Source organism: Nocardioides sp. (genome assembly GCF_047606145.1).
Taxonomy (GTDB): Bacteria; Actinomycetota; Actinomycetes; order Propionibacteriales; family Nocardioidaceae; genus Nocardioides.
Genome location: NZ_JASGET010000031.1, coordinates 1 through 57,671, shown reverse-complemented (window position 1 = coordinate 57,671; position 57,671 = coordinate 1). Strand labels below are relative to the sequence as shown.

Below are 57,671 nucleotides of genomic sequence, written 5' to 3'. Positions count from 1 at the left end.
CGACCTCTCAGGTCGTGACCGTGACCGATCCGGCGAATCCGTCCCCCACGGATGCGTACGGTAAGGCCGCCTATGGGCTGTCGCCGAACTACTACTACCGCCTCGGCGAGTCCTCGGGGACCGTTGCCGCAGACGCGGGTCCGGCGGGTCGCGACGGTACCTACGTCGGCACCGTCACCCAGGGCGTCACGGGTGCACTCGCCAATTCCACCGACTCGGCGATCAGCCTGTCCGGAACGACCGGGTTCGTCACTTCGCCGAAGCTGAGCGCGGCACCGACGACGTTCTCACTGGCGATCTGGTTCAAGACGACCTCGACCCAGGGCGGGCGGCTGTTGGGATACAGCAGTTCGGCTACTGGATCGTCCAGCTCCTATGACCGGCACCTCTATCTCCGCAACGACGGGACGCTCGTGTTCGGCGCCTACACCGGCGTGGAGAACACCGTGACCAGCACTGCGGCGTACAACGACGGCGCCTGGCACCAGGCGGTGGCCACCCTCTCTCCGAGCGACGGCATGAAGCTCTACGTTGACGGGAGCCTCGTGGGGACCAACTCCAACGGCAGCGCGCAGAGCTTCATCGGCTACTGGCGAGTTGGCGGAGACAACGTCTGGTCAGGAGCCTCCACCGGCAACCTGACCGGCTCGCTCGACGAAGCGGCTGTCTTCGGCACGGCGCTCACTGCCGACCAGGTCTCGGCCCTCTACGCGGCAGCCTCGGTCTCGAACGACGACAATGCTGCACCGGTGGCCAGTTTCACCAGCACGACCAATGACCTTGTCGCACAGTTCGACGCGTCGGAATCCAGTGACGATGACGGCACCGTCGCCAGCTACGCCTGGGACTTCGGCGACGGCGCCACCGGTCGAGGTCAGTTGACCAGTCACACCTACGACGCGGCGGGCACCTATACGGTCACCCTGACCGTCACCGATGACGACGGCGCCACCGCGTCGACCACCGATGATGTCACCGTGGCGGCACCGCCGGTCACCACGACAGCTGTCGCGGCGGGTAGCGATTGGGCCTGGCGGTATGTCTCGGGTGCCCCGCCGACCGGGTGGACGACGAACGGTTTCGATGACTCCTCGTGGAGCACCGGTGCTGCGCCGCTCGGCTTCGGGACGACCAGCCTTGGCACCGATATCGACACCTTCAGCTCCACCAGTGACCGGCCGCTGGCGGCGTACTTCCGCAAGAGCTTCACCATCGACGACGCCAGCAAGGTGACCGAGCTGGAGCTCACGACTCGAGGTGACGACGGCGTCGTGGTCTACGTCAACGGCACCGAGGTCGGCCGGTCGAACATGCCGAGTGGCACCGTCACCGAGAAGACCTACGCCTCGAGCGCACGCCGGGCGGCGGTCGCGATCGCCTCCCCGCTCGTCGTCGACGTGCCGACCAGCCTGCTGGTCGACGGCACGAACGTCATCACGGCGGAGACTCACCTGAACTACCGGGCGACGGCTGACGCCAGTTTCGATCTCAGCGCTGAGGTCACCGAGACCCAGTAAGAGGTGCTCTGATGCGATGGCCCGTCCCTGGGACGGGCCATCGCGCGTCATCGGAACTGGTTTCCCAGCTCAGTCGGCTCAGTCGGCTCAGTCGGCTCAGTCGGTGTCCTCGCGCCCGATGCGCAAGAACGGCGATGCGACGTCACCGTTGAACTGGTCGGTGGACGACCTGTAGATCGTGTCGTTGGACGTGATCTTGCCGCCGATGGTGAGTGGCACGTCGGCATGGGCGGGAGTGACGTCGCCGGTCGGTCCGTAGTCGGACCGACTCGACTTCAGGGCTGGCTGGTCGAGCGGCCAGGAGGTGACGGTCAGTTCGTAGCCATCGCGGTGGCACTCCATGTGGTACCAGGTGCCGGGCTCCACGGCATCACCGCGAATGGTGACCAGTCCCTCGTCGCCGTGCACCACGCAGGCAGGGCGATCGAGGTCCAGCTCGGCCTTGTATTCCGAGGACTGGCTGTAAAGACCTCGCTGGATGAGGTTGTCGCCATTGTCCTCGGTGCGGCCAGCGGACTTCGCCGCGACCTTGAAGTCAGCACCCCACGTGAACGCGCGCTCTCCCGGATTCAGCGCGTCGTCGTCGCCGGCGTTGCGGACCATGATCACCGCGCGCGGATAGGCGCCGGTGCCCATGTACTGGGGGAACGTGAAGCCTGCCGTGCCGTCGGGTGTCTTGGCGCGTTCCAGACCGCCACCATCGAGGGTAAGGACGGAGACCTTCACGTCGCCATCGCCGAGTTGCACCGGCGCACCGTCGCGCACACCGATGAGCACAGCCTGGCCTTTGCTCGGCTCTGCCGTGGGCGAGGGGGTGACCGGCTCGGTCGCGGTAGGCGGCTCCTCGGTCTTCCCCAGACCACAGCCCGCCAGCATCAATCCTGCGAGCGCTGCCGTCGAGAGCTTCAGGCCACGGCGGGTGCGGCTGGCCAAGACCCGTCCCCCTCGCATGGGGCTGAGCCTACGTGTTGCGACCCTTATGAGGGGGTGAAGCCTTTGCTTGAAACCCCCAAACAGGGGAACTCAACCCGGGGTGCGATGCGCGGTGGCGTCACCGGTGGGAACTTCGTTCTATACGCCGCACCAACGCAGGCCGATCCGGACGGACCCTGTCGCGGCAGGAGGAGTCGCGACAATGACTGCAGCAGTTCGACGTCGTACCGCACTTGGCGCGGTCGCCGCCATGCTCATCGCTCTCTTGGCCGCGGTGACTTGGAGCCCTGCTCCCGCGAACGCGGCCACCAATGATCAGAGCATCAGTGGTGTCGCGTCATCGATGTGGCAGACCAACAACCCGGTCGACGCGCTCGCGGTCGCCAACGGGGTGCTCTACGCCGGTGGCCAGTTCACCGCCGTGCGGCCGCCGGGGACCTCGTCCTCCTCGTCCAGCGCTGTGTCGCGGACCTATCTGGCTGCGTTCGATGCCTCCACTGGAGCGCTGATCACTTCGTTCGCCCCGACCCTCAACGGGCGCGTCTACGACATCAAGGTCTCGCCCGATGGCGGCACCGTCTACGTGGCCGGCTCCTTCTCCACCGTCAACGGCAGTTCGCGGGGACATGTCGCGGCGTTCTCGACCTCCACAGGGGCGCTGCTCAGCTTCGACCCCAAGGCCAACAAGATGGTCTCGGCGTTGGCGGTCACCTCCTCCCGGGTCTATCTCTCCGGTGAGTTCACGAAGGTCGGCAGCACCACCAGCAACTACATCGCCTCGGTCGGCGCGGTGGGTTCGTCGACGGCCGGCAGCGTCGACACCGCCTTCAGCGCCACGTTGGTGGCGCCGGCGGCCTCGCAGTTCACCGCCAACCCGAGTGCGCGAGCGCTGTCGATGGTGGTCACGCCGGACAACCAGCGGCTGCTGGTTGGCGGCGGCTTCGAGGAGGTCAACGGCGTGACGACCGGTGGGATGGCCTCGCTGGACCCGGCGACCGGTGCCGTCCAGAGCTGGCCGGCGAACGACGACCAGTCCATCAACCTGAATTGCTCTGGACGAGTGCGTGCGATCGTGCTCGACGGCGACAGCGCCTATGTGACCGCCGAGGGCGACCCGCCGGGCTGCTACGAGGGCACCTATCGGGCGAACTTCACCACCGGTGAGATGGTGTGGAACTCGTCCTGCCTGGGCGCCGGACAGGGCCTTGCCGTGGTCAACGGGATTCTCTACAAGGGCTCCCACATGCATGACTGCGCGTTCAACCTCGGTGACGCCCGGGGTGGCTTCGTCGGCGGCACCGCCAGGGAGAACTTCATGCACCACTACCTCGCGGGACAGAACGTCGCCGACGGCTCGTTCGTGCACTGGACGCCGCAGACCAATGCGGCCGGTACCGGTGGGGTCGGGCCTCACGTGCTGGCCACCGATGGCTCGCAGATCTTCGTGGGCGGCGACTTCACGAAGGTCAACGGCGACGCACAGCAGGGGTTGGCCCGATTCTCGTCGGACGGCAATCAAGCGACTCCGAAGACACCGGGAGTCTCCTACAACTCCGACCCCTTCTCCGGAGCCACCTCGATCATCGGTGCGAATCTGGCGATCACCGTTCAGCCGACTGCTGCCAACACGTTGACGGTGGAGGTTCCGACGGTGGAGGACGCCGACAGCGGCACGTTGACGTACCGCATCTACCGGGATGGCGGCAGCACCGCGATCGCGACGCTGACCGCGGAGTCCTACCCATGGAGCAGACCCGTCCTTCGCTATGACGACACCGGCCTGGCTGCGGGCTCCAGCCACTCCTATCGGGTGACGGCGAGCGACGGTGTGCACACGAGTTCACGCTCGACGGCGGTGTCCGGCACGGTGGCAAGCTCCGCGCCCCCGACGTACAGCTCGACGATGTCGGGCACCTCGCCATCGCTGTGGTGGCGGCTCGACGACTCCGGCGCCACGCTGGCGGACAGCTCGGGCAACGGACAGACGGGCACCGAGCAGGGTGGAGTCACCGCTGACAGCTCCGGGCCGATGAACGGCGACCAGGCGGCCAAGTTGAACGGCTCCACCGGTTACCTGGCCTCGTCGAGTGCGCTGTCGGCGCCGGGAGCGTTCTCCGAGGGCGTCTGGTTCAAGACCACCTCGATCTACGGCGGCGTCCTCCTCGCTCAGACCGATTCGGCTACCGGCGACGGCAACACCGACCGAACCATCGCCATGGACAACAACGGCGGCCTGGTCTTCCTGGTCAAGGGGACCTCCAGAGGAGGGCCGTTCGGCCCGTCGGTGATCAAGTTCCGGAACCAGGGACCGATATGGAACGACGGCACGTGGCATTACGCCGTCGGCACCTACGACGGCGCCGGCAGCCTGAGCCTCTATGTCGATGGCCAGCTCCAGGGGACCACCTCCACCACGACCAGCGTGGCCGGGATGAGCAGCAGTTATCTGCGTAGCGGGTACGCCGACGTGTCCGCCATCCAGATGGTCTTCGGGGTCAACTACTACAACCACCAGTGGCCGGCCAGCGAGTACTTCAACGGCAGCGTGGATGAGCCCGCGATGTGGAACTATCAGCTCAGTGCGGCGCAAGTGGCGGCGCTCTTCGCTGCGGGCGTCGGGGAGAAGAGCGTCCCGGTCAATCAGGCGCCGACCGCGTCGTTCACCACCTCAGTCTCGGGAGGGAACGTCCAGGTCGATGCCTCGGCATCGAGCGACGCTGACGGCACGATCGCGTCCTACTCGTGGGACTGGGGCGACGGTTCGACGGCGAGCTCGGGGAGCACGTCGTCGCACACCTACAGCACGGCCGGCTCCAAGACGATCACGCTCACCGTGACGGACGACGACGGCGCGACCGACACCACCACCAGGACCGTCTCGGTGACACCAGCGACGGAGACGACCACCACCCTCGTCCCGTACGGCTCACAGTGGCGGTGGAAGTACGACGCGGACGGCGCTCCGTCGGACTGGAACACCCTCGGCGCCGATGTCTCCAGCTGGAACCAGGGCGCAGCGATCCTCGGGTTCAACGCGAGCGACGTGACGACCGACATCGACACCTTCTCCAGTACCTCGGACAGGCCGTTGGCGGCGTACTTCGTCAAGAACGTCACGATCCCCCAGGCGTCCTCGGTGGTGAAGCTGACTCTCACCGGCCTGGCCAACGACGGCGTCGTGGTCTACGTCAACGGCACCGAGGTGACCCGATCGAACATGCGTGACGGCACCATCACGGCAAAGAGCTACGCGGCCTCGGCGCGCAACGAGACGACCGCCCAGGCGAATCCGTTCACGGTCGACGTCCCGGTGGGGCTGCTGGTGAACGGGACGAACGTCATCGCGGCTGAGACGCATCTGAACTACCGAGCCACTCGGGACGCGGCGTTCGACCTGCAGGCAGAGGTCACCACCACCGGCTGACCTCGCCAGCGCTCCCCCGGCGATCCGGGCGGCGGTCGATCAGTCGGCAGCCGCCCGGAACGCCGCCAACGTCGAGGGCTGACGTCCGTCGGTGATCATGAAGTCGTTGGTCAGGTCGTTGCCGTCCACCCGGTTGAAGTACACCGCGAAGGCGGCGCCGCGAGCTCGGAAGAACTGCATCGCCTGCGTCACGAAGATCGTGTTCGACGTGTCTCCGAAAGACGCGTCGGTGCCCCACTCGGTGACGCCCCACGGCTTGAGGTCTCCATGCGAGTCGCGCATCCAAGGCTGCGCCTCCAAGCGGTCGACAGTTCCGGACCAGAGGTCCTCAGGCGTGTCGGAGGAGGCGTCATGGCGCCACCGATAGGGGTCGATGGTGGCCATCTGGATCAGGGACGGATCGAGCAGTGAGCTGAATGAGTCCTCATTGGCCCCGGTCCCTCCGAACCAGTAGACCCGGACAACCTGGGGTGCGGCCTTCGCGACGTACCCCATCACTCGATTCCAGGCGGCCGCCGACTCCTCGGTCGTTGGCACCGCGGCCGCGCCGTATCCCGCGAAGACGTACTTGTGTTGGTTGATCTTGATCTGCGCCTCGTGCTCGTCGGCGAAGTAGACCCGGGTGCCGTTGTGGCGCGCGGCGGCGTACTTGCTGAGCGTTCGCAGGCCAGAGACAAAGGTCTTGAAGTACCGCCGCACTGGAGTGTCCCACTCGGCGATCTCGGCGCGGGTGAACGGGCCATTCTTGTAGGCGAGGGTGATGACGGGGCTGATCCCGTGATCGATCTCGGCCTCATGTTGGGCGACGTCCGGAGTGGTGACCTCGTCAGCGTTCAGATAGGTGGTCTCTACGCCGGGGTAGGCACCGGTGGCGTTTCGATACACCTCATAGCCGAAAGGGCCGCTGTACATCCCCACTTGCATCGTCGACACGGTCCCCGACGGGTGGGCCGAACCGGTGGACGGTGACGTCGCAGTCGCCGGAGCGGAGGAGTCCGAGGGATTCCCGGCGCTCGCAGAGGCGTCCGCGCTGGCGGTACCGCGTTCGGGATGACCGCCGCCACCAACGGCGATCACCGCGCCGACGAGCAGAGCCACCACCGGTATGGCAATCAGGGCTGCCACCAGTGGAGTCGATGTCACCCCATTGCTTTTCGCCAAACTGGGATCTCCGGCCGTCTCCGCAATTCGAAGTCACCGTTGCGGGTGGATTGGTAGTAGGTCACGAAGACTGCGTGGTGTCGACGTGAGTACTTGGCAACCTTACGCAACCAGGCGGCACGTCCGGTTCCGGAGGTATCGCTGGGCACGCGGACGCTGCCGGTCTCCGCGATCGCCCAGGGCCGATTCATCTTCTTGCTGGCCTTGACGACCGGCCGGAAGATCTTCGCCGGCCGTTCATAGTGGGTCGCGTCGCCGAGCGCACCGTTGTAGGGATCCCAGGCATAGACCGACACGAAGCGTCGACCCGGGTTGAGAGCGGTCCACGTCGGCGTCGCCCGCGAGTCGGCGGTCCACCCCATCAGCACGAGCGTGGGGTAGAGATTGCTGCGGCAGAACGACGCGGCAATCCGGGCGACGTGCCGCCAGGCCTTGCGGTACTGCTTGGCGGTGAACTTCCCGGCGCGGATCTCGTCCTCGGGTTCGTGGAAGTAGTTCCAGAAGACCGGCGTCTTACGGGGCGCGGTCCGGAAGTAGGTGCGCAGTCTCTTGTCGTACTTGCCGCTGAGCACGGTGCGCGGGGCGATCCTGATCGTGTTGACCACCCAGCGCTTGCCGTACCACTTCTTCTTCACCGACCATGAGGTGCGCATGGGCAGCGTGTTGTCCCAGGTCCGCACGACCGGGATTCGAGTGCCGAACCGCTTCTGCTCGGCCTTCAGATCTTGGCCCATGGAACTGCCGCCATTGCTGCCGAGGCTGATACCGAAGCGGGTCTTGCGCTGCTTCCACGCCGGCGCGGCAGCGCAGCCGGTCTTTGCTTTGACCGCTGTCTGCAGGACAGTCGTTGCGGGCACTCGGCCGGAAAGCGTGAGTTGCGCAGCGTCTGCCTGAAGGGTCGGTCCGGCGGGAAGTGAGAGACTGGCGCAACCGGTGAGGGCTGCCGTGATGAGGAGTCGACGCATGGGTGAACTTGGTCCTCCGGGGGATCGCTGAGACTTCCAGCGCAGATGAACGGGACGTATTCGGGGGTGGGCCGGATGGTAGCGATCGATATGTGTCGAAGGCGAGCCGTTGGATCACGGATCGGGCTGATTTGAAGGATAGAGAGAGAAAGATACCCACTTTTGGGGACAGATTTTACCTAATTTGGGGATGCTGTCGAGTGTCGGACGCGCTCCGACGGCATCCGTGCCCGCGGCTCTTGGAGTCGCGGGCGCTCGTTCACAGGATCTGTCGGGTGCAGGACGTTCTATCCCGCCAGCGCGGTTGTCCGGAAGACGCCGGTCAGGACAGCGAGCCAAGCGTGTCGTCGTTCGACGCTGGGCCGTCGGACCGGATTCATTAGGCAAGGCAAACATTCCCAAGTTAGGCTTGCCTTCGTGCCTAGACCTCAACGCCCCACCACCACCCTCGTCGTCGAGTCCACCGAGCAGCTCACCCCCGGCATGGTCCGGGTGCGCTTCACCTCGCCGGACCTCAGCGCCTTCGCCGAGAGCACCGACACCGATCGCTACGTCAAGCTGGTCTTCGATCGGGCCGACGGCCAGGTGGTTCGGACCTATACCGCGCTCGAGCCGGACGTGGCCGCCGGCACCGTGATCATCGACTTCGTGGTGCACGGCACCGAGGGCGTCGCCGGTCCGTGGGCCGCGCAGGCGAAGCCGGGCGACACCCTGTCCGCGCGGGGTCCCGGCGGCGGCTACGCCCCGGACCCGACGGCCGACTGGCACCTGTTGGCCGGCGACCAGGCCGGCCTGCCGGCCATCCGGGCGGCCCTCGCCGCGCTGCCGGCCGAGGCGGTCGGCTACGCCGTCATCGACGTGCCCTCCGCCGAGTTCCATCAGGATCTGGTCAAGCCCGACGGCATCGAGCTCAGCTGGCTCGACGGTGCGGACCTGGTCGAGACCGTCAGGGCGCTGCCCTGGCGGGAGGGCCGGGTCCACGCGTTCGTGCACGGCGAGGCGGAGTCGGTCATGCACGGCATCCGTCCGTACCTGCTCAAGGAGCGCGAGCTGCCGCGCGCCGACGTGTCGATCTCGGGATACTGGCGTGTCGGCCGCACCGAGGAGACCTTCCGGGAGTGGAAGCGGGAGCTGGCCGAGTCCGAGGGCGCCGGGCGCCGCTGACCGAGGGTCACGAGGTACGTCGGTCGGCGACTCCGGCTTGGCGGTCTCGCGACCAGCCCTGGTGGCGTTGGCCGACCATCCGCCTCACGGACTCGCAGGTCCGCCGGCGCACGGCCTGGTCCACGCTCAGCGGCCGTTGGCGCTGAAGTGCTGGTAGTCCTTCAGCGAGTCCCAGTCCCCGCCCCAGCCCCAGCCGATGCTGGCGAACGCCCGGGTGACCACGTCGCCGGGGTGGATCATGCCCGGTGCGTGGCGGCTGCGGTCGAGATACCACGAGGCCAGCTCGGGCAGCACCCGGTCGCCCTTCAGGTAGGGGTTCTGGAAGGTGTCGACGTCCACCGCCAGGCCGTAGGCGTGCTCGGAGAAGCCGCTGCTCTGACCGGTGGCCGGCCGGCAGACGAAGGAGCCGGTCTCGTTGCCGTCGCCGGTCGGCTCGGCGTTCAGGTCGGCGCGGGTGGCGATTCTCATCTGCTCGATCGGGAAGCGGGCCCGGTACAGCTTCCGGAAGACGCTGACGACGTCGGCCGCCACGCGGCGATTGATCAGCAACTCACCGGTGTGCCGGGCGTCGTCGAAGCCCCAGAAGGTCAGCCGGACCCAGGCCAGGTCGTCGCGCCCGACGGGGCAGCTCGACCGCCAGGTGGAGCGCCGGATCACCGACGTCGGGGCCACCTCGACCCGGCTGGCGAAGCCGCTGCCGGGCAGCATCGGCAGGGTGTCCGGCAGGGTGAACCGGCGCGGCCGGAAGACCGCCGGGGTCGGGCGTACGACGCCGTACCCGTCGGCGGCCCGCGGTAGTGGGCGCGTGCCGAGCCAGGACGGCGGCACGGTGCCCCGCGGCGGGGAGGAGGAGGTCGTGGTGGCGCTCGGCTCGGCCGTTCGCGACGAGGTGGGCGACGAGGTGGGCGACGAGGTGGGATCGGCCGCGCCGGACGTGCCGGCCGACGGCGTACGACCGGGTGAGGCCGTCGGCGAGCCGGCACAGCCGGCCAGGAGCGCCAGCGCGAGCACCAGCGTCGCGGCCCGAGTGGTGGGTCTCATTCCGAGCGCGTCCCCGCATCGACGTCGAGTACGCCGACCAGGTCGGTCAGCGCGCCGGCCAGATCGGTCACCGAGCCTCGCCCCTGAACCTGCAGCCACAGCTCGATCACGTCGGTGGACCCCTCGGCGTGCGTGGTGGTCAGATGGCTGACCACGAAGCCGCGGGCGGTGCACTCGGCGAGCAGGTCGCGCAGCACGCCGCGGCCATCGTGGTAGGCGACCCGGATGTCGGAGGGTGAGAGCCGGGAGCCCGGCAGGCGTCGTACCAGCCAGGTGTAGCCGGGGACCGCGACGAAGTAGAGCACCGTGGTGCCCACCGCCAGCACCGGCAGGCCGGCCCCGGCGGCGGAGCCCACCGCCGCGGTCAGCCAGATCGCCGCGGCGGTCGTCAGCCCCGAGACCACGTCGCGCCGCACGAAGATCAGGCCGGCGCCGATGAAGCCGATGCCACTGACGATCTGGGCGGCGACTCGCGAAGGATCGAGCACGACGTCGCTGCCCAGCACGTCGGTGAACCCGTACTTGGAGATCAGCATGAACAGCGCACCGCCCAGCCCGACCAGAGTGTGGGTGCGTAGTCCGGCCGCCTTCTGCTGCAGCTCGCGCTCGGCCCCGATCAGGCTCGAGAGCACGAAGGCGAGCGCGAGCTCGCCCACCTGCGTCCAGCCCTGACCCGCCGGTTCGCCGATCGCTAACAGATCCACCCGATCCAGCCTACGGCCGGGTGGAGCCCCGGGTTGAGCCACATCGGCCCGGGGAACCCGGCGACGCCGCTGTCGACCGAGCCGGGATGCCTGTCGGCGCCACGCCGTAGGCTGTGGTTCGCACCCCCGGTTCACCGATCCGGGGGCTCATCGTGTTGTGCCCAAGGAGTCACCCCGTGCAGCTCACCCCCATCGCCGACCTGGTGCTGTCCGACCCGACGCTGGCCGAGGTGGTCGCCGACGCTGACGGCGGCCGGGTGCTCGCCCTGGACGTCACCGGCCCCGAGGCGCTGCGACCCTTCCTGGTCGCCGGTCTGGTACGCCGGCAGCGGACCGTGCTCGCGGTGACCGCCACCAGTCGCGAGGCCGAGGATCTGGTGGCCGACCTGACCGACCTGCTCGACCCGGACGCGGTGGCCTACTACCCGTCCTGGGAGACCCTGCCGCACGAGCGGCTCAGCCCGCGCAGCGACACCGTCGGCCGTCGGCTCGCGGTGCTGCGGCGCCTGTGCCACCCCGGCCGGCCGGGCACCCCGCACGGCCCGTTGCGGGTGGTGGTGGCCCCGGTGCGCAGCGTGCTCCAGCCGCAGGTCAAGGGCCTCGGCGACCTCGAGCCGGTCGAGCTGGTGCCCGGCCAGGAGATCGAGCTCGACGACGTGGTGGGCCGCCTGGCCGATGCCGCCTACGCCCGGGTCGACCTGGTGGAGAAGCGCGGCGAGTTCGCCGTCCGTGGTGGCATCGTCGACATCTTCCCCCCGACCGAGGAGCACCCCCTGCGGGTGGAGTTCTTCGGCGACGAGGTCGACGAGATCCGGCGCTTCTCGGTCGCCGACCAGCGCGCGCTCGCCGAGCCCGCGGCAGCCGCCGGCGCCGAGGACGCCACGGTGGACCGGTTGTGGGCGCCGCCGTGCCGCGAGCTGCTGCTCACCGCCGAGGTCCGCGCCCGGGCCAAGCAGTTGGGCGAGGAGCACCCGACGCTGATCGAGCTCACCGACAAGATCGCCGCCGGCATCGCGGTCGAGGGGATGGAGTCGCTCGCCCCGGTGCTGGTCGACGAGATGGAGCTGCTGGTCGACCTGATGCCGGCCGACACCCATGTGCTGCTGGCCGACCCCGAGCGGATCCGGCGCCGGGCGCACGATCTGGTGGCCACCAGCGAGGAGTTCCTCGGCGCCAGCTGGGCGGCCGCGGCCAGCGGGGGAGAGGCCCCGATCGACCTCGGTGCGGCGTCGTACCGCGAGCTCGGCGACGTGCGTTCGCACGCCATCGCGTCGGGCCGGCCGTGGTGGTCGATCAGCCCCTTCGGGATGGCCGAGGATGGTCTCGATACGCCCTCGCCTCACGGCTCGGGCTACTCGACCAACGGCCGTGGCCGGGGTCGGGATCACTCGACCGACGACCGTCGCCGGGGTCAGGATCACTCGACCGAGGACAGGGTCGTTGGTCGAGTAGCGAGCCTCAGCGAGCGTATCGAGACCACCGGCGTGCTGACCCGCGCGGTGGCCATGCAGCAGGCGGCCGCCTACCGCGGCGATGTGCCGGCCGCGGTGGCCGACCTGGCCCGCTGGCGAGCCGAGGGCTACCGCGCCTTCGTCATCCAGCCCGGACACGGTCCGGCGCAGCGCAGCGTCGAGGTGCTCGGCGAGCACGACGTCCCCGCCCGGCTCGGCACCGGTCCGGTCGACGGCGTGGTCACGGTGGTCCAGGCGAGCCTGCGGCACGGCTTCGTCGACGAGAGCGCCAAGCTCGCCGTACTCACCGGCGAGGACATCTCGGGCCAGAAGTCCTCCACCCGCGACATGCAGCGGATGCCGGTGCGTCGCAAGCGTCAGATCGATCCGCTCGAGCTCAAGCCGGGCGACTTCGTGGTGCACGAGCAGCACGGTGTCGGGCGGTTCGTGGAGATGAAGCGACGCGAGGTCGGTGGCGCGGTGCGCGAATACCTGGTGCTGGAGTACGGCGCCGCACGGCGCTCATCTGGAGGGGCGAGCGGTCCGCCCGACCGGCTCTATGTGCCCGCCGATGCGCTCGACCAGGTCACCAGGTACGTCGGCGGCGAGGCGCCGAGCCTGGACCGGCTCGGTGGCGGCGACTGGCAGAAGCGGAAGTCCCGTGCCCGGCGTGCGGTCCGCGAGATCGCCGCCGAGCTGATCAAGCTGTACGCCGCCCGGCAGGCGACCAAGGGCTACGCCTTCGGCCCGGACACGCCATGGCAGCGCGAGCTCGAGGACGCCTTCGACTTCACCGAGACCGCCGACCAGCTCGCGGTGGTGGACGAGGTCAAGGCCGACATGCGGCGTTCGATGCCGATGGACCGGCTGGTCTGTGGCGATGTCGGCTACGGCAAGACCGAGATCGCGGTCCGTGCCGCGTTCAAGGCGGTGCAGGACGGCAAGCAGGTGGCGGTGCTGGTGCCGACCACGCTGCTGGTCACCCAGCACCTGTCCACCTTCACCGAGCGGATGTCCGGCTTCCCGGTCACGCTGCGGGCGCTCTCCCGGTTCCAGACCGACGCCGAGGCGCGCGAGATCATGGCCGGCCTCGCCGACGGCTCGGTCGACATCGTGGTCGGCACCCACCGGCTGCTCAACCGCGACATCCGGTTCAAGGACCTCGGACTGATCGTCGTCGACGAGGAGCAGCGCTTCGGGGTGGAGCACAAGGAGGCGATGAAGCGGCTGCGCACCTCGGTCGACGTGCTCGCCATGTCGGCCACGCCGATCCCGCGGACGCTGGAGATGGCCATCACCGGGATCCGGGAGATGTCGACCATCACCACGCCGCCCGAGGAGCGGCACCCGGTCCTCACCTACGTCGGCTCCTACGAGGACCGGCAGGTGATCGCCGCGATCCGCCGCGAGCTGCTGCGCGAGGGCCAGGTCTTCTACATCCACAACCGGGTGCAGTCGATCGAGAAGGCCGCGGCCCGGATCCGTGAGCTGGTGCCGGAGGCCCGGGTCGCGGTGGCGCACGGCCAGATGAACGAGAAGCAGCTCGAGCAGGTGATGCTCGACTTCTGGGAGAAGCGCTTCGACGTACTCGTCTGCACGACGCTCGTCGAGTCCGGCCTGGACGTCTCCAACGCCAACACCATGATCATCGAGCGCTCCGACACCCTCGGCCTCTCCCAGCTGCACCAGCTGCGCGGCCGGGTCGGCCGATCCCGGGAGCGCGCGTACGCCTACTTCCTCTACCCGCCCGAGAAGCCGCTCACCGAGACCGCCCACGAGCGGCTCGCCACCCTGGCCCAGCACTCCGACCTCGGCGGCGGGATGGCGATCGCGATGAAGGACCTGGAGATCCGCGGCGCCGGCAACCTGCTCGGCGGCGAGCAGTCCGGGCACATCGCGGACGTCGGCTTCGACCTCTACGTCCGGCTGGTCGGGGAGGCGGTCAACGAGTTCAAGGCCGGTCCCGAGGGCGCCGCCGACGAGCTCGGCGAGGTCAGGATCGAGCTGCCGGTCGACGCGCACCTGCCGCACCACTACATCGGCTCCGAACGGCTGCGGCTGGAGGTGTACAAGCGGCTCGCCGAGGTGCGCAGCGACGACGACGTGGACGCGATCAACGCCGAGCTCGTGGACCGGTACGGCGAGCCGCCGGTCGAGGTGGTCTCGCTGCTGCTGGTCGCCCGCTTCCGGGCGCGCGCCCGGCAGGCCAGGGTCAGCGAGGTGACGATCGCCGGCAAGAACGTGCGGTTCCATCCGGTCTCGCTGCCCGACTCCCGTGTCGTACGGCTGCAGCGGCTCTATCCCAAGTCGCTGGTCAAGCCGCAGCTCGACACCATCCTGGTGCCGCGACCGGTCTCGGACGGCTTCCCGGTCAAGCCGCTGGACGGGATCGCGCTGTTGGAGTGGGGCCGGCAGGTGATCGACGCGGTGATCGACCCGCGCGAGGGCGGCTGAGCGATGCCGTGCATTCCGGTTCCGACGGCGGCTGCTGGCAGGATCGCCCCATGACGATGGAGGCGTTCGGCGAGCAGTCCTTCGGTGACGAGTCCGGATCCGGGGCCTCGGAGAATCTCGAGCCGGGCTGGCTCAGCGAGGAGGAGCTCGCCGAGACCCGCGGCCGGGTGCCGCTGCTCTACGTCGAGGCCGTGCCCGTGCGGATGGATCCGGACGGCCAGATCACCTCGGTCGGCCTGTTGCTGCGCGCCTCCCGGTCCGGTGCGATCACCCGGACCCTGGTCTCGGGGCGGGTGATGTTCGGGGAGCGGGTCCGGGACGCGCTGATGCGGCATCTGGAGAAGGACCTCGGTCCGGTCGCGTTCCCGGTGCTGCCGCTCTCCGTCGTGCCACATGCGGTGGCCGAGTACTTCCCGTGGCCGGGCGGCCGGCTGCACGATCCGCGGCAGCACGCGGTCTCGCTGGTCTACGCGGTGCCGGTCTCCGGGGAGTGCCAGCCGCGCCAGGACGCCCTCGAGCTCACCTGGATGACGCCCGCCGAGGCGGCCGCCGACGACGTCGTCGCGGAGATGGAGGGCGGCCGCGGCGCACTGCTCCGCCAGGTCCTCCAGCAGCTCGGCGCGCTCTGATCCACGGCGGGGTTCACGGCTGGGCCGACCCTTCGGGGTGGTGGCGGATCCCCGACGATGGGGGTATCGCCGCAGGTCAGAGACGGGTTCAGAAAAGTTCTGGTGGCGTTTCTCGGAGCCTATTCGCTTAAGTCGAGTGATTAAGTACGGTTAGCGCCGTGACCGAGACACTCAGCCCGGCGGATCCCCGCGACGTCGCCGCTCCGGTACGACGACGCGCCGACCGCGCCCGCCAGGTCGCCGACGTGCTGCGGCTGCAGATCATCCACGACCTGGTGCCGGATGGGGCGCTGCCCTGCGAGAGCGAGCTGGCCGCTGACTTCGGGGTCTCCCGCAACACCGTGCGGGTCGCGCTGGACCTGCTGCGCGGCGAAGGGCTCGTCGACCGCACCCCGGGCGTCGGCACCCTGGTGGCCGCCAGCAAGTATCCGCACGGCCTCGATCGGCTGCAGGGTCTGGCCGAGACCCTCCAGGGCCGCGGCGCGGTGCACAACGAGGTACGCACCGCCGCCCTGGTGCCGGCCGCGGCGGCGGTCGCCGTACGGCTCGACGTACCGGTCGGATCACCGGTGGCCTATCTCGAACGACGCCGGTTCGCCGACGGCCTGCCGCTCTCCCTCGACCTCACCTACCTGGTGCCCGACCTCGGCGGGCCGCTGCTCGAGCTCGATCTCGCCGGCCGCGACGTGTTCGCGCTCCTCGAGGAGACGGCCGGCCAGCCGTTGGGCGAGGCCGACGTCACCCTCGAGGCGATCGCCGCCGACCGGCACTCGGCGGCCCTGCTCGAGCTGCCCTCGCGCGCGCCGCTGCTGTTGCTGGAGCGCCTCACCAGACTCGCCGACGGCCGTCCCGTCGATCTGGAGTACGTCCGCTTCCGCGGCGACCGGATCTCGATGCGCGGCTCGCTGCCCCGGCACCAGTGACATCCCGACCACCACAGACATCAGGCCGGGGACACCTCGCCCTCGCCCCGAACCGATCAGGAGCTTCGATGACCCAGAACGCCACCCGCAAGGCCGTCTGCCACGACGGCTCACCGCCGCCGGTGCCGCCGATGGTGACCACCCGCGTCGAGGTACCGGTCGCGATCGACCAGTCGCTGTGCATCGACGGCTGCAACCTCTGCGTCGAGGTCTGCCCGCTGGACGCCCTGGCCATCGACCCGGAGACGAACAAGGCCTACATGCAGGTCGACGAGTGCTGGTACTGCGGCCCCTGCGCCGACCGTTGCCCGACCGGCGCCGTCACCGTCAACATCCCCTACCTGCTGAGATGAGCGGGGCTGAGGTGACAACCAGTACTCAGACGAGGATCGGTCCGCTGACCCGCCGTACGGCCGTGATGCTCGCCGCCTCGGTGGCCGCCGGTCCGCTGCTCAGCGCCTGCTCCATCGTCGGCGCCGGCGACGGTGGCGGCAGCGACGACGTGGTCGTGGTCGGCTACCAGTCCAAGACGATCAACACCGTCACCGCCGGCACCCTGCTGCGCGAACGCGGCTACCTGGAGAAGGAGCTGGCCGCGCTCGGCAAGAGGACCGGCAAGACCTACCGGGTCTCCTGGGAGGACTACGCCACCGGTGCGCCGATCACCGCGCAGATGATCGCCGGGAAGATCGACATCGGCTCGATGGGCGACTACCCGCTGCTGATCAACGGCTCCCGGGCAGGCACCGGCTCGGACGGCACCGAGATGATCGCGGTCACCGGCTACAACAGCGACGGCGCGCTCAACGGCGTGGTGGTCGCCCGGGACTCCTCCGCCAAGACGCTGACCGACCTGGCCGGCGGCTCGATCTCGGCGAGCGTCGGCTCGGCCGGACACGGCACCCTGGTCCAAGCCCTGGAGAAGGCCGGGATCGACCCGACCAACGGCGTACGGGTGGAGAACCAGGACCCGAGCGTCGGCGCCTCGGCGCTCAAGGCCGGCTCGGTGGATGCCGTCGCCCAGTTCGTCGCCTGGCCCGGGCTGCTCGCCTACCAGGACGATGCCCGACTGGTCTACGACGGCGGCGAGCTGGACACCCCCACGCTGCACGGCACCGTGGTCCGCAAGGAGTACGCCGCCGACAACCCCGGCGTCGTCAAGGCCTTCCTGCGTGCCCAGATCGAGGCCACCGACTTCCTGCACCGGCACCCGCTGCAGGCGGCCACGATCGTCGCGAAGCAGACCGGGCTCCCGGCGGAGGTCGTCTACCTGTACAACGGCGCCGGCGGGATCTCCACCTTCGACCCCACCATCAAGCCCTCGCAGGTCACGGCGCTGCGCCACGACGTGCCGTTCCTCTCCTCGATCGGCGTGCTCTCGGACAAGCTCGACGTGGGTGCCTTCGTGGACGACTCGCTGCTGCGCTCGGTCTACGGCTCCGGGTACGACGCCCAGCGCAGGTCGCTGGCCAACCCGGCCGCGATCACCGGCCGCGACCGGGCGTGTGGCCGCCGGGTCACCGACGCCGCGACTGCGGGGGAGGTGTGGGTCAAGGGCGAGGACGCCACCCGGCCGACCGCGGACGCCGGCTGCCTGCTGCGCAACGTGCTCGCCGCCGAGGACGACGGCAAGACCGTCCGGGCGGCCTACCTGCCCGATGCGGTCACCGGCACCCGCTGGTTCGCCGACAAGATGATCTGGTTCCGCACCGGGACCGGCTACGCCGCCGTCGCGACCGAGCAGGCAGCCGCCAGCTACGCGGACGCGCACCCGGCCGCCACCCGGCTCAGCTGGCGGCAGGCCCTGGACAGCGTCGGCGGTGCGGCGTGAGCGCGACGCTGGGCACCGCCACGACCAGAGACGCCGGTCGCGCCGCCGTCTCCGGTCGCCGCCCGCGCCGCCGGTCCGGGCGAGGTGGGCGGGGCCTGAGCTGGGCCCTGCGACTCGGTTCGCTGCTGGTGGCCGTCTTCGTCTGGCAGCTGCTGACCGTCAACGGGGTGCGGCTCTGGCTCCGGTTCGACCAGCTGCCCAGCCCGCTCGACGTCTACCAGGCGTTCCGGCAGCAGCTCGGCACGGCGCAGTACTACCGCGACCTGACCCAGAGCCTGCTGCGCATCCTGACCGGGTTCGCGATCGCCGGGGTGCTCGGCACCGGCGCCGGCGTGCTGCTGGCCCGCTCCCGTCTGGCCGCGAACCTGCTCGGTCCGCTGCTCGAGGTCGCCCGGCCGATCCCGGCGATCGCGCTGGTGCCGATCGCGATCCTGGTCTTCCCGACCAACGAGCAGGGCATCGTCTTCATCACCACGACGGCCGCGTTCTTCCCGGTGGTGGTGAGCACGCGGCACGCCGTACGCAGCCTGCCCACCACGTGGGAGGAGGCGCTGCTGACCATGGGTGCCAGCCGGGGCTACGTGCTGCGCACGGTGACCCTGCCTGGCATCCTGCCGGGTGTCTTCAGCGGCCTGTCGGTCGGCATGGGCGTCGCCTGGATCTGCGTGATCTCCGCCGAGATGATCTCCGGGAGCCTCGGCCTGGGATATCGCACCTGGCAGGCCTACACCATCGTCGACTACCCGGCCGTGGTGGTCGGGATGCTCTCCATCGGCGCGCTGGGCTGGTTCACCTCCGCCGCCGTCGAGCTCGCCGGCCGCCGGCTCACCCGGTGGCTCCCCTCCGAACAGAGGAAGGCACGATGACCCAGTCCACCAAGGATCCGGCGTCCCCGCGTCCGGCGGCCCTCCGGCTGCACGATCTCCGCGTGCGCTACGACGGCCGACCGGTGCTCGACGGGGTCGACCTCGAGATCCCCGCCGGGGAGATCCTGGTCGTCCTCGGCGCCTCGGGCGGCGGCAAGTCCACCCTCTTGCGGGTGGTGGCCGGTCTCCTCGCCGCGGACGAGGGTGAGGTCATGCTCGACGGGGTGGCGGTGCGCCGGCCCGGGGCCGACCGGGCGCTGGTCTTCCAGGACGACGCGCTGTTGCCGTGGCGTTCGGCGCAGCGCAACGTGGAGGTTCCGCTGGCGGTGCGTGGCCTACCTCGGGGCGAACGCGTCCGGGTGGCCCGGGAGTGGCTCGAGCGCGTCGGACTCGGCGGGCACGCGCGCCGCCTGCCCGGACAGCTCTCCGGCGGTCAGCGTCAGCGGGTGCAGCTCGCCCGCGCGCTGGCCGGCGAGCCGGCACTGCTGTGCATGGACGAACCCTTCGCCGCGCTCGACGCCCAGACCCGGCGCGCGATGCAGGAGCTGCTGATCGAGGTCTGGCAGGCGTCGGGTTGCACGGTGCTGTTCGTGACCCACGACGTCGACGAGGCTCTCGCCCTCGCCGACCACCTCGTCGTCCTCGACGGTGGCCGGGTCGCCGAGGAGATCCACCTCGACCACCCCCGCTCCGCCCAGCGGAGCGCGGCGCTGCGGCCGCGGCTGCTCGCCGCGCTCGGCGTCCATCCCGATCCTCAGGAGGCCCTCGCATGACCACCACCGACCAGCACCTCCGCACGCCCGCGATCGAGGACGCGGAGCGGCTCTGCTGCGACGTACTCGTCATCGGCGGCGGCACGGCCGGCACGATGGCGGCCATCACCGCGGCCGAGGCCGGTGCCGACGTACTCCTGCTGGAGAAGGCGCATGTGCGCCACTCCGGGGCGCTCGCGATGGGGATGGACGGCGTCAACAACGCGGTCATCCCCGGCAAGGCGGAGCCGGACGACTACGTCGCCGAGATCACCCGTGCCAACGACGGGATCGTCAACCAGGCGACCGTCCGGCAGACCGCGACCCGCGGCTTCGCGATGGTCCAGCGGCTGGAGCGGTACGGGGTCAAGTTCGAGAAGGACGAGTACGGCGACTACCACGTCCGCCGCGTGCACCGCTCCGGCAGCTACGTGCTGCCGATGCCGGAGGGCAAGGACGTCAAGAAGGTCCTCTACCGGGTGATGCGTCGTCGCGAGATCCGGGAGCGGCTACGCATCCTGAACCGGGTGATGCCGGTGCGGGTGCTCACCGAGGGCGGCCGGGCGGTGGGCGCCGCCGGCTTCGACACCCGCACCGGAGGATTCGTCACGGTGCGCGCCGGTGCGGTGATCCTGGCCACCGGCGCCTGCGGCCGGCTCGGCCTGCCCGCCAGCGGCTACCTCTACGGCACCTATGAGAACCCCACCAACGCCGGCGACGGCCACGCGATGGCCTACCACGCCGGAGCCGAGCTCAGCGGGATCGAGTGCTTCCAGATCAATCCGCTGATCAAGGACTACAACGGTCCGGCCTGCGCCTACGTGGCCAACCCGTTCGGCGGCTACCAGGTCAACGCCGAGGGCGACCGGTTCGTGGACTGCGACTACTGGTCGGGTCAGATGATGGCGGAGGTGAAGAACGAGATCGAGTCGGCCCGGGGCCCGATCTATCTCAAGCTCACCCATCTGCCGGACGAGACGATCTCCGAGATCGAAGGGATCCTGCACCACACCGAACGACCCACCCGCGGCACCTTCCACTCCGGTCGCGGTCACGACTACCGCACCCACGACATCGAGATGCACATCTCCGAGATCGGGTTGTGCGGCGGGCACTCCTCCTCCGGGGTCTGGGTCGACGAGAACGCCCAGACGACGGTGCCGGGCCTCTACGCCGCCGGCGACCTGGCCTGTGTGCCGCACAACTACATGATCGGCGCGTTCGTCTTCGGCGACCTCGCCGGCAGTCACGCCAGCGCCCATCTCACCGAGCCGCCGGCCGATCTTCCCGACGACCAGCTCCGGGCGGCGCACGAGCTGATCTATCGACCGCTGGGCAACCCGGACGGCCCGACCCAGCCGCAGGTGGAATACAAGCTGCGTCGGTTCGTCAACGACTACGTCGCTCCACCCAAGACCGCGCGCAAGCTCGGCCTGGCGGTGGAGACCTTCACCCGGATGACCGCCGAGCTCGACCGGTTGAGCGCGCGTACGCCGCACGAGCTGATGCGGTGCGTCGAGGTGAGCTTCATCCGGGACTGCGCCGAGCTCGCCGCGCGCAGCTCGTTGGTGCGCGAGGAGAGCCGCTGGGGCCTCTACCACGCGCGCGCCGACCTGCCTGCGCGCAACGACGACCAGTGGTTCTTCCACCTCAACGTGCGCCGTCGTGAGGACGGCCGGACCGAGTTCCTGCGCCGCCCGGTCGCGCCGTACCTCGTGCCCGTCGACGACATGCGGATCCCGGAGGGCGCTCCGAGTGACGTTGCGGTGTTGACGGTGGTCGACACCGCGACAGAGCGGTCCTGGCCCGGCGCCGTCGGCGCCTCGACGGGGGAGCGGAGCGCCGATGCGTCGCCGCGGGTGCTCGAACTGCTCGCGCTCGCCGAGGCGATCCCGAGCCTGGCCGAGCTGCGGCCCTATCTGGACGACACCGACCCGCAGGTCCGTCGCGCCGCCGTGGCCACCCTCACCGAGGTCGTCCCGAGCGGCGTCGGGCCTGCCCTGGTCGCGCTGCTCGCCGACGAGGACCGCGAGGTTCGCGGTGCCGCGGCCGAGGCGCTGCGCGAGGTGGTGGAGGTGCTCGTTGCCGACGACGACCTGCGCACGGCGTTGCGAGCCGCGATCGGGGCCACCGACGTGCGTGCGCGAACGGCGGTGCTCGAGGTGCTGCGTCATCTCCGGCTCGGGTCGGGGACCGACTATCGGCGGGCGGGCACCGACGCCGAGGCCGCCGTACGACGCCAGGCCGTGGCCGGGCTGGTGTCGCTGGACGACGTCGACGGGGTGGCAGCGTTCGCGGACGACGCCGCGCGTGAGGTCCGGGTTGCGGCGGCCCACGGGCTGGGCACCATCGGCGAGGCCGCCGCCGTGCCCACCCTGGTGCGGCTGGCCGGCGATTCCGAGCCGCTGGTCGTCGCCGCCGCGCTCGAGGCGACGGCGGGGCTCGCCTGCCCGTCCGAGCTCGCCCGACTCTGCCTCGCCGGTCTCACCTCGCCGGCCTGGCAGGTGCGGCTCGGCGCGGCGCGCGGGCTCGCCGCCGAACCCGGCGGTGCCTCGACCCAGGGCCTGGTCGAGGCGATCGACGACGCTCATGCCGATGTGCGCAAGGCGGTCGTGATCGCGCTCGCCGGACGCGGTGGTGCGGACGTTCGGGATGCGCTGGAACGGGCGACCAAGGACAGCGACGCCGACGTCCGCGGCTATGCGCGTCGGGCGCTGCGGGCGGCCGGTCTGCTCGGCGCCACCCCGTAGGCATGCCCGTTCGCCGCACGATCCCGGGGCGCGGCCGGTCTCGACACGAGACGTCTAGGCTGGCGCGGTGAGTGCGAGTGGTGACGGACTCGTCGAGTTCGTGGCGATGATGCGACTGATGCGCGAGCGATGCGCGTGGAAGGCGGGCCAGACCCATCGCAGCCTGGTGCGCTACCTGCTCGAGGAGACCTACGAGACCCTCGAGGCGATCGAGGACGGCGATCCCGAGCACCTGTGCGAGGAGCTCGGCGATCTGCTGCTCCAGGTCTACTTCCACGCCGCCATCGCCGAGGAGAACGGCGAGTTCAGCATCGACGACGTGATCGACGGACTCACCGACAAGATGGTGCGCCGCAACCCGCACGTCTTCGGCGAGACCGCCGGTCGGCGACTCACCATCGAGGAGATCGAGGACGGCTGGCAGGCGGCGAAGGCCGGCGAGAAGTCCGAGCGCACCTCGGTGTGGGACGGGATCCCGACCGCGCTTCCCGCGCTCTCGTACGCCGACAAGGTGCTCTCCCGGGTCGGCCACGACATCGCCGACGAGCCTGACCCGGCGGATCGTCCGCTGGGCGAGCGGCTGCTGGCCCTGGTCGCCGAGGCCCGTCGCGACGGACTGGATGCCGAGCAGGAGCTGCGGATCGCCGTACGTGCGCTCAGGGACGGCGTGACCGCCCCGCCGGTCGAGTAGTGGGCGCCGGGCTGGCCCCTTGCGCTGGTCGAGTAGCGAGCGTCAGCGAGCGTATCGAGACCCCGGCACGGATGCCCACCCACACGCATGACACACGGCGACCTCCGATTCCACCGACGAACGTGACCGCCCGCCGCCGGGCTCAGCTGGCCTTGCCGTTGGCGGCCGCGCTCAGCATCGGCAGATACTTCTTGAGCATCCAGGGCAGGCTGAGCACCGTCACCGCGCTGGTGGCGTAGACCATCGCCGGATTGGTGATGGGAACGTATCCGTTGCGCTTGACCGCCTTCATCTTCTGGAACAGTCCGTTGGACTCGATCGCCTTCTGGACGTCGTCACTGAGATACCACGAGACCAGGACGTCGGAGTCGATCGTGTCGAGCTTCTCCAGGCTGAGCTGGACCGCGAACGAGCTCGCCTTCTTCGGCAGGCTCGAGGAGATCGTGAAGCCGAACTCGTGCAGCAGCTGCACCCGGGAGTCGGTCGCCACATAGAGGTTGTAGCTGTCGGTGGTGGTCCCGGATCCGAACGCGATCGTCTTGCCGGCGAACTCCGGGTGGTCATCCTTGGCCTGCGAGATCAGGTCGTCGGTCTGCTGCTCCAGTTCGGTGGCCTTCGCCGACTCGCCGAGCGCCTTGCCGACGATCTCGATCTGGTCCTGCCAGGAGGTGAGCCAGGCCTCGCCGGGGTAGCCGACGGTCGGAGCGATCCCGTTGAGGGTCTTGAACTCCTTGGCGGTCAGCCCGGAGTTGACCGCCAGGATCACATCGGGGTCGAGGGCGGCGATCTTCTCGTAGGGCACGTCGTCGGTGGTGTAGCTGATCAGCGTCGGGTCGTCGCCGCCGAGCTTCTTGATGACCGTCTCGTCCCACGGCAGGATCCCGGTGTCGTCACCGGTGTTGCCGGTCATGTCCTGCATCCCGACCGGGACCACGCCGAGCGCGAGCGCCGCATCCTGGCTGCCCCAGCCGATGGTCACCACGCGCTCGGGCTTCTCCTTGATGGTGGTCTTGCCGAGGGTGGAGTCGATGGTCACCGGGAAGGCGTCGGCCGAGGTGCTCGACGAGCCCGAGGCCGTCGAGGAGTCCGAGGCATCTGAGGAGCTGGTCTCGGAGTCGGAGCCGCAGGCGACCAGGGTGAGGCCGAGGGGAACGGTGAGCAGGACAGCCAGAGTGGCACGCAATCGCATGAGGTGAGGCTACCCTAAACAGGCCCCATCGCGACCCGTGGGTCAGTGGAAGAAGTACGGGTCGAGCACGCGGACCTCGGTGATGGACTCCGCCGGCAGGCCGTTGGTCTGCGCCGCCGCCTCGATCGCCGCCGGCGACGGGGCGTCGTAGACGCAGAACGTCTTGGTCTTGTCGAGGCTGACGTAGGAATGGATCCACGTCACGTCATGGCCGAGATTGCCGGCCCCCACCAGATCGCAGGTGGCGGCACCCTCGGCCGTCGCCGGGATGGCGAGTCCGTCGGGGAAGGTGCGTTGGACGACGTATCGGGGCATGGCTGTCTCCTTCGTGGGTTGCCTGCCACGGTAGGAGCCTCGGCCGGTCTCCGCGCCCTCCGAAACGGCGATGGCTGCCCTCTCCGATCGGAGAGGGCAGCCATCGAGCGATGCTCGGGCCCAGGGTCGGGCCCAGGGTCAGGCCCAGGCGACGGCGGTCTCGGCGTCGACCCGCGGAAGGCGGTCGAACCACGGGTTCTCGCCCGGGTGGCCGATGTTGACCACCATCAGCGTGGTCCAGTTGCTGTCGGAGAAGAACTCCTTGTCGATGGTCTCCTTGTCGTAGCCGCCCATCGGGCCGGCCGCCAGGCCGGCGGCGCGGATCGCCAGGATGAATGCCCCCGCCTGCAGGCCGGCGGAGAAGCTCCCGGCGCCGTGCCGGGCGTCCTCGTCGGCCTCGAAGTAGTCGCGCATCTCCGGGCGGATCGGGAAGACGGTGGGGATCTGCTCGTGCCACGACTTGTCGTAGGCCACGATCGCGGTCACCGGTGCGGACTCGGTCTTGGCGACGTTGCCCTCCGCCATCCCGCGCAGCAGCCGCTCCTTGCCCTCCGGCGTCCGCACGAAGACGACGCGCAGCGGCTGGGTGTTGGCCATCGTCGGGGTCCAGCGGGTGAGCTCCCAGATGTCGCGCAACTCCTCGTCGCTGACGGGGGTGGGGGCGAACGTGTTGGAGGTGCGGGCGCCGGTGAAGACCAGGTTCCGGCCGCGCTCGTCGAGCTTCTCGAGGGTGATCGTGTCAGTCATGATCGCTTGTGACTCCTAGGCGACTCTGGATATTCCGGTAACTTCGGAAACCAGAGTAGCACCGGTTTGCGATGCGCAAGGAGTAGTCTTGGTCTCATGTCCTCGCCGAGCCCCACGCCGACCGTCACCGAGCAGCCGATGTGCAACGCTGCCCTGGTGCGTGCCTTCGGCTTCCTCGGCAAGCGCTGGAACGGGGTGATCCTCGCGGTGCTCGGCGCCGGCCCGGCCGGATTCGCCGAGCTCAAGCGCTCGGTCGCCGGGATCAGCGACTCGATGCTCTCCGAGCGCCTGACCGAGCTGACCCACACCGGCCTGGTGAAGCGCGACGTCGAGCCCGGGCCGCCGGTCGCCGTACGGTATGCGCTCTCGGAGGCCGGTACGGCGTTGGTGCCGGCGCTGGACGCGATCGCGACCTGGTCCGCGGAGAACCTGAGTGCCTCGGGCTGCGCCGGGAAGGACGGACCGGTCGCGGATTGACCCGCTCGCCGGGCCGCCCGGCGGGCGAGACCGACCCCGCCCACCGGACCCACGGGGCTCCCCAGCGGTGGTGGACGGGGCCGGCGATGCGAATGCCGGTCAGATGGTGACCGTGATCGTCGCCCTTCCGGTCCTGGCGGCGGCGTAGGTCGCCGTGCCGGCGTAGGTGGCGCTCACCGTGTGCCTGCCCCGGCCGAGCCGGACCGACAGCGTGGCGACGCCGTTCCCGACCGCCACGGTGCCGAGCCTCCCCGCGCCGTCGAAGAAGGTGACCTTGCCGGTCGCGGCCTTCGGCGAGAGCACCGCCCTGAGCGTGATCCTCTTCGTCGTGGTCGCCCGCGTGGGTGCCTTCAGGGTCGCCTTGGTGGCAGCCTTGGTCACCGTCAGCCTCGCCACCGCGCTGGTGCTCGCCGCGAGCGTGTCGCTTCCGGCGTACGTCGCCGTCAGGCTGTGCCTGCCGACCTTGGCGGCGGTGTAGGCGATGGTGGCCTTGCCGGCGGCGTCGAGGGTCCCGGCGCCGACGGCCCTGCCACCGTCGAGCAGCGTGACCGTCTCGCCGGCGGCCGCGGGAGAGACCGAGACGCCGACCCTGACGGTCGAGCCCGCGCGGACCCTGGTCGTGGGCAGCGCCAGCTTCGTGGTGGTCGCGGTGGCATCTGCGAACACCGTCGAGAGCGAGCCGAGCCGCATGAACACGGTCTCGCCGGTGGCGTCGACCAGGCCGTCGTTGTCGGTCACCGCATAGACCTGGTGGTCAGCGCCGATGGTCAGGCCCTCGAGCTTCTCCTGGGTCCAGCCGTGCGTGGCCTGGAGATCGGGCAGGACGTCGTGCGCGAGCGTCGTGGTCAGCGGGGCGGTGATCGCCTCGTCGCCGCTCACCCCGGTGGCCGGGATGTCGACGGTGTAGACCCGCTTGATCGCCGCGGTCGTGCCGTTCTGCTTGTCCCGCTCCACCACGGCGAGGGTGTCGGCGTCGACGGCCGCGATCTCCGAGACGCCGATCCAGTCGCCGGAGACGGAGGTGGTGTCGAGCGGGAACCCGAACCACTCCCATGTCCCGGTCGCCGGGGTGTAACGCCCGATCCGGGTGACGTTGCCGTCCATGCCCTGGGTCGTGGCCGTCGAGTCGGTCCACAGCGGTCGCTGCACCGCGACGTAGACCTGCTCCGACTCGCCGCTGCCGACGGCGGTCACGCCTTCCAGGCCCCACTTGCCGATCTTCGAGGAGATCTCGGTCGGCAGGCTGACGGTCTCCTGGATCCGGCCCGCGTCGTCGAGTCGCAGCAACGAGTTGGCGTCCCCGGTCGCGCCCTCGTTGGCGGCCCAGAAGCCGCCCTCGGGGCGGGCGTAGAGCCCCTCGATGTCGATCGAGTCGTCGTCGATCAGGGTGCCGTCGGCCTCGCGCACCTCACGCACGCCGACGATCTGAGCCGGGCTGACGCCGGTGTCGATCTTGTAGATCCGGCCGGTGGCGTAGGCGTTGTCGCTGGCGGCATAGAGCACGTGGTCGTTGCCCGGGACGGCGCTCAGCGCGCCGAGCGCGCCCCAACCGATCGGGGCACCGTCGGAGCCGATGTCGGATTCGATGCTCGGGAAGGTCGCCGGGTCGTCGCCGAGCCGGTACAGGCTGACCGAGGCGCGTACCAGCACCGAGGCGTCGTCGGTCTCCGAGGAGATCGCGATCAGGTTGCGGGACGGGATCGGCAGCAGACCCTCCGGTCCGTTGGTCGCCGGCAGGACCTGGGTGAACGTCGGCTTCGTCGGGTCGGTCATGTCATAGACCGCGACGAAGTTGCTGCGCTCGGAGCCGACGAAGGCGTACGGCGTCCCGTCGATCTCGTCGAAGGCCATCCCCTCCGGCTCGGTGCCCTTCTTCGCGGCGCGGTCGTCGTTGAACAGGCCGTATCTGGTCGCCAGCCGCTCGAAGCCGTTGCCGGCGTCCCAGACGACCTCGCCGGTGGCGGCGTCGAACACCGTCCAGCCACGGGTGCCGCCCTTCCAGTCGCCCTCGTTCGCCGTGGCGACCAGGTCGTTCCCGTCGGCATCGGTGCCGACCCACTGGATCGCGTCCGGCTCGCGTGGCTTGTCGACGGTGTCGACCGGGTCGAAGATCCCGTCCGAGGTGGCGTCGATGCCGCTGACCCGGTCGTTGCCGGCGCTCCACACGCTGGTGACCGCGGCCGAGGCGTTGTCCGGGTCGTCGATCACGCTCGGCAGATCGACGATCACCACCCCGTTGTTCTCCTGCAGCGTCATCGCGAGCTGGTCGTCGGCGTTGATGTCGACGTACTCGGGCTCGGCGTCCTCGGGCGTGTCCAGCCCGGCGTCGGTCATCGCGTCCACGGGGAGCTCGACCGGGGTCGTGGTCCAGGTGGTCGGGTCATCGTCGGTGAGGTCGATCACCTGGAGGAAACCGGCCGGCGCCTGGGGCAGGTCGCCCTCCTCGCCACCGTCGGGGGTGTAGGCCTCGTTGCGCTGGTTCTCCATCGCGATCGCGGCGTACCTGCCGTCGGGGCTGATCGCGATCGAGTCCGGCTGGCCGGCCAGGTCGATGGTGTGCAGGATCTGGTGATCGCCGTCCACCGTGACCACGTCGAGGTGCCCAGCTCGGGTGCCGATGGCCGGATCCTCGTCCTCCCACGCGGTGTCCTCCAGGCCGGGATAGGTGCTGTCGTCGACCACGACGAGCGCCACGTCCCCGGCCGAGGAGGCGGTGATCGCCACCGAGGTCGGGGAGCCGCCGGTGCCGCCGGAGACGTCATGACTGCCCAGGCCGACCGGATCGCTCGGGTCGGTGATGTCCAGGAAGCCGATCCGACCACCGGCCGCGTCGGTGTAGGCGAGGGTGTTGCCGTCCGGCGAGACCGAGGAGATCTCGGCGACCGTCGGGTCGGTCGGGTCGACGTCGTCGGGGACGTTCTCGAAGACCGGGTAGGTGGAGAGTCGGCTGAACTGTTCGGTCGAGTGCTGGCCGGGGGAGTGGCCGGTCGAGACGTGGGCAGCCGCGGCCGGGTCCAGGCCCAGCGTGCCGGCGAAGAGCGCGCCGACGGCGGCCAGCGCGAGCCCGGCTCGCGTGGTGGGGGCGTGTCGCATGCGGAGTGTGTCCTCTCGGGTGTACGGCTCCGAGGAACACTGCTGACCGCGCGCGACCCCGAGGTGACGCCAACCTGAGAGGAAGATGAACGATCCCGTGTGGTCGGGCCGGATCTCGGCCAGCCGTCGGTGCGGCGGCCCGAGGTGTCGGCCGCGGCGCGGCGGGAGGGGCCGGATGCGGGCGACGGACGTCGGGGTACGCCGACACGGCGGCACCGATAGGCTGCGCGATGTACGTGCGACCCACCGGCCGCCGTACTCCCAGCCAGCTCACTCGTACCCCAGGAGCACCCCCGTGGCAGCAATCGAAGCCGTCGGCGCCCGCGAGATCCTCGACTCGCGCGGCAACCCCACCGTCGAGGTCGAGGTCGTCCTGGAGGACGGCACCTTCGCCCGCGCGGCCGTCCCCAGCGGCGCCTCCACCGGCGCCTTCGAGGCGGTCGAGCTGCGTGACGGCGGCGAGCGCTACGGCGGGAAGGGCGTGCGTACGGCGGTGGACGCCGTGGTCGAGACCCTCGGGCCGGCCGTCGAGGGTCTCGACGCCGACGACCAGCGCCTGGTCGATCAGGCCATGCTCGAGGCCGACGGCACCCCGAACAAGGCGCAGCTCGGCGCCAATGCCATCCTCGGCCTCTCCCTGGCCGTCGCGCGGGCGGCGGCCGACAGCGCCGGCCTCCCGCTCTACCGCTACGTCGGCGGCCCGAACGCCCACCTGCTGCCGGTGCCGATGATGAACATCCTCAACGGCGGCGCACACGCCGACACCAACGTCGACATCCAGGAGTTCATGATCGCCCCGATCGGCGCGCCGAGCTTCGCCGAGGCGGTGCGCGCGGGGGCCGAGGTCTACCACGCGCTGAAGTCGGTGCTGAAGGCCCGCGGCCTGGCCACCGGTGTCGGCGACGAGGGCGGCTTCGCGCCCGACCTGGAGCACAACCGTGCCGCGCTGGACCTGATCGCCGAGGCGATCGAGAAGGCCGGCTACACGGTCGGCACCGACGTCGCGCTCGCCCTGGACGTGGCGGCCAGCGAGTTCTACGCGGACGGCGCCTACACCTTCGAGGGCGCTGCCAAGTCGGCGGCCGAGATGAGCGCCTACTACGCCGACCTGGCCGCCGCGTACCCGATCGTCTCGATCGAGGACCCGCTGCACGAGGACGACTGGGACGGCTGGAAGACCATCACCGACGAGCTCGGCTCGAAGGTGCAGCTGGTCGGTGACGACCTGTTCGTCACCAATGTGGAGCGTCTCGCCCGCGGCATCGCCGGTGGCCAGGCGAACGCGCTGCTGGTCAAGGTCAACCAGATCGGCACCCTGACCGAGACCCTCGACTCGGTCGAGCTGGCCCACCGCAACGGGTACCGCTGCATGATGAGCCACCGCTCCGGCGAGACCGAGGACACCACCATCGCCGACCTGGCGGTCGCGACCAACTGCGGCCAGATCAAGACCGGCGCGCCGGCCCGTTCGGAGCGGGTCGCGAAGTACAACCAGCTGCTGCGGATCGAGGACGAGCTCGCCGAGGCGGCCCGCTACGCGGGTGCCGCGGCGTTCCCGCGGTTCACCGTCTGAGTCGACCGGGCCAGGCGAGTCGGGCCAGACGAGTCGGACCAGGCGAGCCGGACCGGCAGGCGCGGACGCCGTCGGTTCCTGACCGAGACCCGACGGACCGGGCGGGCGCGCGTTTCACTCACCGATTTCGGCCTCGTCGTCCACGACAATGGACGGCGTGTCGGAGCAGGGACGGATACGCCGGATCTCGGATCGACTGGGTGCGCTGAGCCGGCGGCCTCGGGGCCGCACGTCCGGTCCGTCGCGCCGGAATCGAGCCCTGATCGGCTCCGGCGGCGACACCACCGTCCGGCCGGGCTCGGCGTCGCGTGAGTCCGGTCGCGGCGCGACCAAGGGCCGCCAGGGACGTCCGTTCCGTCCCCGGATGACCGGCCGGGGCGTCGTGCTGGTGCTGGTGCTGGCGGTGTTGGTGATCTCCTACGCCTCCTCGCTCAAGGCCTATCTGCAGCAGCGGCACGACATCACCGCGCTGCGCACCGAGATCGCCCAGCGGCAGGAGTCGATCGAGGAGCTGAAGACCGAGAAGCAGCGCTGGCGAGATCCGGCCTACGTCAAGCAACAGGCGCGCGAGCGGTTCGGCTATGTGATGCCCGGCGACACCTCCTACGTCGCTCTCGACGCCAACGGCAAGCGGATCCAGGCGTCCTCGGAGCTCGGCGGCAAGGTCGGGGTCAGCAAGAGCCCGACCGCCTGGTGGAGCACGGTCTGGGGATCGGTCGAGCTGGCCGGCGACCCGCCGAGCAAGGACACCACCGGTCCCGCCGCGACCATCGGCGGCGACAGCACGAGCGATGACGGCACCAGCGGCGACGAGTAGACCGAGTAGACCGGAACGTAGACTGAGCGGGTGATCGACCCGGCCGACGAGACAGCCATCGCCGCCCAGCTCGGCCGGGCACCTCGTGGGATCGCCGGTGTCGGGCACCGCTGTGGCTGCGGGTTGCCGGACGTGGTGGCCACCGAGCCACGGCTGCCGGACGGGACGCCGTTCCCGACGACCTTCTACCTCACCTGCCCACGGGCGGCCTCCCGGATCGGCACCCTGGAAGGGTCCGGGCTGATGAAGCAGATGCAGGATCGACTGGCCGAGGACCCCGAGCTGGCCGCCGGCTACCGCCGCGCCCATCAGGCCTACCTCGCCGCCCGCACGCAGATCGGTCAGCGAGCGGGCCTGGAGGTGCCCGAGATCGACGGGATCTCCGCCGGGGGTATGCCGGACCGGGTCAAGTGCCTGCACGTGCTCGCCGGTCAGTCGTTGGCGCAGGGTCCCGGGGTCAACCCGCTGGGTGACGAGGTCGTCGCCGAGCTCGGCGAGTGGTGGTCGGCCGGGCCATGTGTCGCGGCGGCGGTCGAGCCGGCCGACCGGGCCGAGCCGGACGCGTCCGGACCCGCCGACCGGGGGACGAGCGGGGCGTGAGCGAACCCGGACGCCGTACCGTCGCGGCGATCGACTGCGGCACCAACACCATCAAGCTGCTGATCGGCTCGGCCGTGCCGGGCGGGCCCTTCGAGGCGGTGGTCCGCGAGATGCGGATGGTGCGGCTCGGCCAGGGTGTCGACGGCACCGGCGAGCTCGCCCCGGCGGCGCTGGCGCGGACGTTCGCCGCCATCGACGAGTACGCCGACCTGATCGCCGCCCACCCGGTCGACCGGATCCGGTTCGTGGCCACCTCGGCCACCCGCGACGCGCGCAACTCGGCGGTCTTCGTCGACGGGGTCCGCGCCCGGCTCGGCACCGAACCGGAGGTGGTCAGCGGCGCCGAGGAGGCCCGACTGGCCTTCCGCGGCGCGGTCGGCAACCTGCGCGACGCGCATCCGGAGCCGGTGCTGGTCTTCGACGTCGGCGGTGGGTCGACCGAGCTCATCCTCGGTCCCTCGGGACGGGCCGGCGTGGGTGGGACGAGCTCGATCCGGACGAGCTCGGTCCGGACGGGCGAGGCCCCGGCGGACGTCGAGCCGGTCGCCGCCTGCTCGATGGACATCGGCTCGGTGCGGCTGCACGAGCGGCACCTGCACTCCGACCCACCGACGACCGCCGAGATCGACGCCTGCCTGGCCGACATCCGATCCCAGCTCGAGGATCCTCGGCTCGGGGCCCGGCTCGATCCCACTCGGGCGGCCACCGTCGTCGGCGTGGCCGGCACCGTGACCCAGCTGGCCGCCGGCATGCTCGACCTGCCGGCCTACGACCGCACCGCCATCGACCAGGCGGTCTTCACCCCCGACCAGGTCCACACGCTGGTCCGGCGGCTCGCGGCGATGAGCGTGGCGCAGCGGCTCGCGCTGGGCTGGATGCACCCGGGCCGGGCCGACGTGATCGTCGCCGGTGGCTTGATCGTCTCCGAGGTGCTGCGGCGGACCGGGGTCGGCCGACTCGTCGTCTCGGAGGCGGACATCCTCGACGGCATCGCCTGGAGCGCCCTGCGCGAGTGAGTCATGAGTGAGCGGGGACGGTGACCCGGAGTCGGGCGCACGCGCATCACTCGCAACCCGGTACCGTCGGGGCGCGGCCCCGGTGTCCCAATCGGCAGAGGAAGGCGCCTTAAAAGCGCTTCAGTGTGGGTTCGAGTCCCACCCGGGGCACAGAAATTCGTGGTGCGCGCAATCCGCGAATCGTGAAAGTCCGCAGGGCAGGCAGTGTTTTCCGGTGGCGCGCCATGGTGGACGCTCACGATTGCTGGTGCGCGGCGGTGCGCTCCGGTTGCACTGGGTTGCATCGGTTCGTGCATGGGCAAAGTGCAAGCTAGTGGCGCGGACTAGATGTAGTTGGACGGTTGGCCTTGGTGAGGATCTGCTCGGCGGTCTTGGTCCAGACGAAGGGGTGGGCTCGGTCGTGCCAGCCGTCGATGAAGCCGCGGATCTTGGCGTTGAGGTCCTTGACCGACTTGAACACCCCGCGGCGGATGGCCTGGCGCTCGACGATGCCGACCCAGACCTCGACGAGGTTCATCCAGGAGGCGTGGGTCGGGGTGAAGTGGACGACGAAGCGCGGGTTGTCGGCGAGCCAAGCGCGGAGGTTCTTGTGCTTGTGGGCGGCGTAGTTGTCCATCACCAGGTGCAGCGCGACGGGCCGGCCGTCCTCGTCGAGGACGTGGCGGTAGGTCCGCTCGATCTGGTTGAGGAACGCCGGGAACTCCTGGTGGCGATGCTTGGGCCTCAATGCCGCGGTGACCTGCCCGGTCGCGATGTCGAGCGCGGCGAACAGGGTCGTGGTGCCGTGCCGGTGGTAGTCGTGCGACCTCCGTTCGATCCGGCCTTCCGTGAGCGTCGCTCAGACCCAAGGTCGGATCGGTCAGCCACCCGTCCGAGAGACCCATGTGGCGCTCGCGGCCTTAGTCCGCTGCCGAAGGTCCCGGCGATTGCGAGAGCGACGACCAGCGTCATCGTGAACGCGCTGGAGACCCACGACAGTTCTCGCTCGGTGACGCGGAGTTGTGTGCCGAGGGTGCCTTTCACCGCGGAGAACGGGAGATGGCAGACCAGCATCGCTCCGGCGGCGAATCCCGCAGAGCTGCCGCAGGTCCGTAGCGCCCGTGGGCACCTGAGCGGGTGGTTCATTGTCATGGTGGTATCTCTCGTGGGACTGCAGAAAAGGAGGGCGTGGGGAGCTCAGCAAACCGGCCGGGTCCCCCACGCCCGGTGAATCGTCAGTTGAAGTCGGCGCGGTGCTGTTCTGCCCACTGGCGGAATGTGCGAGGTGCGACGCCGGTGAGGTTCTGTACGTCCTCGGTGAGGACTCCGGAGCGGCCGGCGCGGAAGAGCTCCTGCAGGTCTTGCAGGCTACGCGCCTGCGGCTCCGGGGTGCCGCGGGAGATGTTGACCTCGGCGAACTGCTCCGGGGTCACCGAGACGAACTCGATCTCGCGTCCGAGAACGTCGGCGAGGATCTCGACCTGCTCCCGGGCCGAGAGCGCCTCCGGCCCGTTGAGGATGTAGCTGTGCCCCTCGTGTCCGGGCTCGGTCAGCACGGTCGCAGCGACGCGGGCGATGTCGTAGGTGTCGATCGGCGCCGTCAGACCGGGGTCGGTGGGGTCGTAGACCTTCCCCTCAGTGGCGATGCCGTTCTTCCACCACAACGCGTTGGAGGCGAGGGTGTTCGCCTTCAGACAAGTGACGTCCAGACCCGAGGCGTGCAGCACCTCATCCCGCGCGTTGATCGCAGCGCCGATGATCGGCATCGGATGCAGCACGGTCCCGATCGAGGACAGCACCACGATCCGGCGCACACCGGCCGCGTTCGCCGCGTCGACGAGATTTTGCGCCTGAGCAGGAATGGGGGCCGCCTGCATGAAGAAGATGCCGTCTACCCCCTCGGCCGCCTCGCCCAGCGCCGCGGTGTCATCGAGATCGCCGACAGCGAGCTCTGCGGCCTCGGGAAGCTGCTGGCGGGCCTTGTCGGGGTTGCGGACATAGGCGCGGACCTGGTGGCCGGCGTCGATCAGTTGGGTTACGAGTTCGCCGCCAACGTTTCCGGTGGCTCCGGTGATGAGGAAGGTCATGATTCTCCTTGACCGAGTGAGGGTGTGTCGTGAGATGGATGATTCGGTGACGGGAGTCACCAGGCCACGTCGCCGTCGCGGTCGCGGTAGTGGCCGGTGAGGTCGCGGTCCTCGCCGATGGCGAAGCGGATGATGGCGTCTGTGCCGTCGGTGACCGAGTGGCCCATGCCCCCGGTGAAGGCGGTGGCTGTCAGTCCTGGATCAGCGGCGTTGATGCGGATGCCCGGCAGCAGTCGGGCATAGCGAACGGTCAGCATGTTGATGGCTGCCTTCGATGCCGCGTAGAACGGGCTGCCAGCCCGCGACTCGATCGTCGACAGGTCATGGAACCGCGCCTGCGACCCCAGCCCGCTCGTGACGTTGACGATGCGCGGCGCGGAGGCGCGCTCCAGCAGCGGCAGAAACGCATGGATGACACGCACATACCCGACGACGTTCGTCGCCAGCACCTGCTCCATCCCTGCGCCCGTCAGATCGTGAACGTCGTCCTGCGGTCCGGTGATGCCGGCGTTGTTGACGAGGATGTCCAGGTGTCCGGTCTCCGCACCGATCTGGGCGGCGGCCGCCGCCACAGACACGTCGGAGGTGACCTCCAGCAGAACGAACCGCGCCCCGATCTCTGCGGCTGCTGCAGTACCGCGCTCGGCGTTTCGCGCACCGACGTACACGAGGCAGCCGGCCTCGACCAGGCGGCGGGCAGTCTCCAGTCCGATACCCTGATTCGCTCCGGTGACGAGCACCACCGGAGCCTGTTCGGGGGCGATGTCATATGAGGCTCCTTTCGGTCCGGTACTGATTCCCGGGCCGAGAACAACTCTGCTGCTGGCGGCGAGCGACAGCCTGGCCCACCCTGTGCCACCCTGATCTCGGTGCCGAGGAACACACTGGAGAGCATGGAAGCCTCCCTCGAACTCGGCCCTCTGCTGCGCACCTGGCGCGGGCGGCTGCAACCGGCCGACGTCGGCTCGCCCTTCGGGTTCACCTCCACCCGAACCCCCGGACTACGGCGAGAAGAGGTCGCCTGGCTTGCCGGCGTGTCCCCGGACTACGTCAAACGACTCGAACAAGGGCGAGCCCACCCCACTGCCAGCGTCGTGTATGCACTAGCCAGAGCTCTGCGGCTCTCCGACGCGGAAACTGCGACCGCCCTTCGCCTGGCCGGGCACGCAAGCGACCTACGAGCGCTGATGCCTCGTCGGATCACGCCGAGCGTGCGGCGACTGCTCGACCGGCTCGCCGACACGCCGGTCGCCGTGTTTGACCCCGCCTGGACCCGCCTGGACCAGAACCCGCTATGGGGCGCTCTCACCGGCGACTCGCGAGGCCGCGGTGAACGCGAGGACAACCTCGTCTGGCGCATCTTCCACGGCGACCCCGGGCGGGTTCGGCACCCTCGACCCAATGAGTACCGGGCCTCGATCGTCGCCGACCTTCACCGTGTCCACACCCGCTATCCGAACGACTCCGACCTGGCTTCCCTCGTGAGCACGTTGCGGCAGAGCAGCGACGAGTTCGCCCAACTCTGGAGCACTTCCGCTCTCGGCGAGCACGGCAACGAACGCAAGACCATCGACCACCCCGAGTTGGGCCCCATCGAACTCGACTGCGACATCGTCACCGTGCAAGGAGCCGAACTACGACTCATCATCTTCACCGCCGAGCCCGGGACCACCGCAGCCGAACAGCTCCGGCTGCTCGACGTCGTCGGTACCGAGCGCGTCAGCACGCCCTGAACAGCACCTACGGCGTCTGAGCTGCTGCTCACGCGCGGCAGGATCGCCGCAACACCCATGGACGGCTGGGCCCCTCCGGCAACCCAGATCGGCAAGGCAGCGTCGTACCGGGACTCATGATGACGAATCGGCTCGCTGTGCCGCCTCGCGCGTGCGACACGTCCGCGAACCGTGGACAGCCAGGCTCCATGATCGAACGTGGGCCGGAGGTAGGCGGCCTCGAGGCGAGCCAGGGCGTCGGCCCCGCCGACCACGTAGCTGACATGGCTGCGTCGAGCGACCTCGATCCGTTCGATGCCATCGTGGAGGAGAGTCCGGGGTGCTAGTAGCTTCGCAGCGAGAGTGCCGAGAAGCCACGGTTCTCAGGACCCGGGGAAAGTTCTCAAACTCTCTACTCAGGTGACCCGACGCACCAGGCTCGGACCGTGGGAGGGGTCCGGCTGCCTTCGAGCCTTGCCAGCATGGGAGATCGTCGGTCCCTGGCCGGGTGCGGACCTAGGATCAGGAGCCGACTGGCGCGAGGGTGTGCGCGAGGGTGTGTCAGTCGGCGGGGGTGTAGGTGTGGAGCTTGTACTCGGTGGCCTCCAGTGCGAGGGTGAGCTCGCGGATCTGACGCCGGATGCGATCGCGCTGGTCGAGCATGATCTGGCGGCGCTGCGGGATGGTGGCCTCACCCCGTTCGACCAGGGCTAGGTAGTGCCTGAGGTCGCTCATCGTCATCCCCGACACGCGCATCCGGGTGAGGAACACGAGTCGTCGCAGGTCGACGGCCGAGTACTCCCGGTACCCGTTGGTCGTGCGCCCGGGGTGCACGAGGCCCTGGTCTTCGTAATACCGCAGCGTGTGCGGCGACAGACCGAGCAACGCGGCAGCCTCGGCGACCCCCAGCGGGGGCGCGGAGTCCTCGACGGTCGAGTCGTCCAGCAGGTCGTGCAGCACGTCGACGACCGCAGCGTCCGGAGTGGACTCGATGTGCTGCATGAGCCGTTCGATGAGTGCCTCGGTGGCCATGACGAGGAGCCTAGTCAGATCGGGCGCGCGGATGCGGGCGCATCCTGGAAGTCGGCCGAGGCGGACAGGTCGGCCCACTGCTGGACCGCGGCCAGGTTGTCGCGGTAGACGCGCGTCAGGTTCCGCACCGCCTCGGCTCCCAGGGGCAGGCGCAGGGGTGGGTTCGGCGAGTCGAGCACCTCCCGGATCACCGTCGCGGCCCGATCCGGATCGCCCTCCTGCCGACCGTCGGCTCCGGTCATGTCGGCTCGGATGGCGCCGACCACGCCGTCGTAGTCGGTGCTCTCCGGGGCCTTGAGGAGGACGTCGGCCCGGTTGAACCCGGTGCGGAAGCGGCTGGGCTCGACGATGAGCACGCGAATGCCGAAGGCATGGACCTCTCCGGCGAGCGCCTCCGACCATCCTTCCAGGGCGAACTTCCCCGCCGAGTAGCTGCCCACCGCGGGGAACGACATGCGTCCGCCCTGGCTGCTCATCTGCACGATCGCGCCCGACCCGGCGCGCCGCATGTGCGGGAGGGCGGCGCGCACGAGCGCGGCCGGGCCGAGCAGATGCTGAGCGAGCATGTCCCGCAGCTGCGCGTCGGTGACCTCCTCGGCGGTGCCGACCTGCCCGACGCCGGCGTTGTTGACGAGTACGTCGACGCGACCGAACGTGTCGACCGCTCGCGCGATCACGTCCGCGGCCGCCTCCGTGTCGCGTACGTCGCTCGCGACGGCGACGAGGCGTTCGCCGTACTCGGCCCGGAGCGCGGCGAACCGGGCGAGGTCGCGTGCGGTGCCGACGACCCGTTCTCCCGCGGCCAGCGCTGCCCGGGCGAGCCCGAGGCCGAGCCCCGAGGACGCCCCGGTGATCACCCAGACTCTCCTGTTTCCTGCGGATTCTTCGATGTCCATGTCGGCGACGGTAGACATTCGAGCGCACTCGAAGGCAAGCGCACGATGCGACCCCGGGTACGGGTGGTCCTCACCCGTCGACCCCGTCGCCGGTCGAGGAGCCGGGGACGGGGGTGGCCGACGGGCTCGATGCGGTGGCGAGCGGGTGGTGTCCGATGGCGGCTGCGGTGGCGAGGGCCACCAGCGCGACGGCGGCGGAGACGAGGAAGGCGAGGACGTATCCGCCCCTGGTCGGCACCTGGTCGGCGCCGGCGGAGCCGACCAGGATGACGGCCGCGAGCTGCGCTCCCAGCGCGCCGCCCAGGGTGCGCAGGATCGTGTTGATCCCGGTGGCGGCGCCGGTCTGCTCGTGGCTGACCGCACCGACGACGAGTCCGCCGAGAGACGCGAACGCCAGTCCGTAGGCGATCCCGAGCACGGCACCGCCCAGGTAGAACTCCCAGGCGTGCGCGTTTGCCAGGGCGAAGACGACGAGTGCGAGGCACGCCAGCAATGCGCCGATCTGGAAGGTGGTGCGGCTGGAGGTGGCCCGCGAGAGTCGGGTGGCCGCAGGTGCCGCGACGACCATCAGCGCCGCGGTCGGGACCAGCATCAGCCCGGTCTGCGTGGGCGTGTAGCCGAACCCGTAGCCGGAGGTCGCCTGCGCGAACCGCGGGATCAGCGTGACCGCGGCGAACATGCCGATGCTGATGACGACGGTGGCGAGGTTCGTCCCGGCCAGCGCGGGTCGGACCAACAGCCCCAGATCGATCATCGGGGCCGTCGCCCTGGCCTCGGCCAGTACGAAGATCACCCCGAGCACCACCGCCGTGGCGAACGCCGTCACCGTCGCCGGCGAGACCCAGCCCCAGGTCCGGCCCTGGCTGATGCCCAGCAGCAGAGCGACCAGCGTCGTGGCCAGCAGCACCGCGCCGCCGACGTCGAGCCGATCGTGCTCGCCGCTCGATCGCCGGTGGGAGTCCTCGGTCAGCAGGGGAGTGCCGGCCAGGCAGGCACCGGCCATGAGGAGGCTGATCCAGAAGAGCCATGAGGTCCCGACCAGGTCGACCAACGGCCCGGCCACCACCATGCCCAGCGCTCCGCCGATGCCGAACGTCGCGCTCAGCGCGGCCACGACGCCGTGTAGCCGCCGCGGTGACAGCGACCCGCGGGCCAGGCCGAAGACGGCGGGGAAGACGCCGCCCGAGCAGCCCTGCAGCACCCGACCGAGCAGCAGTCCGGGGAACCAGCCGGTCAGGTCGCCGATCGCGGCCACGACGCTGCCGGTACCCAGCAGGAGGAGGCCCGCGACCATCACCCGCCGGTGTCCGTGCAGGTCCCCGAGTCGGCCGGCGATCGGGGTCATCACCGCCGAGGCGAGCATGAAGATCGTCAGCAGCCAGGTCGCCGTCGTCGCGCTCACCCCGTCCGTCCGGCTGAACACCGGCAGCGCCGCCACCACGATGGTCTGCGACACGGCGACGGACAGCGCGGCGAGGAGGAGGACGGGAACGCCGGCCACGGGCGGGATGGACGGTGCAGATGGCTTCGACATGGACGCGCCTTCCTGACGACGGCCGGCCGGACCGCGAGCGACCGGAGTAAGGCGACCCTAACACATATAGTTACCAACGGTCTCTAAGTGCTCGCACGCACGGTAGGCTGCCCGGGTGAGCCAAGGGACACAGGGTCGGGCCAGACTCGGACGCCCGCCGCGGCTGAACCGCGACCTGATCGTGGCGGCCGCGCTCGACTCGGATCTGAACACCCTCACCATGCGCGATCTCGCCGCGAGGCTGGACGTCTCCCACTCCGCCCTCTACCGCTGGGTCGCCGACCGCGAAGGGCTGTTCCACCTCATCAGCGACGTGATGGTCGAGCGCATCCTGCCGACCACGACGCCGACCGGTGAGAACTGGCGGGAATGGCTCACCGCGCTGGCCTGGTCGATGCACGAGGAGTTCCTCGCCGTACCGGGGTACGCCGAGCACGTCGCCCGCCCGCACCGGCACAACCCGCACTCCTTCGCCCGCCTGCATGAGCGGGTGGTCGAGGCGTTCCGGGTCGCCGGCGCCGGTGAGGAGATGGCCGAACAGAGCTGGTACATCTTCGGCATGGGTGTCGTGCAATGGCTCGGCGCCCACCAGTCCGGCCACCACATCGGCGATCTGGAGCCACGCTTCGAGCTCTTCCTCGACGTCCTGTTGCGCGGCCTGCCCGCCCGCGAGCGCGCCGAGGCCTGACGCGCGGTCGCCTCACTTCCTCCGGGAGAGCTCCAGGCCGCCGCGGCCGGGGATCGTCACCGAGGTGAAGGGCCCGTCGGGATCGCGGACGTAGCCGAGGTAGTCGGCGTACTGGCGGCGGCCGGCGACGACGTTGTCGCACAGCACCAGTGCGCCCGGCCGGAGCTTCGGCGCGACGGCCTGGAGCGCCGGGAGGGCCATCGGGATCCAGATGTCGACGAGCATGAAGTCGATCGGACCGTCGATGTCGGGAAGGGTCCGGCGAAGGTCGCCCTCGAGGATCACGACGTGGTCCAGCAGGCCGGCATCGGCCAGGTTGGCGCGGGCCGCGGCCGCCTTGGCGGGCTCGTGCTCGGTGCCGATGACCGCCGGCTCGCCGGCGGTCTCCGCGGTGCCGTCCGCGGCGAGGTTGTCCCGGACGGCCGCGCTCAGGTAGATCGTCGAGACGCCGTACGACGTGCCGGCCTCGACCACCCGACGCGCGTCGATCGCACGACACAGCTGGTAGCACAGCGCCGCCTTGCTGGGATCGAGGGCGACGAGCTTATCGGCCAGCCACTGCTTCCCGCTCGCGGACTGGGTCAGGTCCCAGGTGCCGAGGCGAACGCGACTGGCGACGGCGCGGGTGAGCATCGGCACGACGGCCGACCTGGTCTGGCGCCGGCTACGGTCGTGCAGCCGGTCCACCACCGCGCGTGCCCGCGGGTCGAGGGGTGACGGGGCGTGCGCGGCGGGTTGTCCGGAACTGTCGGTCACGGGGACACCTCATTCATCGGATTCATCGGACGTGTCGAGTTCGTCGGTCGCCGTCCCCGCTGTCGTCGGTTGCGACGCGTCGATCGATGCGGTGATTGAGGCAACCCTAACCACGTGGGGGTCGAGGTCGCTCGGCGTCCGGCCGGGCGCTTTCGACCAGATGTTTGCATCGGTTGTCGATGCTGTTCGCCGTGAGCGTGAACGAGCCCGGGAACGTCCGACCGGCCGCCGTCGTTGAACAGATGACGCGGCGCCTAGGATGAGTGTCGTAGGAGAGTCGTCACCGTGACGGTCCTCAGGCCTCCAAGGAGGAGACCATGCAGAGCAACAACCCGGTGTTTCGCAACAACGACGGCTTCAGCAAGACGTCTTACAACGCCTACGGCAACGCGACGTATGCCGGCAACGGTGCTGCGCACTCGGGATACGGTCAGACCGACCCGAGCCAGTGGTCGGTAGGCACTCCGGGCACCGCTGCGCCGACCCAGGCCGGCGCACCGATGACGATCGACTCGGTCGTGCAGAAGGGTGCGATGAGCATCGGCCTGGTGATCCTCGCCGCGGCGGTCACCTGGCTGGTCACCCCGGACGTCACCGAGAACGTCGACCTCGGACCGCTGTCCGCGGCGATCGTCGTCGGCGGTGGCGCGGCCTTCCTGTTGTCGCTGGTCAACTCCTTCAAGCGGGTGGTCAGCCCGGCGCTGGTGCTGCTGTTCGCGATCGCCGAGGGCGTCGCGCTCGGTGGCTTCTCCAAGCTGATCGACGGCTACTACGGCGGCGGCCTGGTCGTCCAGGCGGTGATCGGCACCTTCGCCGCGTTCGCGGGCACGCTGGCGGCGTACCGGTTCTTCAACATCCGGGTGGGCAACAAGTTCCGCACCTTCGTCGTCGCCGCGATGTTCGGCATGGTCGGGCTGAGCCTGATGGAGCTGGTGCTCGGCCTGTTCGGCTCCAGCTTCGGCCTGTTCGGCTTCGGTGGCCTCGGCATCGTCACCGCCGTCGCCGGCCTCGCGCTCGGCGTCTTCATGCTGATCCTGGACTTCGACATGGTCGAGAACGGCATCGCCAACCGGCTGCCCGAGGCCGAGTCGTGGCGGGCGGCGTTCGCCATCACCGTCAGCCTGGTGTGGATCTACACCAACCTGCTGCGGCTGCTGGCCATCTTGCAGAACAACTGAGGTCGGGGACACCTCTCAGCGGCGCATCCGCACCCACAGCCGCCGCAGCCGCAGCCGCGGCCGTGGGGCGGGGTCGAGTTCGGTGCCCGGACGGCTGACGGCGTGCAGCGCGGCGGACGCGATCGGCACCACCTGGCGGCCGCGGTAGGTGAGCGTCCGGCCGGTGTCGGCCACCCCGAGCAGCGCGAGCGTGGGCTGGGTGAGCACGTGGGCGAGCGCCGCGTAGCCGGCCGCGGAGGGGTGGAACCGGTCGGCGCCGAAGAAAAACGCCGGCCGGGTGCGGAACTCCTCGCCCAGGATGTCGGCGAGCGATACGGTGTGCCCGCCGGCGCGGACCACGTGATAGGTCTGGCCGGCCGCGATCCGGCGCGACCAGCCGCGCACCACCTGCCGTAGCGGCGGCAGCACCGGCTTGACGGTGCCGAGGTCCGGGCAGGTGCCGACCAGCACCTTCACGCCCGCGACCTGAAGCCGCTTGACCGCCTCGACCAGGTGCGAGACCGAGACACTGGGCCGCACCCGGTTGATCACGTCGTTGGCGCCGACCAGGATCACGGCAGCGTCGACGCCGCCGGCGATCGCCTGCTCGACCTGCGGATGGAGGTCGGCCGAGCGCGCGCCGACCACGGAGAGGTCGAGCAGGTGGACCGGCCGTGCGGCCGCCTCGCCGACCCCCTCGGCCAGCACCGCGCCCGGGGTCTCGGCGGCGGACTCCATGCCGTAGCCGGCGGCGCTCGAGTCGCCGAGCAGGGCGAGCCGGATCGGCTCGCCGGTCCGGCCCTCGCCGTACCATCCGGTGGGGTTGGGGGCGTGCTCGAGCTGGACCTGGTGCACCGCTCGGTCCGCCAGCAGCCCCTCGGCCACCAGGACGCCGAGCGCGCTGGCGCCGATCGCGACGATCCCCCCGCCGGCGTACGCCCCGCCTCGGGCGACGGCTGACTTCCTCACGGCGCCCACTGTACGGAGGCGGCCTCCGGCCCCGAGCCGCGGATGCGCCGACGGGTCCCGGCAGGTCATAGATTGACCGGGTGGAGTACGTGAACTCGCTCATCGACCTGATCGGCAACACCCCGCTGCTGCGCCTGGGACGCACCCTCGATCTCCCGGGTGACGCCGACGGCCCCGACGGGACCGGCGGCACCGACGGGACAGAGACCGGGCCGCTGGTCCTGGCCAAGGTCGAGTACCTCAATCCCGGCGGCTCGGTGAAGGACCGGATCGCCACCCGGATGATCGAGGCCGCCGAGGCCGAGGGCCTGCTGGTGCCGGGCGGCACGATCGTGGAGCCCACCTCCGGCAACACCGGCGTGGGCCTGGCCATGGTGGCCCAGCGCAAGGGCTACCGGTGCGTCTTCGTCTGCCCGGACAAGGTCAGCGAGGACAAGCGCAACGTGCTCAAGGCCTACGGCGCCGAGGTGGTCGTCTGCCCGACGGCGGTGCCGCCGGAGCACCCCGACTCCTACTACAACGTCTCCGACCGGCTCTCCTCCCAGCCGGGTGCGTGGAAGCCGGACCAGTACTCCAACCCGCACAACCCGCGCTCGCACTACGAGACCACCGGGCCCGAGATCTGGCGGCAGACCGAGGGGCGGATCACCCACTTCGTCGCCGGCGTCGGCACCGGTGGCACCATCTCCGGGATCGGCCGCTACCTCAAGGAGCAGAACGGGAGCGTCCAGATCATCGGCGCCGACCCCGCGGGCTCGGTCTACTCCGGCGGCACCGGCCGGCCGTACCTGGTCGAGGGCGTCGGCGAGGACTTCTGGCCGCAGACCTACGACCGCGAGATCGCCGACCGGATCATCGAGGTCGCGGACAAGGACTCCTTCGCCTTCACCCGCCGGCTCGCCCGCGAGGAGGCGCTGCTGGTCGGCGGCTCGTCGGGGATGGCGGCGTACGCCGCCAAGCAGCTCGCCCACGAACTGGCCGAGCAGGGACGCCGCGACGCGGTGATCGTCGTGCTCCTGCCCGACTCCGGTCGCGGCTATCTGACCAAGGTGTTCAACGACGACTGGCTGGCCCAGTACGGCTTCGCCACCGGCGCGAAGGCCACCCGGACGGTCGGCGACGTGCTGCGCGGCAAGGACGGCGGGCTGCCCGACCTGGTGCACACCCACCCCGGCGAGACGATCGCGGAGGCGATCCACATCCTGCGCGAGTACGGCGTCTCGCAGATGCCGGTGGTCCGCGCCGAGCCGCCGGTGGTGGCCGCCGAGGTGGCGGGCTCGGTCTCCGAGCGGACCCTGATGGACGCGTTGTTCACCGGTACGGCGAAGCTCACCGACTCGGTCGAGCAACACATGTCGCCGCCGCTGCCCACCATCGGGGCCGGCGAGGACCCGAGTGCCGCCGTCGCCCTGCTGGAGGGCTCGGACGCGGTGCTGGTGCACGAGGACGGGAAGCCGGTCGGCGTGCTGACCCGGCAGGACCTGCTCGCCTTCCTGACCGCGGCCTAGGATCGCCGGTCCTTCGCCGACCGGGTGGTGGGCAGGGACGACCGATGGATGCGGAACGGTCTGACAGCGGACTGCCAGGATTCGGCAATAATTTCCACAGGTCGCGGGTTTCCGTTCGCACGCACCGGGCAGGTTGGCGCTCATGACGAACTCACCTCGCTCACTTCGACGATTCGCCGCCGTTCTCGTCGTGCCAGCGGCCCTCACCTTCGCGCTGACCGCCTGCGGTAGCGACAACGGCAGCGGCCGGCCCTCGGCCGCCGACATCGCCAAGTCGCTGACCGACGGCAAGGCGGCGAGCGTGTTCGGCACCTCCGCCAGCAGCATCTCCGACTCGGTCGCCGACTGCATCGGCACCGCCATCCACGACTCCGACCTCTCCGACGGTGCCGTCCGGGCGATCGTCGACGGCGACGAGGACTACGACGCCTCCGCCGACGACAGCGAGGCGATCGACGGTCTGACCAGCGACCTAACCAGCTGTGTCAGCGACGCCGCCTCCGATGCCGCCTCCGATGCGGCCTCGGACCTCGCCAGCGACCTGCCCACCGACATGAGCGACCTCCCCACCGACCTGACCAGCCAGTGAGCCGGTCGGCCACCTGACCGGCACCGGCCGGCACCGGCCAGCACGAACGACCCGCCGAGCCCTCGGCGGGTCGTCGTACGTGTGACGCCCGGCGCGCGTCGGGGTGTGCTGGGCCGTCGTGTCGAGACATGATGGAGATCACATCGGCCGATCCCGTGGAGGCAGCCATGACACTCCCCGAGCAGCACGACCAGACGCCCGCCGAGCCGTCCGGAGGAGTCGGCGGCGCCGACGGTCCGAGCGACACCGTGAGCGACACCGTGATGGTGGCCGTCGACGGGTCCGAGCCGAGCGACGTCGCGGCACGCTACGCCGTCGACATCTGCCGGCGCAGCGGCAGCGAGCTGGCGATCGCGCACGTGGTGACCGGCTACTCCGGTCTGGTGCCGACGGTGGTGCCGGGCCTGGAGGAGGCGGGGCAGGCCGTCCTCGACGAGGCGGTCACCCTCGCCCGGGCCTCTCTGCCGGCCGATCGGGTGCACGGCTACCTGCTGCACGGCCAGCGCCAGGCGGCCCTGCTCGAGCTCTCCCACCAGGCCCGGCTGGTGGTGCTCGGCTTCCAGCAGAAGTCCAGCGTGGAACGCCTGGTCACCGGCTCCACCATCACCGCCATCTCGTCGGCCGCCGCCTGTCCGGTGGCGACCATCCCGAAGGCCTGGGCCGGCAACGACCGGGGCGTGGTGGGGGTGGGGATCAAGACGATCGACTCCGCCGAGCCGCTGCTGCGCGAGGCGTTGCGCATCGCCCGGCTGCGCGAGTCGCGGCTGGAGATCGTGCACTCCTGGCAGCTGCCCACCGCGGCGTACGAGGGCCTGTTGCTCTCCGAGATCGAGACCCAGGACTGGGAGCAGGACATGCGCGCGGCGCTGGAGGAGGTCGCCGCCCCGGTGTTCGCCGACTATCCCGACGTCACCACCCGGATCCAGGTGGTGGAGTCTCATCCGGCGCTGGCGCTGCGCGACCTCGGCGAGAACGCCGACCTGCTGATCCTGGCACGCCGGCGGCGGGCCTTCCCGCGCGGCCACCTCGGCGGTACGGCGCGTGCGATGCTGCGCGAGGCACCGTGCCCGGTCGTGGTGGTGCCCACCGACGGGCAGTGCCCCGGATACCCCGACGGGGTGCTGTGATCCAGCGAACAGCCTCGAGGCCTCGTCCGGGTGCCGCGCGACAGCGGCCCGGGCGGAGGGCCATAGTGGAGCCGTGGACAGCGTCCTCGACCTAGCCCGGTGGCAGTTCGGCTTCACCACCGTCTACCACTTCATGTTCGTCCCGCTCACGGTGGGGCTCACCATGGTCGTCGCCGTGATGGAGACGATCTGGCTCCGGACGAAGAACCCGGACTGGCTGCGGCTGACGAAGTTCACCTCCAAGCTGCTGCTGATCAACTTCGCGATCGGCGTCGCGACCGGGATCATCCAGGAGTTCCAGTTCGGGATGAACTGGTCGGCGTACTCCCGATTCGTCGGCGACATCTTCGGCGCGCCGCTCGCGGTGGAGGCGCTGATGGCGTTCTTCCTCGAGTCGACCTTCCTCGGCCTGTGGATCTTCGGCTGGGACAAGCTCCCGCGCGGGCTGCACAACGCCTGCATGTGGATCGTGCACCTGGGCACGCTCGCCTCGTCCTGGTTCATCCTGGCCGCGAACTCCTGGATGCAGCATCCGGTCGGCTACCACTTCGACTCCACGACCGGTCGCGCCGAGCTCGACGACTTCTGGGCCGTGATGGCCAACAAGGTCCAGCTCGGCACCTTCCCGCACGTCATCCTGGCCGCCTACATGACCGCCGGTGCGTTCATGCTCGGCGTCTTCGGCTGGCTGTGGGTCAAGCGGCACCGCGACCAGGACGGCAGCAGCCGACGCCCGATGTATCGCTCCGGGATGCGGATGGCCGCCGTGATCCTGTTCGTCTCCGGGGTCGGCGTCGCGGTCAGCGGCGACTTCCAGGGCAAGATCATGACCGACGTCCAGCCGATGAAGATGGCCGCCGCGGAGGCGCTGTGGGACACCTCCGACTCCTGTGCGCCGTTCTCGATCCTGACCATCGGCACCAGGGACGGCAAGCACAAGAAGTGGGCGCTGGAGGTGCCGTGCGTCCTCTCGTTCCTCGGGACCGGGAGCTTCGACGGGAAGGTGCAGGGCATCTACGACCTGCAGAAGGAGTACCGGGCGAAGTACGGCCAGGACCCGAGCGCCGCCTACTACTCCGCGGGCGACTACACCCCCATCATCCCGGTCACCTACTGGAGCTTCCGCTGGATGATGGGGCTCGGTGTGGTCGGGGCCTTCTGCGGAGCGGTGGTGCTCTGGCTGACCCGGCGCGGACGGGCGCCGACCGGCGGTCTGGTCGGCCGATTCTTCCCCGCGTTGGCGATCTCGGTGCCGGTGATGGTGCTGTTGGGCAACTCGATGGGCTGGATCTTCACCGAGATGGGCCGACAACCCTGGGCGGTCTTCGGCCTGCTCACCACCGACCAGGCGGTCTCGCCGACCGGCAACATGGTCGAGCTCGCGATCGCGCTGATCGGCTTCATCCTGCTCTACGCCGTCCTCGCCGTGATCGAGGTCGGGCTGTTGGTCCGGGTGGTGCGCCAGGGACCCGAGCCGTTCGTCGAGCCCCCCGACCCGTCGCTGCGCGGTGGATCCGGGTCGGAGGCCGACGCCGACGAACCCCTCAACTTCGCCTACTAGGAATCCACCATGGAACTGACCACCTTCTGGTTCTGCCTGATCGGCGTGTTGTGGGTCGGCTACTTCACCCTGGAGGGCTTCGACTTCGGTGTCGGCATGCTGCTGCCGGTACTGGCCCGCGACGATCGTGAGCGCCGGGTGCTGATCAACACCATCGGCCCGGTCTGGGACGGCAACGAGGTCTGGCTGCTCACCGCCGGCGGCTCGATGTTCGCCGCCTTCCCGGAGTGGTACGCCACCTTGTTCTCCGGCTTCTATCTGCCGCTGCTCTTCATCGTGTTCTCCCTGATCGTGCGCGCGGTCGCCTTCGAGTACCGGCACCAGCGTCCCGGCGCGACCTGGGCCGGCTGGTGGGACCGGGCGGTGACCGTGACCTCGTTCCTGGTCTCGGTGTTGTGGGGGATCGCCTTCGCGAACATCGTGCGCGGCGTCCCGATCGATGCCGACAAGGAGTTCACCGGCAATCTGGGTACCCTGCTCCACCCCTACGCCCTGCTCGGCGGGTTGACCACGCTGCTGCTCTTCCTCACCCATGGGGCACTCTTCGTGGCCCTCAAGACCGACGGCGACATCAGGCACCGCGCCCGACGGCTGGCGATCCGCGTGGGCCTGATCACCGCGGTGGTCGCGGTGGTCTTCCTGGTCTGGTCACAGGCGCTGCGTGGCAACGCCGGCTCGGCGGTGATGTTCGCGCTGGCCGCGGTCGCGCTGCTGGCCGGTCTCGCCGCGGCGTACCTGGGCAGGGAGGGCTGGGCCTTCCTCGGGAACTTCCTGGCCATCGGGCTGGCCGTGGGCGGTCTGTTCGTCGCGCTCTTCCCCGATGTGATGCCCTCGACCACCGCCGCGGCGTACTCGCTGACCACCACCAACGCGGCGGCGACGTCGTACACGTTGAAGGTGATGACGATCGTGGCGGCGATCTTCACCCCGCTGGTGCTCGCCTACCAGGCCTGGACCTACTGGATCTTCCGCAAGCGGATCAGCGTGCATCACATCCCCACCGAGGAGCTGGCGCACTGAGTCGGCGTACCGGGAAGGTGGGTGAGCCGTGGCCGAGGCCTCGGGGGCGACGATGAGACCCGGTGACCCGCGGCTGCGCCGGCAGCTCGCACCGGCCCGCGGACCGCTGGTCGTGGTCATCGCCACCGGCGCGCTCGGCAGCGCCCTGCTGGTCGCCCAGGCGTGGGCCGTCACCCATCTGCTGCTGGCCGTCTTCGACTCCGGGACGGTGTGGGGATGGGCGCTCGGTGTGGTCGCGGTCTTCCTCGCTCGCGGCCTGATCGGCTGGATCGGCGACCTGGCCGCGGCCCGCGCGGCCGGTCTGGTCGGCCGTGACCTGCGCCGGCGGGTGCTGGGCGCGATCCTGGCCCGTCCCGGTGCCACCAGCGGATCGCTGGCGGCACTGGCCACCCGGGGTGTCACCGCGGCCGAGCCCTACCTCACCCGGTACTTCCCGGCGATGGTGATCGCCGGCATCGGCCCGGTGCTGGTGCTCGCCGCGATCGCCGTGCTCGACCCGACCAGTGGACTGGTCGTGCTGGTCACGCTGCCGCTGATCCCGGTCTTCGGCATCCTGGTCGGGCTCGCCACCCGGGATCGGGCGGCGTCGCAGTGGCGGGCGATGTCGACGCTGTCGGGCCACTTCCTCGACGTCGTGCGCGGACTGCCGACGCTGGTCGCCTACGGCAGGGCGCGGGCACAGTCGAGCACCATCCGCGCCGTCACCGACACCTATCGGCGGCGCAGCCTGGCCACGCTGCGGATCGCGTTCGCCTCCGGGACCATCCTGGAGCTGGTGGCGACGATCTCGGTGGCGCTGGTCGCGGTCACCGTGGGCGTGCGGCTGGCGGCCGGGCACCTGTCCCTGGAGACCGCGCTGATCGTGCTGCTGCTGGCGCCGGAGGCGTACTGGCCGCTGCGCCGGGTGGGCACCGAGTTCCACGCCGCGGCCGAGGGGGTGGCCACCTTCGAGGCCGCCGCCGAGCTGACCGGGGCCGACCCGGCGGAGGCGCCCGAGGCGCCAGGTCCGGGGGAGGCCGGGCCGGATCCGGCACCGGGGCTGCGGTCGGGCGAGCCGATCCGGCTCCAGGCCGCCAGCGTGACCTACCCGGGCCGGAGCTGGCCGGCGCTGGTCGGCGTGGACGAGCTCATCGCGACGCCGGGTGTCACCGCGGTGACCGGGCCCAGCGGTGCGGGCAAGTCGACCCTGCTGGCGCTGCTCGCCGGTCTGATCGACCCGACCTCGGGATGGGTACGACGCCCCGCGGCCGAGCAGATCGCCTGGCTGCCACAGCGGCCGGTCTTCCTCGCCGGCAGCGTCGCCGACAACCTGCGGCTCGCCGCGCCGCAGGCGAGTGACGCCGAGCTGTGGCAGGCACTGGCCGAGGTGGCGCTGGCGGACCGGGTCCGGGCACTGCCCGGCGGCCTGGACAGCGAGCTGGGCGAGGACGGGATGACGTTGTCGGCCGGCGAGCGGGCACGGCTCGCGCTGGCCCGGGTGCTGGTCTCGGATCGGGAGTGGGTCTTCCTCGACGAGCCCACCGCTCACCTGGACCCGGAGACCGAGCAGGTCATCGCCGACGTGGTCGCCCGGCTCGGGCGGTCGCGGGGCGTCGTGCTCGTGGCGCATCGGGACTCCCTGGTCGACCTCGCCGACCGGGTGATCGAGCTCGCCCTCCCGGTTATCGAGCCGCCTGGGCCGGTCGAGCCGGTCGAGCCGCCTGCGTCGGCCGAGACCACCCCGCCCGTCGAGTCCCCTGCGTCGGTTCAGCCCCCGGCGTCGATCCAGCCCGCTGCGTTGGTCGAGCCGGTCGAGACCAGCCCGCCTGGGCGTCGCGGCCGGCTGTGGGCGGCCGCCGCCCTCGGCGGGCTGGCGAGCACGAGCGGGGTGGCGCTGACCGCCCTGGCCGGCTGGCTGATCGTCAAGGCGTCGTACCAGCCCGGGATCCTCACCCTGGTGGTGGCGATGGTCGGGGTGCGCACGTTCGGGTTGGCCCGGCCGGTGCTGCACTACGTCGAGCGGTTGTGGTCCCACGACGAGGCGCTCCGGCTGCTGGCCGTCGAGCGGGTCCGGGTCTACGACGCGATGGTCCCGCTGGTGCCCGGCGCGCTCCCGCGGCGGCGCGGCGATCTGCTGGCCGGCATCGTGGACGACGTGGACGCGGTGCTCGACGACGAGCTGCGAGTCCGGCTGCCGGTGCGCGCCTTCGCGGTCACCGCGGTGATCGCGAGCCTCGGCGCCGCCCTGATCTCCCCGCCGGCCGCCGCGGTGATCGCCGCCGGTGCGCTGGTCGGCGGAGCCGGAGCCTTCACGCTGGCCCGGTGTGGCGTCGCGGCCGCCGAACGACGACTGGTGAGCAGCCGGGCCACCCTCTCCGAGGCGATCGTGGAGGCCGCCCAGACGGCCGCCGAGCTGCGCATGTGGCAGGCCGAGCGGCCGACACTGGCCCGGGTCGACGACCTCGGTCGACAGATCGGTCGGGCGGGCCGCGAGGGGGCCTGCTGGCTCGGCATGGCGCGGGCGCTCATCCTGACCCTGGCCGGCTGCGGCGTCGCCGCCGTGGCCTGGCTCGCCCCGGTCGACTCCGGGCCGGTGCTGACCCTGCTGGCCCTCATCCCGCTGGCGTTGGCCGAACCGGCCGGGACGATGGCCGACGCCGGCGCGGCCCGCGCCCGTACCCACGCCGCCCGGCGACGACTCGACGAGCTGACCCGGCTCGAGCCGGCGGTGCGTGAGCCCGCCGAGCCGCTGACGCCCGCGGACCCGGCCGGCGCCCTCGAGCTGGCCGGGGTGGGCGTGCGTCGGGGCGGCCATGAGGCGCTGGCAGATCTTGATCTGGCGGTTCCCGCCGGTGGGCGCGTCGCCGTGGTCGGACCGTCGGGTTCTGGCAAGAGCACGCTGGCCGGCGTACTGCTGCGGTTCTGGGACCCGGCGACCGGGGAGGTCCGGCTCGACGGACAACGGCTCGACGCCCTGGAGCTGGCCGCGGTGCGCGGCCGGGTCGGCCTGGTCGACGACGACCCGCACATCTTCGCCTCCTCGCTGGCCGAGAACGTCCGGCTGGCCCGGCCGGGCTCCGGTGACGACGCCCTCGAGACCGCTCTTCGGCAAGCGCACCTCGGTGATTGGCTGGACCGACTCCCGGGCGGCCTGGCAACCCGGATCGGTGACGGTGGCGCCGACGTCTCCGGCGGCGAGCGGGCCCGGATCGCCATCGCGCGCTCGATCCTCGCCGACCAGCCGGTGCTGGTGCTGGACGAGCCGGTGGCGCATCTGGACACCCCGACGGCGCAGGCGCTCGCCGCGGAGGTGCTGGACCGGGCCGCAGACGAGCACAGCGGGCACCCCGGGGGCCCGGGGCGCCCGGGGCGCACGGGGCGCACGGGGCGCACCGGGCACAGCGGGCACACCGGGGACGGGGAGCGACCCGGACGCACGGTCGTCTGGATCACCCATGCCGAGGCCGGCCTGGACCGGGTCGACCAGGTGATCCGACTCGAGCCGTCCGGCTCGTCACCGCGCCGACACCCACCGGGTTGGCGCCCGGCGTAGCGTGAGAAGCGTGTCTGCCCCCGCGATCTCCACCCTCGGCGAGCTGCGCGCCGCCGGCCATCAGCACAAGAGCCTCCGCGCCGAACTGCGCGACAACCTGCTCGCCAAGCTCCGCGCCGGCGAGAACCCCTGGCCGGGCCTGCACGGCCTGGAGCACACCGTGATCCCGCAGACCGAGCGGGCCATCATCGCCGGCCACGACGTCGTCCTGCTGGGCGAGCGCGGCCAGGGCAAGACCCGGCTGCTGCGCACCCTGGTCGGGTTGCTGGACGAGTGGACGCCGGTCATCGCCGACTCCGAGCTGGCCGAGCACCCCGAGGAGCCGGTCACCGTCGCCTCGATCCGGCGCGCCGCCGAGCTCGGCGACGACCTGCCGGTGGCCTGGCGCCATCGCAGCGAGCGGTACGCCGAGAAGCTGGCCACCCCCGACACGAGCGTGGCCGACCTGATCGGTGACGTCGACCCGATGAAGGTCGCGGAGGGTCGCTCCCTGGGCGACCCGGAGACGATCCACTTCGGCCTCATCCCGCGCAGCCACCGCGGCATCGTCGCCATCAACGAGCTGCCCGATCTGGCCGAGCGGATCCAGGTCGCGATGCTGAACGTGATGGAGGAGCGCGACATCCAGATCCGGGGGTATGTCCTCCGGCTGCCCCTCGACGTCCTCGTCGTGGCCAGCGCGAACCCGGAGGACTACACCAACCGGGGCCGGATCATCACTCCGCTCAAGGACCGCTTCGGTGCGGAGATCCGGACCCACTATCCGCGCGAGCTCGCCGCGGAGATCGCCGTCATCCGGCAGGAGGCGGAGCTCGACCAGATCGGTGGCGACGTGCCCGACTATCTCCTTGAGATCTTGGCTCGGTTCACCCGCAACCTGCGCGCGTCCAGCTCGGTCGACCAGCGCTCCGGCGTCTCGGCCCGGTTCGCCATCGCCGGAGCGGAGACGGTCGCGGCCGCGGCGCTGCACCGCGCCACCGTCCAGGGCGAGGACACCCCGGTCGCCCGGGTGGTCGACCTGGAGACCGCGGTGGAGGTGCTCGGCGGGAAGATCGAGTTCGAGTCCGGCGAGGAGGGACGCGAGGCCGAGATCCTCACCCATCTGCTGCGCACCGCGATCGCGGAGACCGTCCGCGGCCGGTTCCGCGGGCTCGACTTCGCCCTGCTGGTCGACGCCGTCGAGGGGGGCCGGATGATCACCACCGGTGCCCAGGTCTCCGCCCGCGACTTCCTCTCCGGTCTGCCGGTGCTCGGCGAGTCGGAGCTGTACGACGAGGTGGTGGAGCGCCTGCATCCCGGTGACGGTGCGCGCCATCCGAACGACGGGCAGCGGGCCGGCGCGATCGAGCTCGCCCTGGAGGGGCTCTACCTGGCTCGCAAGATCGGCAAGGACTCCGCCGACGGAGAGACCGTCTATGGCTGAGCGCTACCGCCGCTACGAGGGCGGCGACCCGTTGGCTCCACCGGTCGACCTCGCCGAGGCCCTCGACGCGATCGGCGAGGAGGTGATGGCGGGATACAGCCCGGAGCGGGCGATGCGGGAGTTCCTGCGCCGTGGCGGGCGCGATCAGACCGGCCTCGACGAGCTGGCTCGCCGGGTCGCCGAGCGGCGGCGCGAGCTGCTGTCGCGGCACGACCTCGACGGCACCCTGGAACAGGTTCGCGAGCTGCTCGACAAGGCGGTGCTCGAGGAGCGCAAGCAGCTCGCCCGGGACGTCGAGATGGACGACGGCGACCGCGCGTTCCGCGAGATGCAGCTGGACAGCCTCCCGCCCAGTCCGGCCGCGGCGGTGACCGAGCTGTCGTCGTACGAGTGGAGCTCCCGCGAGGCCCGGGAGACCTTCGAGCAGATCAAGGATCTGCTGGGCCGGGAGATGCTCGACCAGCGGTTCGCCGGGATGAAGGAGGCCCTGGAGAACGCCACCGAGGCCGATCGCGAGGGCGTGCGACAGATGCTGGCCGACCTCAACGAGCTGCTGGAGAAGCATCGACTCGGTGAGGACACTCCGGCGGATTTCGCCGACTTCATGGCCAAGCACGGCGACTACTTTCCGGAGAACCCGCAGAGCATCGAGGAGCTGCTCGACGCGATGGCGCAGCGGGCGGCCGCCGCCCAGCGGATGCTCAACTCGATGAGCCCGGAGCAGCGCGCGGAGCTGATGGAGCTCTCGGCCCAGGCGTTCGGCTCTGCGGAGCTGATGGATCAGCTGGCCCAGCTCGACTCGCACCTGCAGGCCCTCCGCCCCGGCGAGGACTGGGGCGGCTCGGAGTCGTTCGAGGGCTCCGACGGCCTCGGCCTGGGTGACGGCACCGGCGTGCTGCAGGATCTCGCCGAGCTGGACCGGCTCGGCGAACAGCTCTCCGGCTCGTACGCCGGCAGTCGGCTCGACGACATCGACCTCGAGGCGCTCACCCGTCAACTGGGCGACCAGGCCGCCGTCGACGCACGGGCGCTGCAGCGACTGGAGCAGGCGCTGCGCGACACCGGCGCGCTGGAGCGCGGCTCGAACGGCGACCTGCGGCTCACCCCGCGGGCGATGCGACAGCTCGGCAGGTCGTTGCTCCGCGATGTCGCCGATCGGCTCTCGGGGCGGGCCGGTCAACGCGAGCTGCGGCGGGCCGGGGCCGCCGGCGACCTGTCCGGGGCGACCCGGCCATGGGCGTTCGGCGACACCGAGCCCTGGGACGTGCCGCGAACCATCACCAACGCGGTGATCCGCACCGCAGGGGAGCGACCGGGGCCGTTGCGCCTCACCGTCGACGACATCGAGGTGCAGGAGACCGAGGCACGCACCCAGGCGGCCGTGGCGCTGCTGGTGGACACCTCGTTCTCGATGGCGATGGACGGCCGCTGGGTGCCGATGAAGCGAACCGCGCTGGCCCTGCACACCCTGATCCGGACCCGGTTCCGCGGCGATGCGCTGCAGCTGATCGGCTTCGGCCGCTACGCCGAGGTGATGGAGATCGAGCGGCTGACCGCGCTGGATGCGATGTGGGACAAGGGCACCAACCTGCACCACGCGCTGCTGCTGGCCAACCGCTTCTTCCGGAAGCATCCGAACGCCCAGCCGGTGCTGCTCATCGTGACCGACGGCGAGCCGACCGCCCACCTGGAGGCCGACGGCGACGTCTGGTTCTCCTACCCGCCGCACCCGCTCACCATCGCGCGATCGGTCGCCGAGCTGGACAACAGCCGTCGCCTCGGCGCCCAGACCACGTTCTTCCGGCTCGGCGAGGACCCAGGGCTCGCCCGGTTCATCGACTCGATGGCCGACCGGGTCGAGGGCCGGGTGGTCGCGCCCGAGCTGGACGACCTCGGCGCCGCGGTGGTCGGTTCCTATCTGGGCGACCGGTCCTCGGCGCGCGGCCGCGGGGCGTCGTACGGCGATTCCTTCGGCCGCGGCTGGTGGGCGGGGTAGCACCGTGGTGTGATGTGTTCGTGTGAGGTGTCCTGACGGGCATTCCGTCACAGCACTCCACACATCGACGCAACGACCACGCACCCCGGGCCACAGGGCGTGGGGTGCCCCGCCACCCGCGTCGGCACAGAATCCGGGCGAGCCTGCCCGCCGTGCGACATGGCGTCCCGAACACCTGGTGCCAGCGGAGGCGGGCGGTGACCGTGTCGGTGTTCGCCAGGTCGTCCAGCTCCCGGTCGGCGTCGTTGCCCTGACTCCCCAGGAATCGTGGCCGAGACGTCCGTCGAGTTCGATGACGATCCCGAAGTCGCCGTACTCCAGATCGCGGAACTGCCGTCCGTCCGAGGTACGACGGGGTGCTTGTCGAACGGGTCGCGGGAGCCCGTGGGCGCGCTCGACCCGCACCAGGTACTCGTGCTCGAGCACGGAGGACGCGCCCGTGGCCAGATCCTCGATCACGTCTCGCAGCAAGCCGCGCCGAGGCAGCTTCGGGAAGCGTGCGATCGCGGCGGCGAGCGACGCGGCGGTCACTCCGCGGCGCCCGACCACCGCGGCAACGGCGGCGACCGCGTCGATGCGGTCGGCGTACAGCACCGCGGTTCGGGCACGTTGCTGCCACGTCAATGGACCCGTGTGGTCGACATAGACGCGGGGAAAGACACGGACCAGTTCGCGACGGCGCACCAGCCTGCCGATCTCCTTGGCCGGGAATCCGAGGTCGTCCAGTTGGGCACGACCGATGACCCCGTGCTGGGCCTCGGCGGTGCGCTCGAGCCAGAGCGCGCGGAATCGAGCCCGGTGCGCGGCCTCCTCGGCCCCGTCCTCGGTTGCCTTACCGGAGTCGTTCGACATGCCGCCCAGGCTGCCCGGGGTTGCGGGCGCGCGAACCAGCGGGCACCGGAGCTGTGGACAAGGCGATGTGTGGAGTGGGGGGGGCGGTTAACGGGGCGCGGCCGGCACCCCAGGACGGGCGGCGAAGTAGGCGGGGGTGTTGGGGGGCGGGGTCTGGGTGGCCGGCGGGG

46 protein-coding genes, 1 tRNA gene and 1 pseudogene (1 of these 48 running past the window's edge) are annotated in these 57,671 nt (G+C 70.5%); 30 read left to right on the top strand and 18 right to left on the bottom strand.

Going from position 1 to position 57,671, the window contains the following annotated elements; translation table 11 throughout:
- Nucleotides 1-1,517: the final stretch of a PKD domain-containing protein gene (locus tag QM638_RS05145; protein ID WP_415140868.1), read on the top strand. 2,467 nt of this gene lie to the left of the window's left edge; only the last 1,517 of its 3,984 coding nucleotides appear in the window; its start codon lies off the left edge, out of view; its stop codon occupies nt 1,515-1,517.
- 96 nt (nt 1,518-1,613) lie between these two features.
- Here the strand turns inward: QM638_RS05145 and QM638_RS05140 are convergent, their stop codons facing one another.
- Nucleotides 1,614-2,450 (bottom strand): hypothetical protein, encoded by an 837-nt coding sequence (locus QM638_RS05140; protein ID WP_415140867.1) that lies wholly within the window; start codon nt 2,448-2,450, stop codon nt 1,614-1,616.
- Between the two features lie 343 nt (nt 2,451-2,793).
- Between QM638_RS05140 and QM638_RS05135 the strand changes: the two genes are divergently transcribed.
- Complete coding sequence (locus QM638_RS05135) at nt 2,794-5,874, top strand: PKD domain-containing protein (protein ID WP_415140866.1); 3,081 nt, start codon at nt 2,794-2,796, stop codon at nt 5,872-5,874.
- A 39-nt stretch (nt 5,875-5,913) separates the two neighbouring features.
- On the opposite strand, the gene QM638_RS05130 is transcribed toward QM638_RS05135, so the two are convergent.
- Both QM638_RS05130 and QM638_RS05125 read right to left on the bottom strand, forming a co-directional pair.
- Nucleotides 5,914-6,798: a hypothetical protein gene (locus QM638_RS05130; RefSeq protein ID WP_415140865.1), complete on the bottom strand. Its 885-nt coding sequence runs from the start codon at nt 6,796-6,798 to the stop codon at nt 5,914-5,916.
- Between the two features lie 215 nt (nt 6,799-7,013).
- A complete protein-coding gene (locus tag QM638_RS05125; protein WP_415140864.1) occupies nt 7,014-8,000 on the bottom strand; it encodes a hypothetical protein in 987 nt (328 codons plus the stop codon).
- Between the two features lie 417 nt (nt 8,001-8,417).
- Here QM638_RS05125 and QM638_RS05120 point away from each other — a divergent pair, with 417 nt between their 5' ends.
- Nucleotides 8,418-9,164, top strand: coding sequence for a siderophore-interacting protein (locus QM638_RS05120; RefSeq protein ID WP_415140863.1), 747 nt, complete (start codon nt 8,418-8,420; stop codon nt 9,162-9,164).
- Nucleotides 9,165-9,290: 126 nt separating this feature from the next.
- Here QM638_RS05120 and QM638_RS05115 read toward each other — a convergent pair whose 3' ends face one another.
- Together QM638_RS05115 and QM638_RS05110 are read right to left on the bottom strand one after the other, a co-directional pair.
- Nucleotides 9,291-10,205: a M15 family metallopeptidase gene (locus QM638_RS05115; RefSeq protein ID WP_415140862.1), complete on the bottom strand. Its 915-nt coding sequence runs from the start codon at nt 10,203-10,205 to the stop codon at nt 9,291-9,293.
- Nucleotides 10,202-10,909: an MgtC/SapB family protein gene (locus QM638_RS05110; protein ID WP_415140861.1), complete on the bottom strand. Its 708-nt coding sequence runs from the start codon at nt 10,907-10,909 to the stop codon at nt 10,202-10,204. Before QM638_RS05110 ends, QM638_RS05115 begins: the two co-directional genes overlap by 4 nt.
- Nucleotides 10,910-11,085: 176 nt before the next feature.
- Here QM638_RS05110 and mfd point away from each other — a divergent pair, with 176 nt between their 5' ends.
- From mfd to QM638_RS05065, 9 genes are all read left to right on the top strand, one after another.
- Nucleotides 11,086-14,814, top strand: a complete 3,729-nt coding sequence (gene mfd, locus QM638_RS05105) for a transcription-repair coupling factor (protein WP_415140860.1) — start codon at nt 11,086-11,088, stop codon at nt 14,812-14,814.
- Nucleotides 14,815-14,864: 50 nt separating this feature from the next.
- On the top strand, nt 14,865-15,443 hold the full coding sequence (locus QM638_RS05100) for a DUF4916 domain-containing protein (RefSeq protein WP_415140859.1): 579 nt from the start codon (nt 14,865-14,867) through the stop codon (nt 15,441-15,443).
- 158 nt (nt 15,444-15,601) lie between these two features.
- Nucleotides 15,602-16,366: a GntR family transcriptional regulator gene (locus QM638_RS05095; protein ID WP_415140858.1), complete on the top strand. Its 765-nt coding sequence runs from the start codon at nt 15,602-15,604 to the stop codon at nt 16,364-16,366.
- A 68-nt stretch (nt 16,367-16,434) separates the two neighbouring features.
- On the top strand, nt 16,435-16,719 hold the full coding sequence (locus tag QM638_RS05090) for a ferredoxin family protein (protein ID WP_415140857.1): 285 nt from the start codon (nt 16,435-16,437) through the stop codon (nt 16,717-16,719).
- Between the two features lie 11 nt (nt 16,720-16,730).
- Entirely contained in the window at nt 16,731-18,197 is a 1,467-nt protein-coding gene (locus tag QM638_RS05085) for an ABC transporter substrate-binding protein (protein WP_415140856.1), read from the top strand.
- On the top strand, nt 18,194-19,063 hold the full coding sequence (locus QM638_RS05080) for an ABC transporter permease (protein ID WP_415140855.1): 870 nt from the start codon (nt 18,194-18,196) through the stop codon (nt 19,061-19,063). Before QM638_RS05085 ends, QM638_RS05080 begins: the two co-directional genes overlap by 4 nt.
- The gene (locus QM638_RS05075; protein WP_415140854.1) at nt 19,060-19,836 is read left to right on the top strand and encodes an ABC transporter ATP-binding protein; all 777 of its coding nucleotides are present in this window, start codon (nt 19,060-19,062) and stop codon (nt 19,834-19,836) included. The genes QM638_RS05080 and QM638_RS05075 overlap by 4 nt, the downstream gene beginning before the upstream one ends.
- A complete protein-coding gene (locus tag QM638_RS05070; protein WP_415140853.1) occupies nt 19,833-22,565 on the top strand; it encodes a fumarate reductase/succinate dehydrogenase flavoprotein subunit in 2,733 nt (910 codons plus the stop codon). The genes QM638_RS05075 and QM638_RS05070 overlap by 4 nt, the downstream gene beginning before the upstream one ends.
- 67 nt (nt 22,566-22,632) lie before the next feature.
- Nucleotides 22,633-23,256: a MazG family protein gene (locus tag QM638_RS05065; protein ID WP_415140852.1), complete on the top strand. Its 624-nt coding sequence runs from the start codon at nt 22,633-22,635 to the stop codon at nt 23,254-23,256.
- A gap of 142 nt (nt 23,257-23,398) precedes the next feature.
- Here the strand turns inward: QM638_RS05065 and QM638_RS05060 are convergent, their stop codons facing one another.
- From QM638_RS05060 to QM638_RS05050, 3 genes are all read right to left on the bottom strand, one after another.
- Nucleotides 23,399-24,445: an iron-siderophore ABC transporter substrate-binding protein gene (locus QM638_RS05060; RefSeq protein WP_415140851.1), complete on the bottom strand. Its 1,047-nt coding sequence runs from the start codon at nt 24,443-24,445 to the stop codon at nt 23,399-23,401.
- 42 nt (nt 24,446-24,487) lie between these two features.
- A complete protein-coding gene (locus QM638_RS05055) occupies nt 24,488-24,760 on the bottom strand; it encodes a DUF4242 domain-containing protein (RefSeq protein WP_415140850.1) in 273 nt (90 codons plus the stop codon).
- A gap of 138 nt (nt 24,761-24,898) precedes the next feature.
- A complete protein-coding gene (locus QM638_RS05050; protein ID WP_415140849.1) occupies nt 24,899-25,507 on the bottom strand; it encodes a malonic semialdehyde reductase in 609 nt (202 codons plus the stop codon).
- Between the two features lie 96 nt (nt 25,508-25,603).
- On the opposite strand from QM638_RS05050, the gene QM638_RS05045 reads away from it, so the two are divergent.
- Complete coding sequence (locus tag QM638_RS05045) at nt 25,604-25,984, top strand: winged helix-turn-helix transcriptional regulator (protein ID WP_415140848.1); 381 nt, start codon at nt 25,604-25,606, stop codon at nt 25,982-25,984.
- 99 nt (nt 25,985-26,083) lie between these two features.
- On the opposite strand, the gene QM638_RS05040 is transcribed toward QM638_RS05045, so the two are convergent.
- The gene (locus tag QM638_RS05040) at nt 26,084-29,077 is read right to left on the bottom strand and encodes an esterase-like activity of phytase family protein (RefSeq protein WP_415140847.1); all 2,994 of its coding nucleotides are present in this window, start codon (nt 29,075-29,077) and stop codon (nt 26,084-26,086) included.
- A 295-nt stretch (nt 29,078-29,372) separates the two neighbouring features.
- Between QM638_RS05040 and eno the strand changes: the two genes are divergently transcribed.
- The 5 genes from eno (at nt 29,373) to QM638_RS05015 (ending at nt 33,233) form a co-directional block, all read left to right on the top strand.
- Nucleotides 29,373-30,650, top strand: a complete 1,278-nt coding sequence (eno, locus tag QM638_RS05035; protein ID WP_415140846.1) for a phosphopyruvate hydratase — start codon at nt 29,373-29,375, stop codon at nt 30,648-30,650.
- A gap of 157 nt (nt 30,651-30,807) precedes the next feature.
- A complete protein-coding gene (locus tag QM638_RS05030; protein WP_415140845.1) occupies nt 30,808-31,467 on the top strand; it encodes an FtsB family cell division protein in 660 nt (219 codons plus the stop codon).
- Nucleotides 31,468-31,497: 30 nt separating this feature from the next.
- Nucleotides 31,498-32,067 (top strand): DUF501 domain-containing protein, encoded by a 570-nt coding sequence (locus QM638_RS05025; protein WP_415140844.1) that lies wholly within the window; start codon nt 31,498-31,500, stop codon nt 32,065-32,067.
- Nucleotides 32,064-33,083, top strand: a complete 1,020-nt coding sequence (locus tag QM638_RS05020; protein ID WP_415140843.1) for an exopolyphosphatase — start codon at nt 32,064-32,066, stop codon at nt 33,081-33,083. Before QM638_RS05025 ends, QM638_RS05020 begins: the two co-directional genes overlap by 4 nt.
- A 76-nt stretch (nt 33,084-33,159) precedes the next feature.
- A tRNA-Leu gene (locus QM638_RS05015) sits at nt 33,160-33,233 on the top strand.
- A gap of 160 nt (nt 33,234-33,393) precedes the next feature.
- Here QM638_RS05015 and QM638_RS05010 read toward each other — a convergent pair.
- The 3 genes from QM638_RS05010 to QM638_RS05000 form a co-directional block, all read right to left on the bottom strand.
- Nucleotides 33,394-33,900, bottom strand: coding sequence for an IS630 family transposase (locus QM638_RS05010; RefSeq protein ID WP_415140875.1), 507 nt, complete (start codon nt 33,898-33,900; stop codon nt 33,394-33,396).
- A 397-nt stretch (nt 33,901-34,297) separates the two neighbouring features.
- Nucleotides 34,298-35,149: an NAD(P)H-binding protein gene (locus tag QM638_RS05005; RefSeq protein WP_415140842.1), complete on the bottom strand. Its 852-nt coding sequence runs from the start codon at nt 35,147-35,149 to the stop codon at nt 34,298-34,300.
- A gap of 56 nt (nt 35,150-35,205) precedes the next feature.
- A complete protein-coding gene (locus QM638_RS05000; RefSeq protein ID WP_415140841.1) occupies nt 35,206-35,889 on the bottom strand; it encodes an SDR family NAD(P)-dependent oxidoreductase in 684 nt (227 codons plus the stop codon).
- Nucleotides 35,890-36,042: 153 nt separating this feature from the next.
- Here QM638_RS05000 and QM638_RS04995 point away from each other — a divergent pair, with 153 nt between their 5' ends.
- Nucleotides 36,043-36,882: a helix-turn-helix domain-containing protein gene (locus QM638_RS04995; protein ID WP_415140840.1), complete on the top strand. Its 840-nt coding sequence runs from the start codon at nt 36,043-36,045 to the stop codon at nt 36,880-36,882.
- Between the two features lie 89 nt (nt 36,883-36,971).
- On the opposite strand, the pseudogene QM638_RS04990 reads toward QM638_RS04995, so the two are convergent.
- The 4 genes and pseudogenes from QM638_RS04990 to QM638_RS04975 form a co-directional block, all read right to left on the bottom strand.
- Nucleotides 36,972-37,187: pseudogene (locus QM638_RS04990) on the bottom strand (hypothetical protein); the annotation flags it as partial.
- Between the two features lie 235 nt (nt 37,188-37,422).
- Nucleotides 37,423-37,893 (bottom strand): MerR family transcriptional regulator, encoded by a 471-nt coding sequence (locus QM638_RS04985; protein WP_415140839.1) that lies wholly within the window; start codon nt 37,891-37,893, stop codon nt 37,423-37,425.
- Nucleotides 37,894-37,907: 14 nt separating this feature from the next.
- Nucleotides 37,908-38,789, bottom strand: a complete 882-nt coding sequence (locus QM638_RS04980) for an SDR family NAD(P)-dependent oxidoreductase (protein WP_415140838.1) — start codon at nt 38,787-38,789, stop codon at nt 37,908-37,910.
- Between the two features lie 70 nt (nt 38,790-38,859).
- Complete coding sequence (locus QM638_RS04975) at nt 38,860-40,323, bottom strand: MFS transporter (RefSeq protein ID WP_415140837.1); 1,464 nt, start codon at nt 40,321-40,323, stop codon at nt 38,860-38,862.
- Between the two features lie 115 nt (nt 40,324-40,438).
- Between QM638_RS04975 and QM638_RS04970 the strand changes: the two genes are divergently transcribed.
- On the top strand, nt 40,439-41,011 hold the full coding sequence (locus QM638_RS04970; RefSeq protein ID WP_415140836.1) for a TetR/AcrR family transcriptional regulator: 573 nt from the start codon (nt 40,439-40,441) through the stop codon (nt 41,009-41,011).
- 12 nt (nt 41,012-41,023) lie between these two features.
- Here the strand turns inward: QM638_RS04970 and QM638_RS04965 are convergent, their stop codons facing one another.
- The gene (locus QM638_RS04965) at nt 41,024-41,767 is read right to left on the bottom strand and encodes an O-methyltransferase (RefSeq protein ID WP_415140835.1); all 744 of its coding nucleotides are present in this window, start codon (nt 41,765-41,767) and stop codon (nt 41,024-41,026) included.
- A gap of 317 nt (nt 41,768-42,084) precedes the next feature.
- Here QM638_RS04965 and QM638_RS04960 point away from each other — a divergent pair, with 317 nt between their 5' ends.
- A complete protein-coding gene (locus tag QM638_RS04960; protein WP_415140834.1) occupies nt 42,085-42,945 on the top strand; it encodes a Bax inhibitor-1/YccA family membrane protein in 861 nt (286 codons plus the stop codon).
- A gap of 15 nt (nt 42,946-42,960) precedes the next feature.
- Here the strand turns inward: QM638_RS04960 and QM638_RS04955 are convergent, their stop codons facing one another.
- A complete protein-coding gene (locus tag QM638_RS04955) occupies nt 42,961-43,893 on the bottom strand; it encodes an SGNH/GDSL hydrolase family protein (RefSeq protein ID WP_415140833.1) in 933 nt (310 codons plus the stop codon).
- Between the two features lie 80 nt (nt 43,894-43,973).
- Between QM638_RS04955 and QM638_RS04950 the strand changes: the two genes are divergently transcribed.
- From QM638_RS04950 to QM638_RS04910, 9 genes are all read left to right on the top strand, one after another.
- A complete protein-coding gene (locus QM638_RS04950; protein WP_415140832.1) occupies nt 43,974-45,401 on the top strand; it encodes a cystathionine beta-synthase in 1,428 nt (475 codons plus the stop codon).
- A 142-nt stretch (nt 45,402-45,543) separates the two neighbouring features.
- Entirely contained in the window at nt 45,544-45,990 is a 447-nt protein-coding gene (locus tag QM638_RS04945) for a hypothetical protein (RefSeq protein ID WP_415140831.1), read from the top strand.
- Between the two features lie 167 nt (nt 45,991-46,157).
- Complete coding sequence (locus tag QM638_RS04940; RefSeq protein ID WP_415140830.1) at nt 46,158-47,117, top strand: universal stress protein; 960 nt, start codon at nt 46,158-46,160, stop codon at nt 47,115-47,117.
- Between the two features lie 73 nt (nt 47,118-47,190).
- Nucleotides 47,191-48,678: a cytochrome ubiquinol oxidase subunit I gene (locus QM638_RS04935; RefSeq protein WP_415140829.1), complete on the top strand. Its 1,488-nt coding sequence runs from the start codon at nt 47,191-47,193 to the stop codon at nt 48,676-48,678.
- 9 nt (nt 48,679-48,687) lie between these two features.
- Nucleotides 48,688-49,698, top strand: coding sequence for a cytochrome d ubiquinol oxidase subunit II (cydB, locus tag QM638_RS04930; protein ID WP_415140828.1), 1,011 nt, complete (start codon nt 48,688-48,690; stop codon nt 49,696-49,698).
- A gap of 28 nt (nt 49,699-49,726) precedes the next feature.
- Nucleotides 49,727-53,230, top strand: coding sequence for a thiol reductant ABC exporter subunit CydD (cydD, locus tag QM638_RS04925; protein ID WP_415140827.1), 3,504 nt, complete (start codon nt 49,727-49,729; stop codon nt 53,228-53,230).
- Between the two features lies 1 nt (nt 53,231).
- Nucleotides 53,232-54,653 (top strand): magnesium chelatase, encoded by a 1,422-nt coding sequence (locus QM638_RS04920; protein ID WP_415140826.1) that lies wholly within the window; start codon nt 53,232-53,234, stop codon nt 54,651-54,653.
- Entirely contained in the window at nt 54,646-56,649 is a 2,004-nt protein-coding gene (locus tag QM638_RS04915) for a hypothetical protein (protein WP_415140825.1), read from the top strand. The genes QM638_RS04920 and QM638_RS04915 overlap by 8 nt, the downstream gene beginning before the upstream one ends.
- 267 nt (nt 56,650-56,916) lie before the next feature.
- The coding region (locus QM638_RS04910) for a hypothetical protein (protein ID WP_415140824.1) at nt 56,917-57,671 on the top strand (755 nt) is incomplete at its 3' end.

Coding starts and splice junctions, on each gene's coding strand:
- QM638_RS05135 (WP_415140866.1), top strand. CDS start 2,794: ATGTGGCAGACCAACAACCCGGTCGACGCGCTCGCGGTCGCCAACGGG.
- QM638_RS05130 (WP_415140865.1), bottom strand. CDS start 6,798: ATGCAAGTGGGGATGTACAGCGGCCCTTTCGGCTATGAGGTGTATCGA.
- QM638_RS05125 (WP_415140864.1), bottom strand. CDS start 8,000: ATGCGTCGACTCCTCATCACGGCAGCCCTCACCGGTTGCGCCAGTCTC.
- QM638_RS05115 (WP_415140862.1), bottom strand. CDS start 10,205: ATGAGACCCACCACTCGGGCCGCGACGCTGGTGCTCGCGCTGGCGCTC.
- QM638_RS05100 (WP_415140859.1), top strand. CDS start 14,865: ATGACGATGGAGGCGTTCGGCGAGCAGTCCTTCGGTGACGAGTCCGGA.
- QM638_RS05090 (WP_415140857.1), top strand. CDS start 16,435: ATGACCCAGAACGCCACCCGCAAGGCCGTCTGCCACGACGGCTCACCG.
- QM638_RS05075 (WP_415140854.1), top strand. CDS start 19,060: ATGACCCAGTCCACCAAGGATCCGGCGTCCCCGCGTCCGGCGGCCCTC.
- QM638_RS05070 (WP_415140853.1), top strand. CDS start 19,833: ATGACCACCACCGACCAGCACCTCCGCACGCCCGCGATCGAGGACGCG.
- QM638_RS05060 (WP_415140851.1), bottom strand. CDS start 24,445: ATGCGATTGCGTGCCACTCTGGCTGTCCTGCTCACCGTTCCCCTCGGC.
- QM638_RS05055 (WP_415140850.1), bottom strand. CDS start 24,760: ATGCCCCGATACGTCGTCCAACGCACCTTCCCCGACGGACTCGCCATC.
- QM638_RS05050 (WP_415140849.1), bottom strand. CDS start 25,507: ATGACTGACACGATCACCCTCGAGAAGCTCGACGAGCGCGGCCGGAAC.
- QM638_RS05045 (WP_415140848.1), top strand. CDS start 25,604: ATGTCCTCGCCGAGCCCCACGCCGACCGTCACCGAGCAGCCGATGTGC.
- QM638_RS05040 (WP_415140847.1), bottom strand. CDS start 29,077: ATGCGACACGCCCCCACCACGCGAGCCGGGCTCGCGCTGGCCGCCGTC.
- QM638_RS05005 (WP_415140842.1), bottom strand. CDS start 35,149: ATGACCTTCCTCATCACCGGAGCCACCGGAAACGTTGGCGGCGAACTC.
- QM638_RS04995 (WP_415140840.1), top strand. CDS start 36,043: ATGGAAGCCTCCCTCGAACTCGGCCCTCTGCTGCGCACCTGGCGCGGG.
- QM638_RS04985 (WP_415140839.1), bottom strand. CDS start 37,893: ATGGCCACCGAGGCACTCATCGAACGGCTCATGCAGCACATCGAGTCC.
- QM638_RS04980 (WP_415140838.1), bottom strand. CDS start 38,789: ATGGACATCGAAGAATCCGCAGGAAACAGGAGAGTCTGGGTGATCACC.
- QM638_RS04975 (WP_415140837.1), bottom strand. CDS start 40,323: ATGTCGAAGCCATCTGCACCGTCCATCCCGCCCGTGGCCGGCGTTCCC.
- QM638_RS04960 (WP_415140834.1), top strand. CDS start 42,085: ATGCAGAGCAACAACCCGGTGTTTCGCAACAACGACGGCTTCAGCAAG.
- QM638_RS04945 (WP_415140831.1), top strand. CDS start 45,544: ATGACGAACTCACCTCGCTCACTTCGACGATTCGCCGCCGTTCTCGTC.
- QM638_RS04940 (WP_415140830.1), top strand. CDS start 46,158: ATGACACTCCCCGAGCAGCACGACCAGACGCCCGCCGAGCCGTCCGGA.
- cydB (WP_415140828.1), top strand. CDS start 48,688: ATGGAACTGACCACCTTCTGGTTCTGCCTGATCGGCGTGTTGTGGGTC.
- QM638_RS04915 (WP_415140825.1), top strand. CDS start 54,646: ATGGCTGAGCGCTACCGCCGCTACGAGGGCGGCGACCCGTTGGCTCCA.